The sequence below is a fragment of the Echinicola arenosa genome (assembly GCF_014841125.1).
Classification (GTDB): Bacteria; Bacteroidota; Bacteroidia; order Cytophagales; family Cyclobacteriaceae; genus Echinicola; species Echinicola arenosa.
Map to the genome: position 1 here is coordinate 346,028 of NZ_JACYTQ010000004.1, position 41,930 is coordinate 387,957.

Here is a 41,930-nt window from a genome sequence, read left to right on the forward strand (position 1 = left end):
TAAGAAAGGGGACAAAGTCTATTACTGGCCTAAAGCCGGAGAAAATATGCAGGAAGCAGAGGCCATTGTACCTTTTTTGGAAACCATCGTTCAGGTGGAAGGTAACGCAGATCATTTGGTTGAGCATGTGGAATTTGTGGGAATAGGTTTTGAACATACCACTTGGATGAGGCCATCGCATCGGGGACATGTGCCCTTACAGGCAGGCTGGTACATTTTGGAAGCTTACAAACTCAAGCAACCAGGGACACCTGATAAGGCCAGTTTAGAAAATCAAGCATGGACTGGCCGTCAACCTGCTGGAGTAGCGGTTAATTATGCCAAAAAAATCCGTTTTGAAAGATGTCGCTTTGAACACATGGCCGCAACAGGATTGGATTTCGTGGAAGGAGTCAGTAACAGCGAAATAATCGGAAATGTATTCAAGGATCTCGGAGGTACAGGCATTCAAGCAGGGTATTTCGGTGGGCCTGATTTTGAATCCCATTTGCCTTATAATCCCATAGACCAAAGAGAGCTGGTGCACCACTTGACCATTGCTAACAATTACATTACCAATGTGACGAATGAAGATTGGGGTACGGTAGGGATCAGTGTAGGGTCGGCCCATGATGTCAATATTGAGCACAATGAGGTGAGCGATATCAATTATTCCGGGATTTGCGTGGGATGGTTTTGGACCAAAACCATTACCTCCGCCAAAAATAACCGTATCCATGCCAACCGTATCCATCATTTTGCAAAGCAGATGTACGACGTGGGAGGCATTTATACCCTCTCTGCCCAACCCAATACTGTGATCAGTGAGAATGCCATCTATGATCTTCAAGACGCGCCTTATGCTCATATGCCCCATCATCATCAATATATTTACTTTGATGAGGGCTCTTCTTATATCCGAGCCATCGACAACTGGACCGAAAAAGATAAATTCTTTTCCAACAGTCCTGGGCCAGGAAATCTTTGGGAAAACAATGGCCCCAAAGTGGATTTGTCCATCAGGAAAAAAGCAGGATTGGAAGAAGATTATCAAAATATCAAGGAGTAAGAATTAAGCAGAGAGTAGTTAGTAAAAGGTAGCAAGAAGGGAGACTGGAGGCGGGTAAGCTGTTCGGGATTAGCAACCCCAAAAGTCAATCTATGGGTAGCAGGAACAAAGTTTTAGTAACAAACTAGCGCACCTTCTAACCACTCAATGCTCCCGACTTACTTCTAAAATTCAGTATCTAACATCTAAAAAAATGACAAAAGAAGGAAAGCTTAGGTTAGGGATTTTGGGATTGGGAGAAGGGCGAAGCACAATGTCTGCGGCCCTTAGCAGCCAAAAAATCCAACTGGTCCAAGTATGTGACCGCAACGAAGAACTTTGCCAAAAGCGAGGCAAGGAGTTTGACTTTTTCAACTATACCACACGCTATGAGGACATGCTGGAAAATCCTGAAATCGATGCGATTGCCATTTATACCCCGGACAAGCTCCACGCCATTCATATTAAAATGGCCATGGAGCATGACAAGCATGTGGTCTGCACCAAGCCATTATTGGATGACCTGACAGAAGCCAGGGATCTGATCGACTTGCAAAAGAAAACCGGAAAGCGGCTATTTGTGGGGCAGAGCAGTCGGTTCTTTGAGCCCATGAAGCGACAAAATGCAGACTATAAAAAAGGTCTTATTGGAGACCTAATCACCGTGGAAGCTTATTATCATGCTGATCACCGATGGTTTTTGGAAAAGCCTTGGTCATTGGAGCCTGCTTTCAAGTGGCTATATGGTGGATTGAGCCATCCGGTGGATTTTATTCGGTGGTACCTGCCAGATATCGAAGAAGTAATGGGCTACGGTATGCTCAGCAGCAATGGTCAAAAAGGTGGTCTGAAAAACTCCGACACTATGCACTTCATTTTCAAAGCAAAGGATGGGCGAGTAGCAAGGGTTTCTGGTGCATATACCGGACCCGTCCAGCCTGCCGTCAGGGACAGTGAAATGAGCTGTATACTTCGGGGCACGGAAGGATGTAGCCAAGGGGATTACATGGATTTGCGCTACGCGATTACTGACAATATGGGAGAAGAACAAGTGGTCACATGGGAGCACAAGTCCAAACATTATTTCCGGTTTGAAGGAAAAAGCCATCACGCAGGGGAGTACAACAATTACCTTGAGTACTTTGTGGACAGCATAAACTATGATTTTGTGGCCTATCCAGATTTGGTCGAAGGTATAGGAACCATTGCCCTACTAAAAGCAATGGAAAGGAGTCTTGCCAGCGGAAGGCCTGAAAAGGTTTCTGAAGTGATTGCTGAATTTGGACTGGAAAATTACTTGAAAAATTAAGCTTGCATCGGTGTTAGCCCTCGCCCTCTTCCATACTAAAAAGTAAGATTGCAAAATGGCGACGATACACGTGGAGATCAAACCCAAAATTATCCATGGAAATACATGACATACTTCAGCCACTGGATTTTACAGTAGTTGGCCTTTACCTTGTTACCCTAATTGGCATAGGTTATTGGGTGAGTTTTAAGAAAAAAAGAGATGCCAATGAAAACCTTTTTTTGGCAGGCAATTCCCTGAGATGGCCCAGTATTGGTTTTACCATGTGGGGTACCAATGTCGGCCCATCCATGTTGATTGCCTCCGCGAGCATAGGCTATACGACAGGAGTGGTAGCAGGTAATTTTGCTTGGTATGCTTTCATCTTTATTTTTTTATTGGCAGTAGTTTTTGCGCCAAGGTATTTGGGAGCTCGGGTACAAACTCTTCCGGAATTTATGGGGAAACGCTTTGGACCTTCTACCCAGAACATATTGGCATGGTACACCATCATCACTGTGCTGATCAGTTGGCTTTCCCTGACCTTATTTGCAGGAGGGATTTTGATTCGCCAGATTTTGGATTTGCCGCTTTGGCTTTCGGTGGTGATTTTGATTCTTATCGCTGCTTTTTTTACCATTGCCGGAGGACTTAAGGCCATTGCCTATACCAATGTTTTTCAAATGCTGCTGTTAATTCTGGTCTCGTTGGTGCTTACACTCACTGGTTTGTATAAAGTCGGAGGGATAGGCGAGCTATTAGCGAATACGCCGGGGGAATATTGGAACCTGTTGTTGCCAGCGGATGACCCCAATTATCCTTGGGTTGCTATTGCGTTGGGATATCCAGTGATGGGAGTATGGTTTTGGTGCACTGACCAATCTATGGTACAATCTGTTTTGGGTGCCAAAAATCTCAAAGAAGGTCAGCTGGGAGCTAATTTTACTGGTTGGTTAAAGATCTTGGATGTAGCCTTGTTTATTATTCCTGGCATCATTTGCTATGTGTTGTTTCCCGATCTTGATAACCCGGATGAGGCTTATATGACCATGGTGACCAAGCTGTTTCCAGTAGGGATGACGGGGCTTGTTATGGCGGTATTGATAGCAGCATTAGTGAGTACCATCGATTCAGCTCTGAACGCGCTGAGCACGGTTTTTACCATGGATATTTATGTGAAAAAGTACAAACCGGCTGCCAGTCAAAAGCAAATCGTCACGATTGGAAGGGTGGTGACTGTCTTGGGGGCCGTGATCGCCATTTTTCTGACTTTGGCGATTGACAGCATCAAGGGACTTAACCTCTTTGATGTTTTTCAGTCCATTTTGGGCTTTATCGCGCCACCAATGTCGGTGGTGTTTCTTTTTGGTGTGCTTTGGAGAAAAACAACCACCAAGGCTGCCAATACTGTATTGCTTTTTGGGACTATTCTTAGCCTTGGCATAGGTGTGTTGTATCTTTGGGTATTTCCGAATGCCGAATATGTCTTTTGGCCTCATTTCCTTCTGCTTTCATTTTATATTTTCGTGTTTTTGGCCGTGCTGATCATGGTGGTTTCCTATATCGACCGAAATAGAAAAGATCCTTATTTAAGCACTTTGGATTATGGAGCCATCCCAAAATTGACCAATCAGGTCAAATGGCTGTGGATTGCCTTGATCATTGTGATGATAGGGATGTATTTGTTGTTTAATGGGCATTAGTCAGGAGTATTGAGATAGAATGAAGAACAAAGAGACAAGACAGGCATCACCGCAACCTCCTAATTACAATACCATTCAATGCTTTATGATCTATTCTCACTCCTAGTCGAGAAAGGAGCAGACTTATTAAATCAAAATTAGTCCTCTACCTTAAGAATTTTGTTCAGTTCTTCTTCTAAATATGGAAAGACACCAACTTCAGCATAGTCTATTGCTGTTCCATTTTTTAAGTGAAATGGAATAAAGTTCTTATTTTTCTTATCAACTGTATCGAACTTATTTAAGCTAAAAAATTGTCTGTTTTTATCATAAAAAACAGGCCATGGATATTCGAGCTTGGTTAATTCTTTAATAAGAAATTCTTTGTCATTCCCTTCAAATACCGATACAATACCCACATCAGGATATTTTCTTTTTAGCTCAGCCCATTGAAATTTAGGAGAAAAGATATAGAGGCTACTTTCATCAAAATTGTGATAGATGAGTATCTGGTTGCCACATGTCATACAAATACTATCTGATGTATTTTCAAGACTGAGGAACTCTAGGCCCTCTGGATATATAATGGGAGATTTTCCATTATTGCAACTAAATATCCCAAAGATTAAAAAAACCAGAATTGGCCTAATATAGTTAGAAAACATAAGTCTAAAACTTTTAATTGAAGGAAGTAGGTCTATTAACCTCTTATAAAAACTCAAATCTTATCATTCATTAAATTAGCAGTACATCATTTATACTGCTCATTAAAATGTTAATCTTTAAATCAAGGAAATATATTGTAAACAAAAAATAAGGTGGGGTATTTTTATCTGAAAAGAACAGTAATGATCCATACTGGCATTACAAATTCAACAAAATGAATGATGTATATTCTACACCTAGTGGGGATAGATATTAGACGTAAGATTTGAGACTCTACAACATGTACGGTCAAAACAGGAGGGGAAAGCACAAGGCAAGTCCCCCTTTAGGAGAATGGAGGTATGTTTAAGCATTATTAACTGATTCAGCTAAGCTAGAAGCTCAATTTTCGAAATGCCTAGGTTATATAGCGTACAGCATAATTAAATCTCCATTTTGATGAATTCAGGGGTACGGGAATGTGCAGGATGGAGAATTGGGATTAGGATCCCATTTTTAGAAATAATAACCAATTGATACAATATAAACCTCCAATGAAAACCCGAAAATATACCCTCCTCCTATTACTTTTTATGTTGTGTTTTGATCCATTAAAGACGCAGGCACAGGAATCAGACGTTCAAGCTACGTGGATCTGGTATCCTGGTGATTACGAAATTTGGTTAAGCAATAAAATGCAAGCCAGAAGGACAGAGCGGGGAGCTTTTTTGCCGCCTCTTTGGCGGTATTACAGTCCTTATGCATTGGTGACTTTCAGGAAAGAGTTTACACTTCCTGCCAAAGACGAAATTCAAATTGCTACCGAGGGACAGTTTAAACTTCAGATCGATGGAATGCAGCAACATGGATCATCCCGAAAGATCAGCATTCCCGCCGGAAAACATACAGTCGTCATCAAAGTTTATAACCAAGAACGTGTACCGGCGGTATTTATCCAAGGAGATTACTTGGTAACCGATGAGAGCTGGGAGGTGACCTTTGAGGACAAGGAGTGGATTGACGAAACCGGCAAGGCTTCTGACCAATCTGGCACCAACTGGGAAGCAGTGGGAACTTGGAATTTTAACTCTGCTGAGGATTTGCCTTCGGAATTTCGGCTGGCCAACACACCGCAATACGCCAAAGCTGTAAAGTCAGCGGGGAATGGAGAACTTATTGATTTTGGTAAGGAGACTTTTGGATATATCCAATTCCACGGCTTAAAGGGAGAAGGGAATGTCAATGTCTATTACGGTGAATCTGAGGAAGAGGCAATGGACAGTGCTTACTGTGAGACTTTAGATTATCTTCACTTTGACGGCAGCCAAGAGGAGGAATATACGATCAAAAACTCCAAGGCTTTTCGCTATGTACAGGTACAGCATGATCCTGAAGTCAGCTACGATTCCATTTCGATGCTGTATGAATATTTGCCTGTAGAATACCGCGGTGAATGGAATTCCTCCGATGAGCTGCTGAACGAAATCTGGGATGTCTCCGCCTATACCATGCACCTCAATACCCGAGAGTTTTTCTTGGATGGGATCAAACGAGATCGATGGATTTGGTCAGGGGATGCCTACCAAAGTTACCTGATGAACTATTATCTTTTCTTTGACAATGCCTCTGTTCGCAGGACACTGTTGGCCTTAAGAGGTAAGGAACCAGTGTCCAGTCACATGAATACCATTATGGATTATTCCTTTTATTGGTTTGTGGGGATTTATGATTATTACCTGTACTCGGGTGATGAGGAATTTATCAAGAACTTTTATCCTAGGATGGTAAGCATGATGGATTTTTGTTTGGAAAGGAGGAATGAAAATGGCATGATGGAAGGATTGCCGGGAGACTGGATCTTTATTGATTGGGCAGATGGATTGAGCAAGCAGGGTGAGGTGAGTTTTGAGCAAATGCTATTCGCCAGAAGCTTAGAGGCGATGGCAGTAAGCGCCGAAATAGCAGGAGATCAAGAAGGGCATCAAAAATACGAAAAGTTGTCTGATGAGATGAAGAAAAAGCTGTTTGAGGTATTTTGGTCCAAGGATCACGAAGCTATTATGCATCAGCGTGTCGATGGCAAAGTACTCGACAATGTCACCCGCTATGCCAATATGTTCGGGATATTCTTTGATTACTTTTCCGAAGATCAAAAAGTGGCGGTCAAACAGTCTGTGTTGCTAAACGATAATGTCCAGAAAATCACCACGCCTTATATGCGTTTTTATGAATTGGAAGCCCTCTGCGCAATGGGAGAGCAAGAATTTGTACTTGATGAAATTCGAGATTACTGGGGAGGAATGCTGGATTTGGGAGCCACGTCTTTCTGGGAAAAATATGATCCGAACGAGTCTGGAAGCGAACATTTGTCCATGTATGGACGGCCTTATGGCAAGAGCCTTTGCCATGCTTGGGGAGCTAGTCCGATTTACCTTTTTGGCAAATATTACTTGGGGGTAAAGCCCCTTTCCGCAGGATATGGAACTTACGAAATACGTCCAGAGCTAGGCGGGCTGGAATGGATGGAAGGAAAAGTGCCGACACCAAATGGAGCTATTTCCGTGCATTGCTCCACTAATGAAATCAAGGTTTCCTCACATGAAGGCGAGGGTGTCCTGATATTTAAGAGTAGGTCCAAGCCAAAGACCAATCAAGGAGAAGTCAATGCATTGGGCGATGGTGAGTATAAGCTTTTCCTAGAGGCTGGGAAGGAGTATTTGGTGAAATACAAGGCTGTGAAGTAGGTGTTTTCGAATGATGGAAGTAGTATGATAAATGTCTTACTTAAGGAATCCTCGTTTTGAAGGAAGATTGGGAAAAGCGGATAATTAATATGAAATCTGATTATCCGCTATGATGCCAGTAACCATACCTCCTTTGCTAAAGTGGAGGGAAGCCTGTCTAACTGCCAGGTAGATCTGAAGACCAAAGCAGTTGATACTTTAATCAAAAGGGTAGTTTCTACTCGCTTTTAATCTTCACTGGTAAAGTTGCGGATATACATAATATGAAATATAAGAATCAATGATAATGATCAGACCAATACGAATCCATAAACTGTTTTTGGGAATTGTAGCTGTTTTTGCGGTGTCAGGGTTGAAAGCACAAGAAACGGAAATCCAGTACCTGTCCGGTAAGGGCTATCAAGATACCAAGGAGTGGGAATTCAAAATTTCCGGAGGCCGAAACAGCGAGGAATGGAGCACCATCAGTGTGCCTTCTGTGTGGGAACAAGAAGGATTTGGAAAGTACCAATACGGCATTAAGTTTTACGGAAAGCCCTTTCCTGATGGGATTGCGGATGAAGTGGGTGAGTACAAATACAAGTTTGATGTGCCCAAGGATTGGGAAAACAAGTTGGTAAGAATTGTTTTTGATGGATCCATGACCGATACAGAAGTAAGGGTCAATGGTCGCTCGGCAGGTGATAAGCATCAAGGAGCATTTTACCGTTTTAAATACGATATCACTGATCTGCTAAAATATGGAAAGCAAAATCTACTGGAAGTGACAGTCAGCAAGGAATCTTCCAATGCCAGTGTCAATTTAGCGGAAAGAAGGGCCGATTATTGGAATTTCGGAGGGATCTTCCGACCGGTGTTTTTGGAAGCTTTTCCCGCAAAATTCATTGACCGTACTGCTATTGATGCGCAGGCCAATGGTCAGTTCAGGGCAGAAGTGTTTTTGGGCCATGCGAGTTCTCAAGATATGAAGGTGGAGGCCAAAGTGATCGATATGGCAGGAAAGCTTGTAGGGAAGCCAATAAAGAAATCCATCATCCAGGGAGGAGATAAGGTGATTTTGGAAAGCAGCTTTGAAGGAGTTGACCTTTGGACAGCGGAAACGCCAAACCTTTACCACATACAGTTTTCTCTTTATGATGGAGACGAATTGGTACATCAGATCGATGATCGCTTTGGTTTTCGCTCTATCGAGTTAAAGGCCAGTGATGGTATTTACATCAATGGCCAGCGGGTACTGATGAAGGGGGTAAACAAACACAGCTTTTGGCCTGAATCCGGTAGGACGCTGAACAAAGAATTGAACTATGCAGATGCCAAGCTGATCAAGGAAATGAACATGAATGCGGTGCGACTTTCGCATTACCCTTCTGATCCGGAGTTTTTGGAAGCGTGTGACGAATTGGGTTTGTATGTACTACATGAGTTGGGTGGCTGGCACGGACACTATGATGAAGCCATCGGCATGAAGCTCGTGGAGGAGCTCGTGACGCGTGATGTTAACCACCCCAGTGTGATTTTTTGGGACAATGGCAACGAGGGCGGCTGGAATACGGAGCTGGATGATGAATTTGCGAAATGGGATCCCCAAAACCGACCCGTGCTTCATCCGCAACAGCTGCTCAGCGGAGTAGAGACGATGCACTATCGTTCCTATGGCGAGACAGAAGAATATTTTAGGGGAGACTATATCTTTATGCCCACGGAATTTTTACATGGCCTGTATGACGGTGGCCATGGAGGTGGTTTGTTTGACTACTGGGAAATGATGCGCCAACATCCAAGAAGTGGTGGTGGTTTTCTTTGGGTATTTGCCGATGAGGGTATTGCCCGCACTGACCAGGATGGCCGAATAGATAATCAGGGAAATTATGGTGCGGATGGCATCGTGGGACCTCACCATGAAAAAGAAGGAAGTTTCTTTACGATCAAGGAAGTTTGGTCTCCGGTGATGGTCATGCAAGATGACAAGTTACCAGTTGATTTTGATGGGACTTTTCAGGTGGAAAACAGGTATGATTTCACCAATTTGAATGCTTGTGGTTTTGAGTGGTCTTTGGGAGCATTTTATGAGCCAGAAGAAGAGAAAAGTGGCCATAAGGTCATTCAATCAGGTAAACTGAGTGGTCCCGATGTAGCTCCACATGGCGAGGGCAAAATTATCATTCCCCTACCATCCAATTGGAAGGAAGCAGATGTCTTATACTTGACGGCCAAGAGTCCAGAAGGTGAAGCATTATGGACCTGGCATTTTACTTGGGAGCAATCAAAGCAATATCTTCAGGCAGGTGCTGGAACAGTCGAATTGGAAGAGAATGAAGGAAACTATGTGGTTTCTTCTGGGGATTTGAAAGTGACCTTTAGCAAAGAGAGTGGACAAATCGTGTCTGTTAAAGAAGGAGGAAAGGATATGGCTTTTGCTGGTGGACCGCGTTTTGTGGCGGCTAGAAGAGGCGACCGGACATTGGATGGAACGGTAGACCCTGAATTTGAAAAGGGGATGGATAGGATTTATAAGGAGCTGGATTTGGAACAGGAGTTAAGGATGATCAATGCAGAGAAGGAGGGAGAGAATGTAGTAGTAAAGGTCAGCTATTTTGGTTCTTTGGAAGAGGTAGTTTGGACTATTCAGCTAGGAGGATTGTTACAGCTGGATTATACCTATACATATAATGGGGTGGTTGAACTGATGGGCGTAAGTTTCGACTACCCTGAAGAAAAAGTAAAGGCCATCCGATGGTTGGGAGAAGGTCCCTACCGTGCTTGGCAGAACCGAATTCACGGCACCACCTTGGATATCTGGGGCAACGATTACAATGATCCTATTCCCGGGGAGTCCTTTACTTATCCAGAATTTAAGGGTTATTTCCACGATTGGCACTGGGCAGCATTTGAAACTGAGGAAGGGAAAATTTACATGGCCAATGACCAGCAAAATAATTACCTGGGTGTTTACACACCTAGGGACGGCAGAGATGCCTTGTTATACACCTTGCCCCAAACAGGACTGGCAGTCTTTGACGTGATCCCCGCGGTGAGAAACAAGGTAAATGCTACCGATTTGGTAGGCCCCTCTTCCCAACCCAAGCATGTAAGGGGTTCGAAATCCAGAAGGGTTTATTTCAAATTTAAAGCAAATTAATTCAGTACATGGCAGGAGGAAGAGGTAAGGACTTCTTGTAGGAGATGACTGAGTTTAATGTTATGTTATGAAAACACCCGAAATAATTTAATGCCTTGATACTTTTTGTATTTTTGGCCTAAAATAATGAGTAGGGCAAGTTTGGATCATATGAACTTGCCCCTGTCCCTAAACGGCAAACTCAACAGGTAAATTTTTAAACGGTGTTAGGTAATGAAGATTCAGATCATAGGAGCTGGGGGGATAGTAAGGGATGCCCATTTGCCCGCTTACCAGTTAGCAAATTTTGATGTAGCAGGGATTTTTGATGTCGATGGGACCAAGGCCCATAAGCTTGCAGAGGCGTTTTCGATCCCCGATGTATATCCATCGATCGCTAAAATGACTGCTGCCGCGGACAAGGAAACTATTTTTGACGTAGCAGTACCGGGAAAAGTAGTATTACAGGTTTTGAGCGAATTGCCCGATGAAGCAGTGGTTTTGATCCAAAAGCCCATGGGTGATGACTTGGACTCTGCCCAAGCTATTTTAGAATTATGTCGAAAGAAAAAACTTAAAGCTGGCATTAATTTTCAAATGCGCTATTCGCCTTACATTCAAAAAGCGAGAGAGATCATTTCCTCGGGTCAACTCGGTGAGCTTTGCGATATTGAGATCAAGATTAATGTCTTTACTCCATGGCATTTGTGGGACTTTTTATTTTCGTCAGAGAGGGTGGAGATACTTTACCACAGTATTCATTATGTGGATTTGGTCCGGTCTTTTTTAGGCAATCCAAATAAAATATATGCCAAAACAGTCAAACATCCCAAAATGCAGAAGCTGGCATCTGTAAAAAGCAATATCATTATGGATTATGGTGAAATGCTCCAAGCCAATATATTGACCAATCATGCGCATGAGTTTGGATTGAAACATCAGCAATCATATGTTAAAATCGAAGGGACAAAAGGGGCGGTTATGGTGGAAATGGGGCTTTACAAAGATTACCCCAGGGGCACAGCCGATAAATTTGAATATGTGATACTGGAAGAAGGTAAAAAACCAGTATGGCAAGAGGTGAAGATTAACGGGACATGGTTTCCCCATGCGTTTATTGGCAGTATGGCCGAGATGAAAAAAGCACTGGAAAATCCTTCTTATGTTCCTGATAACAGCGTGGAAGATTGTATTTATACCATGGCCTGTGTGGAGGCAGCATATGCGTCCAATGATACCGGAGGTGTCCAGCTAGAGCGTGATTTTTGAAACTTTTATTTCTCATGAAATCTTTATCCACCAATTCTGAGTCGATACGATTTTTTGCTTCGCTTTAATTTTCATAACAACTTGATTAGCTGTTTCTACAAGCAGGTAAGTTCAGGATGCTAAGGCCGTACAAGCTATTTACATTTGTTCATAGGGTTTTATTAGGTTTTTAGTAGGACGGGAGCCATACTCCTGTCTTACTTTTTTCATGTGTGAGGCCTTTGTCCTGCCCTTAATACCTATGGAAAGAATTACTGCAACATATTATATAGAAACACCCTATGCGGTGGAGAAGGCAGCTCAAGTATTGGCCGGGGAGCAATCATCCGGCACTTTTGTGGCTGTACCGGGAGAAACGGAAGCCTTAAAACAGCGCTTTGCTGCGCGTGTGGAAGAAATAGAAGAACTGGAGACAGTCTGCGAGCCAGCCATTCCTGGAGCCATTTCACCATCTGGCCAATATCACCGGGCCATGGTCAGGGTGTCCTGGTCCATTGAGAATTTTGGCTATAACCTGCCCACCATGGTTTCTACCTTACAAGGAAACCTGTATGAAATCACGCAATTTACCGGGCTGAAGTTAATGGACCTAGAAGTGCCAAGCTCTTTTGCAGCGCATTTCTCCGGTCCCAACTTTGGCATTAAAGGCTGTAGGGAATTGACAGGGGTGACTAAAAACAGACCTTTAATCGGTACGATTATTAAGCCCAGCATTGGCATGAGTCCGGAAGAAACAGCTGCTTTGGTCAAGACTTTAGCAGAAGCAGGAATAGACTTTATCAAGGATGATGAGCTGATGGCTTCCTCTGCTAATTCACCTTTTGACAAAAGGGTGGAGGCGATCATGAAGGTGATCAATGAACATGCCGATAAAACTGGGAAAAAGGTCATGTATGCCTTTAATATATCCGATGAAATTGATGCAATGCACCGCCACTATGACAAGGTTTTGGAAAGTGGGGGGACATGTGCCATGATGAGCATTAATAGTGTTGGGCTGGCGGGGGTAAAAGCCATTTGTGATCGAGGGGAACTAGCCATTCATGCCCATAGAAATGGTTGGGGTATGCTGAACCGGCACCCTTTATTGGGGATAGATTTTAGGGCCTATCAGAAAATTTGGAGGTTGGCAGGTGTCGATCAGCTACATGTGAATGGCATTCAAAATAAATTCTGGGAATCTGATGATTCAGTGGTCAATTCCATAGAGGCCTGTTTGACACCTTTGCTGGGAGGCTATGAGGTGATGCCAGTGGTCTCATCAGGACAATGGGGCGGTCAAGCTCCCGAGACTTATAGAAGGACCAGTACTACAGATCTTTTATATATGGCCGGTGGAGGTATCATGGCTCATCCAGCGGGTCCTGCAGGAGGGGTAAGGGCATTGCAGCAAGCTTGGGAAGCCGCTGTAAATGGACTGTCTGTCGAGGAGGCAGCGAAGGAATACGAGGAATTTGGGTTGTCGGTAAAAAAGTTTGGTAAAAAGTAATGTCTCCGAATAAAACCAATTTGCTGCTTGCTTACTATGGGGATGACTTTACGGGCTCCTCTGATGCGCTGGATTTTCTGAGCAGGGCAGGTGTCAAAACAGTTTTGTTTATTGCTCCTCCTTCAACCGAGCAACTGGAAAAATATAAAGGTATTCAGGCCATTGGAATTGCCGGGATGACCCGGTCCATGGGACCAAGCGATTTGGAGAAAGAGTTGTCCGAAGCCTTTAGTGCTTTAAAAGTTGCTGGGGCTCCACAGGTGCATTATAAGGTGTGTTCTACATTTGACTCTTCCCCTAAGATCGGGAATATAGGAAAGGCAATGGAAGTGGGAGCGGCGGTTTTCGATACGGATTATATTTCTCTTTTGGTAGCTGCTCCTGCTCTAGGCCGTTATTGTACCTTTGGGAATCTTTATGCAAGAATGGGCATAGGAAGCCAAGGAGCTATCCATCGCCTTGATCGGCATCCCTCGATGAGCAAGCACCCTACCACTCCGGCTGATGAAAGTGATTTGCGCCTGCACTTGGCCAAGCAAACCCAACTAAAGGTTGGCTTGGTGGATATCTTGGAGTTGGGAGATAATAAAATCCAAAATGCACTCCAAAGAGAACTGGATAAAGCTTCTCAAGTCGTGCTATTCGATGCTTTGTATCCCGATCAATTGACCAATATAGGCAAGACGATTGATCTTGCCGGTAAAAATAAGACTCACTTTTCAGTAGGTTCTTCTGGGGTGGAAATGGCTCTTGGAGCTTACTGGAAATCAGAAGGGAAATTGTCCAATGAGGTAATCTGGGCTGATCCAGGAAAAGCGAAACCCTTGTTGGTTCTCTCAGGAAGCTGCTCGCCTGTAACCTCGGGTCAAATTCAATACGCCCTTCAACATGGGTTTGAGGAAATAGCACTTGATCCTGCGAAGTTGATTGATCAAGGAGAAGCAATTGGCCATTATCAAAAAAAGGTGGTGGCTAAGTTGAAGGAAGGCAAACATGTAATTATTCATACTGCCTTGGGAACTGATGATCCTCGGTTGGTAGAGACAAAAAACTTACTGAGCAGTCAAGGGATTGCTCAAGAAAACATTTCCTCCAAAACAGCTGACTTCTTTGGGCAGGTTTTGGGCAGTATCGCAAGAAATGTTGCAGATGAAGTGCCGTTCAAGCGCTTGTTAATAGCTGGCGGAGATACTTCCAGTAAGGTGGCGCGGACTTTGGGGATTGAAGCCGTGGAGATGATAGCACCAATGGTGCCAGGAGCTCCCCTCTGTAAAGCACACGCCCCGGACTCGCCCATTGACGGAATGGAAGTCAACTTCAAAGGGGGGCAAGTTGGAGCTGAAGATTACTTTGTTAAAGTGATGGAAGGACAGATAAATGGATAATTGAAATCAGGTGTAAGACGATTGATGCGAGAGGTTGGAAGACCGAAGTCGGAAAAAAATGACATGAGAAACTTACTATCACATATTCAATAATAAAGTAGCAAAATAACCAAGTAACTAAAATGAAAACATTAGGATTGATTCATACCTCGGCCACCTTGGTGCCTATATTTCAGCATTTATGCGATGAGTATCTTACCGATATAAAGGTATTTAATATCGTGGACGACAGCCTGATCAAGGATGTGATCAGCAAAGGGAAACTGACACCTCAAACTGCCCGAAGGGTGGTGAACTATGTAGGTTCAGCAGAAATTGCGGGAGCAGATCATATCATGGTGACCTGTTCTTCAATAGGCGCAGCCGTAGAAACGGCAGCCGAATTGAGTGGAGTTCCTGTGCTACGGGTAGATCAGCCTATGGCAGATTTAGCCATTAAAACCGGAAGAAAGATCGGAGTGGTCGCTACTCTTCCGACCACTTTGGAACCAACAGCTGATCTGGTGAGAAGAAGGGCCAAGGTATTCGGAAAGGACATTTTGTTGACCTCAAAATTGTGTGAAGGCGCTTTTGAAGCGTTGATGGGCGGACAAGCTAAAAAGCATGATGAAATGGTATCCAAGGCGCTAAAGGAACTTTCACAAGAAGTAGATGTGATTTTGCTTGCGCAAGCTTCTATGGCCAGGGTGGTGGATACCTTGGATGAAGCAGATAAGAAAGTACCAATTGTAGCCAGCCCACCGGAAGCGGTGAAGTATTTAGCTGAAATCTTAAAATAGCAAGTAAGACTAAAGCCGCATGACCAAGGAGTAATGACAACTAGAGAAGACCTAAAATAAGTTTCTTGCATCAAATTGCCATAGGTTGTCGGTGTCGGCAGTGGAGAGATCGGCCCACCGCAAATAACCATTTAAAGCCAATGAATCAATAAACAAGCCCATGCACAACCTTCACAAGCTTTTATTAAAATGTGCCTTAGGAACCTTGTTGGTATTTGGCGTGACCCTGATCATGGGATATACCCTAATATGGCAGGGGGCAGCCTTGGTGACCTGTTTGGCCTTTACGATGGGCATGGGAGCCATGGAAAGGTGGAAAGGTTATCAGTATACCGCTTGGATTATCACAGCAGTGGTGGCTGGTATGCTTTATCCTCAGACTTTTTTACACTGGGGGGATTTTGACCTGAGGAATAAATGGTTGATTTTGATTGTCGTTCAAGCAGTCATGTTTGGAATGGGAATTCAGATGAGTTTAAGAGATTTTGCTCATTTGGGGAGCACGGGAAAAGGTGTTTTGGTAGGCTTGCTCAGTCAGTTTTCCATCATGCCTTTGGTGGGGTTTGCCTTGACCAAAATCTTTGACTTTGATCCTGAAATAGCCGCTGGAATAATCCTCATGGGAGCTTGTTCTAGTGGTTTGGCTTCCAATGTTATGGTTTATTTGGCCAGGGCTAATTTGGTACTTTCCGTAACGGTTACGGCCATGGCCACCATGCTGGCTCCGTTGATGACGCCATTTTGGATGAAAACTTTAGCGGGAACATTGATTGATATTGATTTTTTGGATATGATGATGAACATCATCAAAATTGTCTTGGTCCCCATTGGAGCGGCCTTGTTACATGATTACTTGAAGATGGCCAGTAAAGGAATGAAAAACCGTATGTATTTGCTGGCGACACTTTTTCTCATTTATCTGCTGGCATTACCAATTGGGCTATGGGAGGTCTTTGTTGACATGGCATCGGCGGAAGCCTTACAGTCCTTAGAGATTTTGAGTTTTTTTGTGGGAGCTCTGGTGTTTGGTGTAGCCTATCATTTATGCACGCGACAATTTAAAAATCTGGATAAGATGATGCCTTATGTTTCCATGTTTGGTATTGTCTATTTCACCACGGTGACCACTGCGGCGGGTAGGGATAATTTACTGCAGGTAGGTGGACTGTTGTTCTTGGCTTCCATTATACACAACGGTCTTGGGTATTTCTTTGGGTATTGGCTGAGCAGGCTTTTGGGTTTGGATGTGTCTTCAGCTCGGGCGATGGCCCTGGAGGTTGGATTGCAAAATGGAGGTATGGCCTCTGGCTTAGCCGGTTCGATGGGTAAACTGGGGACTGTGGGTTTGGCTCCGGCAGTGTTCAGTCCCTGGATGAATGTCTCTGGCTCGATATTGGCCAATTATTGGCGGAAGAAATCAATCAAAGAAGAGGAAATGGAGGCGAATGAGGTGTCTGAAAGATTGTCGACAAATTAGATGGATTAGGCGATGCCTTAACTGTTTTTCTATTTTTAGAGTAGGTATCTCTACCATGATAGCACAGGAAGGTAAATACGGGGTGTTTAGTAATTTTAACCTTAGAATGAACAGTCCTCAATGGGCTGATCTAACGTTTTTATTTATGACTCGACCAATAACCTATTTCGCAGTACTTGCCTGTGTTAGCATGATGACCTTAGCCTGTTCCTCCAAGAGTGATCAGCAAGGGATTGCCCATACTGAAAATGCACTTCCAGAAGTCACCGATTCGGTGATGCAGCAAGTTTATGAGGAAATTAAAACGCCTTTTAAATACGGTTTGGTGAAAGTTCCTCCTTCCAATGATTTAAAGATGGATTGTCCAAGTATTTTCCGGGAAGGAGACAAATGGTACATGACCTATTTGATTTACGGAGGAAGAGGCTATGAAACTTGGTTGGCAGAGAGTGATGATTTATTACACTGGGAAGATAAAGGTAAGGTGATGTCTTTCTCTGATACAACCGATTGGGACATGAACCAAAAGGCTGCTTATATCGCCTTGCAGGACAAAACATGGGGAGGCAGCTATGCATTGGGAAAATACGATGATAAATATTGGATGAGCTATTTTGGAGGAAATACCCGAGGGTATGAAGCGGGGGTTTTGTCTATCGGAATGGCCTATACTGATCAGGATCCAACGGTGGCCCATGAGTGGAAGCGATTGGAAAAGCCCGTCCTGACCCCAACCGAAGAAGCGGCGCAGTGGTGGGACAACAGCACCATGTACAAAAACTCAGTCATTCTAGACGAAGAAGAATTTACCGGCCATCCTTTTATCATGTATTATAATGCCAGAGGGGACAGCATCAATCCTGCCCGTGGAGCAGAGCGAATAGCCATGGCCGTTTCTGATGATATGAAAAATTGGAAACGCTATGGGAAGGAACCTTTGATCAATCACCATAAAGGAATTTCAGGTGACGCCTATATCCAGCAAATGGGAGATTTGTATGTCATGTTTTACTTTGGTGCTTTTTGGCCGGACAGAGAAGATGTTTTTGCCTTTAACAGATTTGCGGTTTCCAATAACCTGATCGATTGGGTGGACTGGGAAGGAGAGGACCTGATCAGTCCCTCGGAGCCTTATGACGATCTTTTTGCTCACAAGTCATTTGTGGTCAAGCATGATGGGGTCGTGTACCATTATTACTGCGCAGTCAACCAAGATGAGCAAAGAGGCATTGCTGTAGCCACTTCACAGGATTTAGGAACTAGTGAATTAGATTTTCTTCCACTAGATGCAGAATAGTCTTATGTATAAAGTTCTTTTAGCAGGCCTTTTCCTATGGATACGGGTAACTGGATTGGCCATGGCACAGACGGTGACAGGAGAGCCTGCTGCAGTTCCTCGTTTACCGGAGAAATACCATTTCGCTCCCTGGGAAAATCCATTGGTGACGAGCATCAATAGAGAACCAGCGAGAACTACCGTATATTCATTTGAAAATACAGCAGAAGCATTAGCGGGAGATAGAAACAAGAGTCGGATATTATTACTTAATGGAACATGGGATTTTCATTTTGCCAATAACCTAAAAGAAGCGCCAAAAGATTTTTATCAGTCCCGTGTCAATGGATGGGATAAGATAGAAGTGCCTTCCAACTGGGAATTGAAAGGCTATGATATTCCAATTTATAAAAGTGCGGTTTATCCATTTCGCCCTATCAGTCCTCCTTATGTACCGGAAGATTACAACGGAGTAGGCTCTTACCAAAGGACTTTTGAAGTGTCTGATGATTGGGAAGATATGAATATCACCCTCCATTTTGGAGCCGTGAGCTCAGCCTTTCAGGTGTGGTTGAATGGAGAATTTGTGGGCTATGGGGAAGATAGTTTTTTACCTTCAGAATTTAACATTAGTCCCTATTTAAAGCCTGGGCAAAATGTGCTTTCCGTGCAAGTGATCCGCTGGAGTGATGGTTCCTATTTGGAAGACCAGGACCATTGGAGGTTGAGTGGCATACAACGGGAAGTTTTTCTAATGGCTGAACCCAAATTACGGATAGTGGATTTTCATTATCAGACCAAGCTGGATGAAAATTATGAGCATGCTGTTTTTAGCCTGAGACCTAAAATCGAGAATTTGACAGGGGAGCGGGCGCCAGGAAGCCAGCTAAAAGTACAGCTTTATGATCAGGATGACCAACCAGTTTTTACACATCCGCTGGAAAAAGAAGTGGAGGACATCCTCAATGAAAGTTATCCACGCTTGGACAATGTGAAATTTGGGCTATTTGAGGCGGAGGTAAAAAATCCACATTTATGGAGTGATGAGCATCCCTACCTTTACACTTTGGTGTTGATTCTAGAAGATGAAGAGGGGCAGCTTTTGGAAGCAAAGAGTTGCAAGGTAGGTTTTCGGTCGATCGAATTTTCTGAAAATAACAGCAAGCTTTTAATCAATGGTAAAGAAACCTACCTCTATGGTGTCAACCGACACGATCATCATCCTGTAAGAGGAAAGGCCTTGACCCGGGAGGATATAGAGGAAGATGTGAAAACCATCAAGCAATTTAATTTTAACACCATCCGTACCAGTCATTATCCCAATGATCCCTATTTCTACGACTTGTGTGATGAATATGGTATTTTGGTGATTGATGAAGCCAATCATGAAACCCACGGTATTGGCGGGAAGCTGAGCAATGATACACAGTGGACCCATGCCTACATGGAAAGGGTGACCCGCATGGTGCAAAGGGATAAAAACCATCCCAGTATTATATTTTGGAGTTTGGGCAATGAGGCTGGACGAGGCCCCAATCATGCCGCTATGGCCGCTTGGGTGCATGATTTTGATATTACCCGACCCGTGCATTATGAGCCGGCCCAAGGGAATCATCGGGCTGAGGGTTATATCCCCCCAGACCATCCTGATTACCCCAAAGACCATTCGCATCGTATCCAAGTGCCGACAGATCAGCCTTACGTGGATATGGTAAGCCGTTTTTATCCGGGATTGTTTACACCTAGTTTATTGGTCAATCAACATGCGGATCGTCGCCCGATCGTATTTATTGAATATTCACATTCCATGGGCAACAGCACTGGGAATATGAAAGAATTGTGGGACGAGTTCCGTTCACTGCCCCAGGTCATTGGCGGATGCATTTGGGATTTTAAAGATCAAGGTTTGCTTAAAACGACCGAAGATGGCGAAGAATTTTATGCCTATGGCGGAGATTTTGGAGAGGAATTACATGATGGTAATTTCTGCATCAATGGAATTGTCGCTTCTGACGGAAGGCCAAAAGCGGCCATTTATGAATGTAAGTGGGTGTATCAACCCGCTGAAATGGCTTTGATAGATACTGTGGGTTTTAATGTGAAAATCCGCAATCGGCATGCGGATAAATCCTTGGAAGAATATCAAATGAACTTAACCATCTTGGAAGAGGGAAAAGTCGTCCAAAGTCTTGTGATGGATCGCTTACCGCTTGAAGCAGGGCAAGATACCACCTTACAACTTAAACCCTATTTCCATCCTCAGCACGGAAAGGAATACCTGGCCAATATTACTTTTACCCTTCCCGAACAAGCTTCTTGGGCCGAGCAAGGCCATATTATAGCCCAGCAACAGTTTCAATTGCGAAAAGGGAGCTCTCCTACCTTCGAAAAGACAAAGACAGGATTGACAGTGGAAGATCATGGAGAAATATTATCGGTAAGTGGAGAGAGGCTTCAATTACATTTTGATAAAGAGAATGGGGCGCTGAGTAGTTTCAAAGTAAAGGGTAAAGAACAAATTTCCAGTCCTCTGGTTCCTTCATTTACCCGGCCTTTGACTGACAATGACCGCAAAGGCTGGAAGCCCCATGAAAAGCTAAAGTATTGGTATGAAGCTGAGCCAGCATTGAACAATATGACTTTCAGCAAGGAGGGTGAGGGAGTGGTCAAAGTACATACCGACTATGTCCTTACAGGTGAAAAAGCAGAAATGAAGATAGATTATACCATCATGGCATCTGGGGCGGTGAAAGTGGATTATACTTTAATCCCGCTATATGATTTGCCTAATATTCCCAAAATAGGGATGAGCATGGGCATTAGGCGAGCATATGACCAGATCACCTGGTATGGTAAAGGGCCTTTGGAAAACTACATGGATCGGAATCATGGTTTTATGGCAGGGATTTATACTTTGCCCATTGAAGGGTTTATGGAACCCTATGTCATGCCTCAAGAAAATGGTAACCGCACTGAGGTACGATGGATGAAGTTCGCCGATGAACAGAATAAGGAAGGCTTGACCATTACTGCTGACAGTTTGTTGAGTATGAGTGCTTGGCCATACACTGAAGAGCAGATCAATGCGGCCAAACATACCTTTGAGCTAAAAGATGCAGGTTTTATCACCGTGAATATTGACTTGATTCAAATGGGGGTGGGTGGAAATGACAGTTGGTCGGATGTCGCTCAGCCCTTAGAGCAGTATCAGATTCCTGCCAAACCGTATCACTATAGCTTTTATATTAGTAGTAAGTATTGAGTAGCGAGTCTTGAGTATAAAGGGAACGTTCAATGCTTTGCCACGCCAGACTCAAGTCTAGTGTCTTAAATCTAAAATCTAATGTCCAAAAATATCCTTTTAGTCTTTCTTTTATGTTGTTGCTTGATCTCCTGTGAAAAGGAGCAAGAACAGCTTCATGTCGAGGACTTCGAACCGACATACGAGAGTTCACAGCCTTGGGTGTACTGGTATTGGATGTATTCCACCTATTCTAAGGCGGGGATTACGGCAGATCTGGAGGCGATGAAGGAAGCGGGTATTGGAGGAGCATTTTTGATGTCGATCAAAGGACCCGCAGAACCAGCTTTGACCGAAAAGCCTACCTTGCAGGGATCTGAAGCTTGGTGGGAAATGGTGCGACATGCCATGGAAGAAGCCGATAGATTAGGATTGAGGCTGGCCATGCATGCCTGTGATGGCTTTGCGGTGGCCGGTGGGCCGTGGATTACTCCAGAAAGCTCCATGCAAAAGGTGGTTTGGGCGGATACATTGGTGCAAGGAGGCAGGCATCATCAAATGGACCTGCCCCAGCCCGAACAACATGAGAATTATTATCGTGAACTAGCAGTATATGCCTATCCTGTGCAGGAAGGCTTTGAATTGGAGGCCGCTACTCAGCAGCCAACAGTGACCAGTAGTTTGGCCGAAAAGAAATTGGATTTTTTATTAAGTGATCAAACAGATGAGCATCTGGGAACGAATGAGGAAGCTTGGATCCAGTATGCTTTTGAACAGCCTTTTACTTGTCGTAGCATCAGGATAAAGACCAGTGGAAACAGCTATCAGGCCCACCGTTTGAAAATCGCTATCAGTGATGATGGGGAGAACTTTGAAGAGGTGACTCGCTTGAAGCCCCCCCGGCATGGTTGGCAGGATTGGGATTATGATTATACCCACAGTGTATCTGAGATAACGGCAAAATATTTTCGTTTTATTTATGATAAAGAAGGCACGGAACCAGGGGCTGAAGATTTAGATGCAGCGAAATGGAAGCCTTCTTTGAAAGTGAAAACCATTGCACTTTCTTCAAGTCCAAAGATCAACCAATATGAAGGCAAGTCTGCAGCTGCTTGGAGAATGAGTCCGCGCAGTACCAGTGATTCGATTTTACCTGAATCCTGTGTTTCCATGAAGGACTTGGTGAATCTAACGGATAAAATGGATGAAAAAGGACATTTGGTCTGGGAAGCTCCAGAGGGAAAATGGAAAATCATGCGCTTTGGTTACACTTCCACTGGACATACCAACTATACCGGAGGTGGAGCCAAAGGATTGGAAGTGGATAAGTTTAATGCCGAAGCCGTTCGGTTTCAGTTTGATCAGTGGTTTGGTGAAGCCATCAGGACGGCTGGTCCTGAATTGGCAGAGCGGGTGCTCAAAATATTTCACATTGACAGTTGGGAGGCGGGAAGTCAGAATTGGTCTCCGGTATTCAGGGAAGAATTCCAAAAGCGCCGGGGTTATGATATCCTTCCTTATCTGCCCACCTTCGCTGGAGTGCCTCTGGAAAGTGTAGAAGCCTCTGAACGGATCCTTTATGATGTAAGGCAAACCATCTCAGAGTTGATCATGGATCATTTCTTTGGGACCTTAGAAGCAGAGGCAAAGAAAAATGGCATGCAGTTCAGTTCTGAGAATGTAGCCCCCACCATGGTGAGCGATGGGATAGCACATTTCAAATATGTGGATTTACCTTCTGGAGAATTTTGGCTGAACAGCCCCACACACGATAAGCCAAATGATATGCGGGATGCTATCTCAGGTGGGCACATCTATGGCAAACAGATCATTCAGGCAGAAGCATTTACCCAGTTAAGAATGGACTGGGATGAATACCCGGGGATGTTAAAAACCTTGGGGGACCGCAATTATGCCATGGGTATTAATCGGTTTTTCTATCATGTGTTTGTACATAATCCTTGGTTGGATAGAAAACCCGGAATGACCTTGGACGGCATCGGACTGTATTTTCAAAGGGACCAAACTTGGTGGAAGCCCGGCAAAGCTTGGGTGGACTATGCCCAACGGACCCAGTTCCAATTACAAAAAGGAACACCTGTAGTGGACATCGCTGTTTTTTCCGGAGAAGACCTTCCCGGTAGGTCGGTGCTGCCAGAACGATTGGTGGATTTTTTACCCGGCATTTTTGGAGAAGAAAGGGTTCAGTTTGAAGGAGCCCGATGGGCGAATAAGGGGCAGCCTACCCGGGTAATCCCAGCAGGTGTAAAGCATTCGGCCAATATGGTGGATGCGGCAGACTGGACGGATCCATTGCGGGGTTATCATTATGATTCTTTTAATAAGGATGCTTTATTGCATTTGGCAGAGGTGAAGGATGGTAAGGTGGTTTTTCCCGGAGGTGCGGCATATGCCATATTGGTGTTTCCAGGTGTGAGGAAAATGAATCCAAATGCCAACTTGATGTCCGTGGAGGTGGCCCAAAAGATTCTTCAACTGGTAAAGGCTGGAGCAACTGTTTTAGTAGATGAAAAGCCAAGCGGAACCCTAGGAAAAAATGGTGATGACCAGGCCTTATCGGCCGTTGTGGATGAAATATGGAAAGGTCACCATAGTGAGCAAGACGCAAAGCGCGTGCTCTCATGGAGCTTGGGGAAAGGGACTGTGGTGAAGATGCCTTATGTACACAGTACTTTTGAGATTTTGGGCGTATCGCCTGATGTGATCGCTTTGGATAATAGCGGCCGGCGAAATCAAGGTTTTGCCTTTGCCCATCGAAAAAGCCAAAAGGAAGAGATTTATTTTATTTCCAATCAATTGGAAGCGGAACGAGAACTGACACTTTCTTTTAGAGTTTCTGGTAAAAAGCCAGTATTTTATGATCCTGTCAGGGATAAAGAATATTCAGTAAATAGCTGGAAACTAGAGGGGGACAGGACTGAACTTCCTGTTAAATTACCGGCCAATGGTGCTTTATTTGTGATTTTCAGGGAAACAACCGATCAGACAGAAAGTCATTCAGGAAATAACTGGTCAAGTTATCAGGCGCAGCAAACCATCAGTGGAGACTGGAGCGTTCAGTTTGATAGGGAATTTAGAGGACCCGAACATCCCGTTCAATTTACGTCATTGGATAGCTGGTCCCAGCATTCTAATGATAGCATAAAGTATTATTCAGGGACGGCTGTTTACCGAAATACGTTTGAGTGGAATGGTGCGGTAGAGGATGCATTTTGGCTGCATTTGGGAAAGGTGGCCAATATAGCTTCCGTGAAAGTCAATGGCAAAGATTGTGGAGTGGCTTGGACTTTTCCTTATCAGGTCAATATCTCCGAAGCACTCAAGCCGGGTCAAAACCAATTGGAGATCGAAGTATCCAATACATGGGCCAACAGGCTCATGGGTGATTTGAAGCTGCCCAAAGAGAAGAGGTTTACCAATACCATTGCCGATTTGGGCCGAATGGAAGGTAGAGACTTATTGGAGGCTGGCTTATTGGGGCCAGTGAAGATTTTAAAGGAGGTAGAAGAATAAGTAGCAACAAGACACAAGTATCACAAATAACCTATAAATAGATATGAAAAAGCTAGTAGCATTTTTGACCCTATGTATCATCAGCCAGTTAGCTTTCGCCGAGGTGAAATTGCCCGCTATTTTTTCAGATAATATGATCCTACAACAGCAGATGGATGCGCCAATTTGGGGTTGGACGGATGCAGGTGAAACAGTAAGCATTACTACATCTTGGAATAATAAAACATATGAAACCAAGGCGAACCGGGAAGGGGAATGGAATGTGAAGGTGAGCACACCGGAAGCAGGTGGCCCTTATTCCATTACCATCAGTGATGGTCAGGAAATGAGTCTTGAAAATGTCCTGATCGGAGAGGTATGGCTTTGTTCTGGTCAGTCCAATATGGAGATGCCCCTGAAGGGCTTCCCTGCCCAACCCGTGTTTGGTGGTAATGAAGCCATTGTAAATAGTAAAAATTCCGAGATTCGCTTGATTACAGTGCCCCGTAAATCTACTGTAGAAGTAGCCGAGGATTTTGAAGGGCATTGGGAAGAGGCCAAGCCATCCACCACATCTAATTTCAGTGCCACAGCATGGTTCTTTGGTAAACAGATCCAAAAGGCCTTGGATGTACCGGTAGGCTTGATTCATGTTTCTTATGGAGGTTCCAATATAGAGGCTTGGATGAGTGAGGCTATGTTGGAGGACTTTAAGGAGGAGATAACCATTCCTCAGCAGCAGGAAGATATTGATGTGCCCAACCGTACGGCAACCGCTTTGTTTAATGGCATGCTGTCTCCTGTGGTAGGATATGGCATTAAAGGTGCGATTTGGTATCAGGGAGAGTCCAATAATGGCCGACCTGAGCAATATGAAGAGTTGATGGTGACCATGGTGCGTGAATGGAGAAAGCTTTGGGATGAGGGGGAGTTTCCATTTTACTATTGCCAGATTGCACCCTTTAATTATGGCTCGTTTACGCCAAATGAAGTGATTGAAAAGAACAATTCTGCGTATCTCCGGGATGCGCAAAGAAAGGCCACCAAGCGCATACCAAATAGTGGGATGGCTGTGCTGATGGACATTGGGGAAAAGGAAAATATCCATCCTGCCGATAAAAAAGCTGGAGGTCATCGATTGGCCTATTTGGCTTTGGCAAAAACCTATGGTCTGGAAGGATTCGAATATACCAGTCCTGAATTTGAAGCGATGGAAATCAAAGGGAGCACCGTTATCGTAGCATTTGACCATGTGCCCAATGGCATTACAGCTTATGGAAAAGAGGTGATAAACTTTGAAATTGCCGGAGACGACAAGCAGTTTTATCCTGCAACGGCAGTCATGAGGAGGAAGTCGGTGATGTTATCTTCGCCACAAGTAGAAAAGCCGATAGCCGTGAGGTATGCCTTTAAGGATTTTACGGTTGGGGAAATCTTTAGTACCGGAGGATTGCCATTGAGTTCCTTTAGGACAGATGATTGGTAAATAAAATTTCTGATTATCCGCTTTGATGCCAGTAACCATACATCCTTTGCTCAAGTGGTCGGAAGCCTGTCTAACTGCCAGGTAGACCTGAAGCCTGAAGACCGAAGCAGTTGATACTTTAATTAAAAGGGGATTTTCTACTCGCTTTTAATCTTTACTGGTAGAATTGCGGATATACATAATAGAATTTAATCAGAGCCCACTTTTCAACTTGGAGAATGGGCTTTTAGCATGAATAGGTACCGTGTCTCAGGCTCTATGGCTGTGAGCGTACATGAAATTATTTCGATGGCTGACAAATCATTGTATTTCAGGTCTTTTTATTAAATTGTTTACCCTTACTTTAAAAGATACTGTAAATGATTATCACACATGATATTCGATTGAGTAGAATTGTCAGTGGCACATGGAAAAACACACTCTTGGTCGCCTTCACCTGTTCAATGTCCTATTTTGTGTATTGGTACTTTATCCAATACCATTTTGAGATGCCATCCATCATCCCCACTATATTAGGTACTGCCTTGGCATTTTTTATCGGCTTCAATAACAATCAGGCCTATGACCGTTGGTGGGAGGCCCGCAAAATATGGGGAGTATTGGTCAACAGCTCCAGAACCTGGGCCAGAAATGTCATCCACTTACCCTCAGCCACAGACAAAATCTCTGGTAGCAACCTGGAGCTCATGAAGGAATATGCTGTCAAAAGACATATTGCATTTCTATATGCTCTTAAAGAAAACCTCCGTGGTACCAAGGATGAAGAATATAAGAAATACTTGATCCAGAGTGATTTGGACATTATTAAAAATGAAAGCAATAAGCATAATGCCATTCTGAGCTTACAAACTACTGAACTTAAAAGTTGGAAAAGAGATGGGCTGATCGATGGGTTTGAATTTCTGGAGCTCAACGGGGAAATCACCCGGTTTTGTGATGAAATGGGCAAATCTGAAAGGATTAAAAATACCGTCTTCCCCACCACCTATAATTACTACACCAAAGGGTTTATTTGGCTGTTTAACATTGCCTTTACCTTGGCTGTTGCCCCTAATGTAGGTTGGAGGGCCATTATTTTTGCGACCGTTATTGGTTATGTGTTCCATACCATTCACTTTATTGGTCATTCCATAGTAGATCCTTTTGAGCCTATTCCCACTGGAATTCCACTAGACCAAATTACCCGAACCATTGAAATTAACCTTTTGGAGATGATTCGTGAAGAGCATATTCCAGCTCCGGTCAGTCCGGTCAATGATGAGTATGTGATGTAGGAGGAGTATTGAGTCTGGAGACAGTAGACAAGAGATGGTAGACATTAGATTTGAGACATAGGTGCTCAATCAATACTCGAAAGTCTAAAATCTAAAATCTTATATCTAGAGTTTAATTTCAGCCCCTAAAAGGCACTGGTAAATTCAGGTTCTGGCCAGAGAAAAAGTTGGGTGGTGTCACGCTCTATGCTGATAGGGTCAAAATACATTCTGAGTCGGATACTTTCAGGAACTTCTTCTTGATAGTAGTCCATCAGTGTAGAAACAGCTTCAGGTTTCAGGACACTGATATTGACGGGGGCCAGGCCCATTTGGATCATTCCAAGCTTTTTGGCAGCGCCTTTGGCCAGATCAATGGTTCTTCTGGAATTTTGCGGTAGGCGATCATTGATCTTTACCACTATTTCTTTTCCATTCTTAAGGTTAGTAACCTTCACCATGGTGCCAAAAGGCAAGTTTTTGTGCGCAGCAGTCATGCCCTCCATATCAAATATCTCACCATTAGCGGTCTTCCGATTATGGAAAAACCTCCCATAATAACTCGCAATTCCTTTCTCTATCAACAATGTCGAATCTGCCTCTAATAGCGTCGGCTGAGATTGTGCCTTGAAGCTAAGCAAAGCCACCAAACACACGATTATACAACAAGCTTTTTTCATAAGGATCGGCCTATTCAATTTGAATGCCAAATACTGTCATCACCTTGAAATAGGTTTGCTTACCAAGTTTTAAGCGCCTAAATTTAATCTGAAATTACTTTAAAACGAAAATTTCGCATTTTTAAATTATGTTAAAAATCTTACACTCAGCGGATTGGCATCTTGGAAAGCGGCTCCAGGAGTATTCCAGGTTGCCAGAACAGCAGCTGGTTTTGGAGGAGATTACGGAGATTGCCGAGCGCGAAAAGGTGGACTTGGTCTTGCTGGCAGGGGATCTCTTCGACACTTTTAACCCCAGCCATGAGGCGGTGGAGTTGTTCTACAAAACCCTCAGGAGGCTCTCCAATGAAGGAAAACGCCCCATTGTGGCCATTTCGGGCAATCATGATAGTACCCAGTTTGTCAGTGCCCCCAACCCTTTGGCCAAGGAAATGGGGATATTGTTCTACAGTCAGTATGACCAGCAATTTACTCCTGAAAAACTGGATAGTGGACTGGAGATTACAAACTCCGCATCGGGCTTTGTCGAATTGAAATTACCTCAACTGGAATTTCCAGTGAGGATTATTTTGGCACCTTATGCCAATGAAGTGTTACTGAAAACCTATCTGGGTGATGAGGACAAGGAAGCTGAATTGCGGAAAGTCTTGGGACAGCAATGGCAAAAACTTGCTGATGATTTTTGTGATGAAAAGGGTGTCAACCTGTTTATGGGGCATTTCTTTTTTATGAAGGAAGGAGAAAAACCAGAAGCAGAACCAGAAAGTGAACGGCCGATCCTTCATGTGGGAGGGGCACAAGCGATTTATACCCACCTAATTCCCAAAACCATTCAGTATGCCGCCCTGGGACATCTCCACCGTTATCATGCCGTGGACCAAAATCCTTGCCCGGTAGTGTACAGCAGTTCTCCCCTCTCGTACAGTTTTAGTGAGGCGAACCAAGAAAAGAAGGTGGTCTTAATTGAGGCATCACCTGCCCAAACTGTAAAATACCAAGCCATTCCGCTTAAGCAAGGCCGGCCGCTTTACCAAAAAAACTTTAGTAACTTGGCCAGCACGCTAGAATGGCTCCATGAAAATCCCTATTGTTTTGTGGAAGTGATTTTTGAGACGGAAACTTCCATCGATGCCGAAACGCGTAAAGCCATTATGAAAGCCCACGATGGTATTGTCAGCTTGATCCCAAAACTTACAGGGGATCATCAATTCGAAGATGGAAGCCTTCAGGCTGAAGATTTGGGACAAGATATGGGAACCCTGTTTTCCCGCTATTATCAAAGCGCAAAAGGCTTGGAACCCAATGAAGAGATCAAATTACTTTTTAATGAAATTATCGGACAAACCGACAACGAAGAAACAGCATGATCCCAATTAAACTGGAAATTGAAGGACTTTATTCCTACCGAGAAAAACAGCTGATTGACTTTACACAACTTACCGCCGCAGGGCTTTTTGGCATCTTTGGGGCAGTGGGCAGTGGAAAATCTTCCATTTTGGAAGCCGTTTTGCTGGCTCTCTATGGTACTACAGAACGCTTGGCCAGTAAAGGAGAGAAAAACAGCATGGTCAACCTTCAAAGCCCGGGCATCCATATTAACTTTGAGTTTAAGGCGGGAAAGAACAATGCCCAAACTTACAAGGCCAGCTATCTGGCCAGGAGAAATACCAAGAACTTTGATGATGTCAAGCCAGCAACCCACACTTTTTATGAATTGAATGAAGGTAAATGGGTGCCTTTGGAGGCCAGGGGGGAAGATTTGGTAGGGATGAAAATGAGTCACTTCAGACAAACAGTGATTATTCCGCAAGGAAAATTCAGGGAATTTATTGAGCAGAAGCCCAAAGACAGGGCAGACATGATGAAAGAGCTTTTTGGTTTGGAGCGTTTTGACCTTTCCGAAAAGACCAGAAGGCTGCTTTCTGCAGAAAAGGAAAAGAAGATCAAATTGGAAACCCAGTTGGAAGGATTGGAGGCTTTTTCCAAAGAGGCTTTGCAAGAGGCAAAGGAAAAGGAGCATGCCCTGAAGCAGGAAAAAGCAAAACACGAACACATCTTAAAAGAGAAAGAAGCCGCCCTTCAACAGGCAAAAACAGTAAAAGAAAAAGCCGAGAAGCTGACAGCTCAGCGGCAACAGCTGAGGGAGTTGGAAAGTCAGCTTCCTGCATTTGAGCAAAAAAGAAAGCAGCTGGACCAATACCAAAAGGCTTTGACCTTTCTCAAGCCGATCATTGATCAGCTTCAAGAGCAGGAAATTGATTTGGAGAAGTACCAAAAGAGTGTGGGAGAGTGTGAGCGATTTAAAATAAGTTTGGCAGAAGAGGTTCAGCAAAAGGAAGCGAGGTACCAAAAACTTTATCAGGATTTTTCTACAAAAGGAGAAAAGGAAGCCCGCATCAGGGATTTGCTCCAAATAAAAGCACTCAATGAATTGGCCCTCCAAGAAAGGAAACTGCAAGAACAGCTACATGTTTTAAAAGAAAAAACGGCCTCTTTCCAAAACAAAAAGCTCAACCAAGAGACCCAAATCCAGAAAGTCGAGAAGGAAATTGAGCAGTTGGAAGTGCCGGAGGTGGAGCTTATCAGCCAACTGGAATCCACTTCCCTAGCTTTAAAACAAAACACCGAATCCATCAAAAGGCTATCTGGGCAAATAGAGTCCTTGAAAGCAGAAATGGCCAACCATCAAAGAGAGATGCATTTGCTCCTTGATGATGTTGATCTTCAGGGCAATCATTTTAGCGATAAGCTGGAAACTGTCCAAAGTGAATGGAATGAATTGCAGAAAGAAAGGGAAATACTCCTGCAGCAGCAAGGGCTTTATAGCTATACGCAGAATTTGCAAGATGGTCAAGCATGTCCGTTATGTGGATCAATGGAACATCCAGACCCGCTTTCCCACCAATTTGACTCGGAAAAACTTGCCCAAAATGAAGTTCGTGTAAAGGCGTGCAAGTCCTATCAAGAAAAGCTTCAGAAAGCTAAGGCGGACTATGAAAAGAAGCAGCTGCTATGGGAAGGGCAGCAAAAGACCTACCAAGAAAAGCATGAGGAACTTGAAGGTCTTTCCTCTCAAAATGAACGATTGATTGCTTCCATTGAAGGTGTGGATAACCAGTCTGGAATAGAGCGGTTGCTTCAAAGCGCCAAGTCGAATTTTCAACAGGAAAAAGCACTTCAGCAAAGGTTAAAAGAGCAAAACACAGCTTATAAGCAATTTTTGAAAGATTCAGAAAAAGACCTGGAAAAAGTGCAAGAGGCAGAACAGGCCCTTAAGACGCTGGAAACCCAAAAGGAGACTAAATTAAAAGAAATCAATTATCCGGATTTGCTGGAGAAATATCGTGATGTCAATGCAGTTAAAATCGAACAAGATATCGCCAAGGTAAAGGAATACCTGGAAAACTTGGAAATCAACTTGCCCAGGGCACAGGATGCACTCAAAGAAATACAGCAAAAGCAGACCACCAATTTGGCCAATTTGTCCACCTACCAACAGCGCTTGGAAGAGGTAAAGGCAAAGCTTGCCCAACTAAAAGACAGGCTTTCCCTAGCCATGGCTGAGCATGACTTTTCTGACAGTGTGGCAGTTCGTGAATTATTGGGCAGCAAGGTAGACCCAACCCTACTTGAAGAACAAATTAAGGCTTTCGACAGGCAATTGGATCTTACCAAAGCGAAAATTCTGGAACTCTCCAGTGATGAGGCGGTGGCCAGTTTTGATGCAGGTCAGTTTCAGAGCATCATCTCAGCTTTTGAGGAGGCCAAGCAAGCGCTGGAAGGCTCGCAAAAGACCCTCTCACTCCTTGTAAACCAAATCGAAGAAATCAAGTCCAGACTTGAGGAAAAGGCAAAACTGACCCAGCAGTTTAAGCAAGTAGAAAACCGGGAAGCTAATTTAAAGGAACTGGCGGGCTTGTTTCAGGGTAGTGGCTTTGTAAAATACATCAGCAACATTTACCTTAAGGAGCTGGTGCAGACTGCCAACCTTCGTTTTATGAAGTTGGCCAAAAACAGCTTGAGCCTGGAAGTAGATGAGAACAATACCTTCTGGGTACAAGATCACCTCAATGGAGGCAAGAAACGTTTGCTCAAAACCCTTTCAGGCGGACAGACCTTTCAGGCATCCCTCTGTTTGGCCTTGGCCTTGGCCGAAAAGGTAAAATCACTGAACAGGGCGGAGCAAAGCTTTTTCTTTTTGGATGAAGGCTTTGGTGCCTTGGACAAGAATGCACTTAGGACTGTGTTTGATACCTTGAAATCATTAAGGCATGAAAACCGGATAGTGGGCATCATTTCCCATGTGGAAGAGCTCCAGCAGGAAATCGGTGTGTTTGCCCAAATTGAGCTCGATCCAGAAACAGGTAGCCAGGTAAGCTATTCCTATTGATTACTAAGGATATACCATGACCTTGCAAAGGTTCCACCAACAGGTGGAGCCTTTTTTTGTATGCCCTCCCGATGCTTGTATTTTACCTGATCATTTTTGATTGAAATCTCTAGAATCAGTTTTAGAGTTCTCCAAGAAAGCCTTTTGATATGTCCAATAAAATGTATTCAATACAAAATTATATGCCTGAAAAAAGCAAAAATACAGATGGTTTACAATTCAGTGCATGGGCTGTTAAAATAAAATTTTTCCTGATTAATATAGTCGCTACATACAACAAACACAGTCAATCGAGAACCAAAAAATTACAATTATGAGCCGAACAAGAATTTTTAGAAATCTCCTCTTGGCATTTTCTACTACCGCTCTGGTGGTATCATGTAGCCAAAATGATGAAATGCAAGAAGTTCAAGAAAGTGAAGTAGTGCTTTCTGCTAAGGTAAGCACCAACATCCCTTCTGATGCAGATGATGGAAGTTTGGTGTTTAAAAATGTGACCGTTACTGATGTAAGCATTTCCGTGAAAGATGTAAAAATGCTTCTTCGAATAGCGGAAAATAAGTCAAAGCCAATTAGTATCATTACACCAAATAAAGGTCCGAAGTTTGTAGTACCTTTGGTGACGGATGAGCATATCTTGCTTTCCAGAATGGGAAGCTTTCTTGCACCCAATGGCTTCTACACCAATTTGACTTTTGACCTTACCAAGGCGACAGACCTTCCAAAGTCTTCTCCAATGTACGGTAAGTCCGTTATGATCAAAGCAGACTGGAAAGGTATTCCCTCTATGATGTACATGGATTTGGAAGATAAAATTGACATCAAATTTAATGCAGCTACTGAAATTACTGCTACGCAAGAAATTGTACTAGAGCTTTATATGGATCAATTGCTCATGGGAATTGACCCGGCATTGGTACAGGACGGTGATGGCGATGGTATGATCATCGTAGGTCCTAATGGGGAAGATGGAAATGAAGTGGTGTATGACATGATTGAAGCCAATCTTGAGGATGCGCTTAAGTTGAAAAATGGAGAATTCAAGTAAAGTTTAAACCCACCTATAAATCCATAAAAGGCCTTCAGGTAAATGAGGAGGCCTTTTATGGTTTGTTTTTATTATTCTTCGTGGAATTTACCTTCTTTCAAAAGGTAACCATACCAACATCTCTCCTTTTCCACGATTTGCCCAACTGTAATAAGGAACCAAACGAATGGTACCTTGATCATATTCCTGAGGATTCACCGTCCGATAAAGTGTTTGCTCCCAATTGTCCTCCTGTTGAAAATATACATCTCCTTTTAGACTGATCAGTGTACTTTGACCAATTTCGAAAGGCTCGGGAGTCCAATCTTCCTTCAAAGAAATAACGACATCGTCCACGGTTTTGCCTGCGGGTAAGTCCATGGACTCAACACAATAGACCAGTGGTCCTCTTTTTACTGCTACTTGGCCTCTGGTGGCTTCCACCAAAGGATTGGCTTCCAGAAACTTTGTAGGCATTTTTAAGGTCAATTCCACTTGGTCACCTTTTTTCCATTTTCTGGCAACTTGTGCATATTCTCCAGACTTCAACTGCATGGACGCTACTTTTCCATTGATTTTTAGAGCAGCTTGATCGCACCAGCCAGGTATCCTTAAAAATAAGTTGAAATTATCCGAAGGTATTTTAACCAAATCCAAAGTAATCTTTTCATCCCATGGGTAGGATGTCTTTTGCTGGATCTCTATTTTTTCACCTTTGGCATTTGCTGTTTTCAGTTGGTTGCTACCATATAAATTAATGTATAAGCCTTTCTCGGAAAGGCTGTAGGCATAATTGCCTACTTCTGCCAATGTCCTGGTGACATTGGGGGCACAGCAATTGGAGATGGAGATGTAACCCTCACGGACATTGGGCCACCTCAAGGTATAAGGTAGGTCATCTTTGGCGCTTAAGGGGTTGGTGTAAAAAAATTCAGTTCCATTCATGCTGATGCCTGAAAGGATGCTGTTATAGAGGTTGAGTTCCATCACATCCGCATATTTGGCCTCTCCGGTTACTTGGAGCATTCTCCAGTTCCACAGCACATTGCCAATATTGGCGCAGGTCTCATTGTGCGCTGAGGCATTGGGAAGTTGGTAGGGCTTACCATAGGCTTGATGGATTTTCTGTACCACAGTGGGATTATAGGAAGTCCCATTAGGAGATACCCCATCATAAAGAGCACCACATCCTCCAGTAATATACATTTTGCGATAGACCACATCTTCCCAGATGGATTCTAGGTTTTCCAATAACTTTGCTTCACCGGTTTCTGCATAGAGATCGGCCACTCCGGCATATAAATAGTTGGCCCGAACAGCATGTCCCATAGCCTCCGTTTGCGCTCTAAACGGAACACGGTCTTGATTGTCGTCAGTACCATCATCCGTCTTACCACGGATGTCTATAAGGTTCTTGGCCAGTTCGAGATACCTTGGATCTCTGGTGGTACGGTACATTTCCACCATGCCCATATAGTGACTTGGGCAAATGGCATTTCTAGCCAATTGAGGAGAGGCTTTTTGGTAAAAATCATAGAGGAAATTGGCCACTCCTTTGGCTACTTGAAGGAAATTATCTTTGCCTGTGGCCCGGTAATGGACGCAAGCAGCGGTCATGAGGTGTCCCATGTTGTATTTCTCAAAACCCAGTTGCTTTTGCAGCTCTTCCTCACCCAGGGTACCCCAGCGCTCTTCGATCAAAACGGGAGTATGCAAATAGCCGTCTTCACGCTGGGCTTGGGCAATAAGGGCAATGGCTTCGTCCATCTGTCGATCCAGGGCTGGATCTTGGGTTTCTGCATATAGGGCCGCCATACCTTCAAAGATTTTATAAAAGTCCCCATCATGAAATGAGGGGCCTTCAAACTCTCCCTTCATCAATCCGGCGGCAATTTCAAAGTTTCGCACGGCATGGGTGGTCTCCGCATCATGGTATAAGTCCCACATAAAAGGCACCGTTTTTTCTTGGCTCATCTTGAATTTTTCACCCCAAAAACCTCCTGTCCAGGTAACCTCCTGCAACCCCACGCTTCTTAACTTTACATAGGGACTTTGGGAATTGTCCATCAGGCCTTGTTGCTGCGCTAAGGACTCCTGGAAGGAGCATAAGCTTATCCCTATCCCTGCAATCACATACTTTAGGTTCATTGTTTTATTTTTTTGTAATGACAATTCATTATAGTGTTCCACGTCTCCATACCAACTATTCGCTAAATTTTAGCTTTTGCTCCAAAGTCCAGCCCAACATATTTACCACATCCTTTTCTCTTTCTTTTGGAAGGACGATCAACTTTTTGACCACCCCATCTTCCAACACTGCTTCAATGGTAGTTTGGTAAGGAGCATAAAGTTTGAAATGTACATCCCACTCCATCGGCCAGGCTGGAAAAAGGTAGATTTTCTCTTGATTGGTTTGCAAAAGCATCTCCTGCATACCGATCATGCCTGACCCTCCCCAATTATGGTCGGGAACCCAGTCAAAGCCCGGTCCCCAAAATGCAGGAAAGCGCCTTTCGGAATTTCCCATCTTTCTTAAGCTGAGCTGGGCAGCTTCTGCGGTCAAGCCTAACCTGGCCGCAAAAATATTATCCTGCTTCCAGCCAACATGACTGCGGAATTTCAAGGCGTCAGGATCATAGTGGTAAGTATTGATTGCTGTCTGCAAATCGGATCTGCCTATTCCATAAATGCCCCAAGGATAAACGGGGTAGAGCTGTGGTACTTCTGTGTTATTGACCCTTTCCCATAGCTTTGCAGGAGCAAGGAGTTGGTGCCCCTCTATTTCCCTAAAGCTCAGTGGAGGAATTCTCTCTAACATCTCACTCCAATGTGCCTGCTGGTCTGCTGATAGATAAGGCAATTCTAAAAATCGCTCAAGCACTGTTTTTAAAGCTGAAATGGTTGAATTGGCATTATAGGCCATTTTGTAGGTTTCATTGGCAGAGCCTGGGAAAAGTATCAGGTCACCCTGTTCGTCAAAGGTCTTGGCTCCTCTTTGCTTGGCCAGGTATTGGTAATGCTCATCAAAAAAGCGAAGACAACTCTCTATAAAGGGAATGTATTTTTCCACATTTTCGCCTGTATACCTTTCCTGCTCCAGCATCATCAGACAAAACTCCAGGACGGTGTCCCATTGGTATTCCAGCCAGGCATTGTACTGCATGCCCGGGTCGTAACCCTCAGGCCGATTCCAACCATACTCAGCAGGATTGGGCAAACCGAAGTTTTCTATCTGTTCGGTAAAGCTGCCTCCCCCGTGCCCCCAATACACCTGACTTCTCAATTCAGCGTTTTTGAGCATCCTCAGGTAGAAATCAAATTGTGGTTTCATCATCTCAAAATCGCCTGTTTTGAGCATGGGGAAATAGACCAAACGCTGGTTTTGGGCCGTCATGGTCCCTCCTCCCCAATTACGGTGGTCTGGGGTTAAAGGCATGTCTGTCTTGGTGTAAATGGGATCGACTGTGAACAAGCCACCGTTGAATTTGGTAGGGTAGCTTCCATAGGCGTTACAGCCCAGCATATAGCGAAAAAGTTGGTAGTTTTGGCCAATCTGCCAAATGGTGTCATTTGTAGCCTCTTTGTTTGGGTCGGTGATGATGAAGCTTCGGTCCCAGAACTCCCGCCACCAGGCTACAGAGCTAGCTTTGACCTGCTTGGTGTTTTTGTTCTGTACGTAGATCAAGCTGTCCAGTCCTTTTTGCCACTTTGCCTGATCCGAGGTTTGCTGGGTATGCAGGTAAATCTGAAAGCTTTGTTTTTTGGCAGGTTTCTCACTGCTTAGCGTCCAGGCTTTGAAATCTGTGTCTTGGTAGTGTCCATGGCTGGTTTTGGCAGGTTGTAGATGTTCTCCCACCAGTTTTCCTCCAAAGGTCAAGTTAGAGAGTGGGTTCATCATTTGGTCTTTGACTGATTGCATTTGCTGTTGGGCTACTGCCACATCAAAAACAGTGTTTTTCCTGTTTTGATGGTAAAAAAGCACTGTGTTTGTCTCAAATTTCACGGAGTCTTTATAGGTAATGATTTCTCCCTGTGGAGCCCATTTGTAGGAATTGGCATTATTGGCCGCCCCTTTGACAGTCCTGTTTTTATAGCGCCAATTTTCATAGTTGACCTGCATGGTAAGGGGGCTTCGACTTTCCATCTCCACATGAATAATGGGCTGATGCACATCCACCCATAATTTAAAGGTGGTGGGCTGTTCATTGGATCCCCCTTGAACCAATATATAACCTTCCTTCAGGTGGAGTTCTTGCTGAAAGTTGTTTTCGGTATCAAAAGGGTTAGGGGTTAATTTCACCCTAACCCTACCCAGTTTTAATAGGGTATTATGCTCATCAAAGGTGCCACTTCGGGAAAAATAGAAGAGCAGTTCCCCTTTTTCCATCCACACATTCATGCCGATATCCCCACCGCCTAGTGGCATGGATTCACTGGCATTCTTGCTAAAAGAATTCCAAACGGGGTTATAATGGGACAGGTCCTGTGCCCTGCTTGATTCCAAGCCCAGACACAACAAACCACATAAGGTCAAAAATACAAACTTCATCGCTCCTTCAATCTGGTCTCAAAATAGAAAAATCAAACCGCGGGACCTTCCTGTGCTATGCTGTTAAATGGTGTCTAGACCTGAATGAATGGAGAGCCTAAAACTTGCTAATCCTTAAAAGCCATTATCCTGAGCCGTTTGTAATCTGCATACCATTTGCCCTCAGTGAAAAGTGTCGGCCTTAGGATCTCTTGCACTTCCTCCATGATTATTTCCTGATCCGCTAAAGAGACCCCGTCAAAGAATTTTCCCCCAAACATGGCCAACCAGTCTTTGATGCCTGTAGCTTCATCAGCCAATGCTGTGGGCCGGTCAAAGTGCTGTGCAAAAGTCACCCTGAAACCCACTTTTTCCAGAGCGCTACTGTATTCTCCAATGGAGGGGAAATACCAAAGCTGAATTTGGCTTTGCTGTAGGTAGCCATGCTTGGCCAAAGTTTCTTTCAACGTGGTTTCGATGAGTTGAACATTTCCTTTTCCACCAAATTCAACAACCAGTCTTCCTCCAGATTTAAGATTTGCATACATGGCCTGAATGGCTTTTTGATAGGACAAGACCCAGTGTAAAGTAGCATTGGAAAAGATGGCGTCGAACTTTTCCTCAAAGCTGAAATCGACCGCATCGCCTACAAGGAAATTGATGCTTGGATATAGGCTTTGGGCCTTGGCAATCATGTCAGAAGATTGATCCATGCCCACTACCTCAGCGCCCAATTGGTTGATCTGATAAGTGAGCTGTCCGGCGCCACACCCCAAATCCAGGATGTGTTCTCCTTTTTGTGGGTTTAGCCATTGAAGCAGCTGCTCTCCATATGCAAAGACAAAGGCATGTTTGTCATTGTAGAGGTTTGGGTTCCAGGTGGGGGTTGATGGTGACATGATTGAAAAACTGTTGATGGTTCAATTTAAGGAATCTTTTATTCTTGACATAAATTGAAATAGCTTATCCATATGAATTGGTTAGTCAAAATAAGTGGATAAGGATAGAAGGGTGTATTTCGATAATCGGAAGCAAATTACAGCCAGTTGAGGTAGATAAAAACCACAAAATTTGAATCTATTAAAAATTTAGTTAGTTTAAGGTTTGATTGATTTATAACTGTTCCAGAATATATTTTTTATGATCAAACAGCTTGACTTATGTGGTATAAGCATGGTGCTGGTAATCCTTTTGATATCTTGTGAAAGCGAAAAGAGCGTAGATAAATACCATAAGCACTTTACCGAGGAGGATATTACGGAAAAGGTTTTTTTGGAAAGCAAGAAGTATTATTTCGAGGAATTAAAGCGACCTATGCGGATACATTTAATCGGTGACCATCTAATCGTTGGTGAGCATACCAGAATAGACATCGGTTATCCTCCATTGCATATTATTAATACACGGAACTGGCAGTATGAAATGTCAAAGGGAGTTAGAGGTCTTGGTCCAGGAGAGATTTCTAGCGCGTTTATTTTGGACGATGGCTTTGAGGAGAACTCATTTTGGGTCTACAGCGGGAGAAGTAAAAGGTTTTCGGAATTTTATACAAATGATTCGATAAAGCTTTCCCATCATCAAATCAAGCAGGATGGGAATTTTTATATGGCTATATCCATGATTTGGGCATCCGATTCTACATTAATGTGTCGGATGGCAAATGATAAAAATCGGTTTGTTGAATTCAATATCAATGGAGAAAGAGTTAACGAGTTTGGGGAGTGGCGTACAATGCCATTAGCAAAAAGACTAAATAACTATATGATGGCTGATTTTTACAAGGGATGGCTAAAAGGAAACAAACAAAAGGGAGTTTATGTACTGGCTTGTTTTCGAAAGGATCAATTGGAAATATTAAATAGAAATTCAGGTGAGACCATTTTCGTGGAGGGGCCAGAGCAGAATATTCCGAAATTCAAGATTATTAACAATGGTAAGGGGGGACAAAAAATTATTATTAATTCAGATGAGCCTCACCGCTATAGAGATGTATTTGTAGGAGATAAATACATTTATGGCTTGTATTGCGGAAGGACAAATAAAGAGATCAATTCGACAGGTTTAAATGCCACAGAGGTCTTTGTGTTTGATTTTGAAGGCAATATCCTACGTTCGTTGAGTTTAGATCGGTCTATCCAGAATTTAGTGGTAGATGAAAAAGAGCACAAGCTTTATGGAACAACCACCGATGAAGATCCAGGTATAGCTGTTTTTGAATTGCCTTAAGAAATACACACTATATGATTAACAATAATTTCAGATTGGTTTCCGTCATTATTATACTTTTATTAACAGCTTTTTCCTGTTCAGAGAATAGGGGCTCATCCAAGTTTAATAAGACATTTTCCTTTGAATCCATATCAAATGTAAAATCCGTGAAAGGAGAAAAGTTTGAATTTGATGAACTCCTTAATCCCAAGAAAATAGTAATTAAAAATGAATTTTTAATTATAGGGGAAAGCAGGAGGATTGATGAAGATGATTTTCCTATACATATAATCGATAGGGAAAAGATGGAGTATTTCTCCGGTAAGGGAAAAATAGGATTTGGCCCGGGGGAAATCTCTGATGCATACGGAATTGATGCAAGTGGTGAAGATAGTGTATTATGGGTTTATTCAGCACTTGAAAAGCGGTTTTCCAAATTCAATATTTATGATCAGGAAAACCTTTCTGAGTATCAAATAAAACAAACCGAAAGTTTTTTTATGGCCACAGCAATGGCATGGTCTTCAGATAGTTCAATGGTATGTCGAATGGCGAATGACTCATGTAAATTTGTGGAGTTTAAAATAGACGGAACACGGTTAGCTGGCTATGGCCTCTGGCAGGATTTGGATGTGGGTGAGGAACTAAATGACTTTAATATGGGACAATTGAATCATGGCTGGTTCAAAGGAAATAGAGTAAATAATATATATGTCAATGTAGGATATAATCGTGACCATATAGAAATTCTTCATAAAAGAAAAGGCGTGGTTTATACCATCGACGGACCTAGGAATGAGCTTCCTAAATACCATTTTGTATCAGGAGGAAAAGGCAATTCAAATGTTTTGATATTTGAAGAAGACAATCCCAAAGCTTATCGGGATGTCTATATTGGAGATCAATTTATTTATGGGTTATATTCTGGACACACTAGAAAAGAGATTTTAAAAGAAGGAAAAATTGCTAAAGACATTTTTGTTTTCAGTTTTGAAGGAGATGTCATAGATCATTATAAGATAGATAGGTCTTTAAGTGCTTTTGCAGTTGATGAAAGCGGTGGCAAAATATATGGCATTACCACTGATGAAAATCCAGGTATAGCTGTTTTTGAATTGTGGGAATGATGGTTATTGGTGAGTTGGCTTTATTATCAAATTATCAATTGGTAAGGATAGAAGGGTGTATTCCGATAAATATCGGAAGCAAATTATACTCAGATGAGTTTTTATGATAAGATCACTAGGTGTAGATTGCATCTACACCTCTTCTATAAATTGAATTTGTAATTCTAGTGTTGATCAAAATTTTTGTAATAATGGGTGAAGCTTATCAGATCAGAGACCAAGAAATGCCTTATTTTTTAACTTTTCAAGTTGTAGGCTGGGCAGATGTTTTTTCAAGAAAAATATATCGGGATCTTAT

At 43.4% G+C, this 41,930-nt stretch carries 25 protein-coding genes (1 of these 25 cut by a window edge); 20 read left to right on the top strand and 5 right to left on the bottom strand.

Features of this window, described 5'->3' with window-relative positions; all coding sequences use genetic code 11:
* The 3 genes from IFO69_RS13640 to IFO69_RS13650 form a co-directional block, all read left to right on the top strand.
* Positions 1-1,048 carry the 3' portion of a right-handed parallel beta-helix repeat-containing protein gene (locus IFO69_RS13640; RefSeq protein WP_192010676.1) on the top strand. Its footprint begins 836 nt before the window's first position, so the window shows 1,048 of its 1,884 coding nt (coding positions 837-1,884); its start codon lies off the left edge, out of view; its stop codon occupies positions 1,046-1,048.
* Between the two features lie 193 nt (positions 1,049-1,241).
* A complete protein-coding gene (locus IFO69_RS13645; RefSeq protein WP_192010677.1) occupies positions 1,242-2,336 on the top strand; it encodes a Gfo/Idh/MocA family protein in 1,095 nt (364 codons plus the stop codon).
* A gap of 95 nt (positions 2,337-2,431) precedes the next feature.
* The gene (locus tag IFO69_RS13650; RefSeq protein ID WP_192010678.1) at positions 2,432-4,018 is read left to right on the top strand and encodes a sodium:solute symporter; all 1,587 of its coding nucleotides are present in this window, start codon (positions 2,432-2,434) and stop codon (positions 4,016-4,018) included.
* 137 nt (positions 4,019-4,155) lie between these two features.
* Here IFO69_RS13650 and IFO69_RS13655 read toward each other — a convergent pair whose 3' ends face one another.
* Positions 4,156-4,662: a hypothetical protein gene (locus IFO69_RS13655; protein ID WP_192010679.1), complete on the bottom strand. Its 507-nt coding sequence runs from the start codon at positions 4,660-4,662 to the stop codon at positions 4,156-4,158.
* A gap of 534 nt (positions 4,663-5,196) precedes the next feature.
* Here IFO69_RS13655 and IFO69_RS13660 point away from each other — a divergent pair.
* The 12 genes from IFO69_RS13660 (at position 5,197) to IFO69_RS13715 (ending at position 27,693) form a co-directional block, all read left to right on the top strand.
* The gene (locus IFO69_RS13660; protein WP_192010680.1) at positions 5,197-7,386 is read left to right on the top strand and encodes an alpha-L-rhamnosidase-related protein; all 2,190 of its coding nucleotides are present in this window, start codon (positions 5,197-5,199) and stop codon (positions 7,384-7,386) included.
* A 286-nt stretch (positions 7,387-7,672) separates the two neighbouring features.
* Entirely contained in the window at positions 7,673-10,525 is a 2,853-nt protein-coding gene (locus tag IFO69_RS13665; RefSeq protein ID WP_192010681.1) for a glycoside hydrolase family 2 TIM barrel-domain containing protein, read from the top strand.
* Positions 10,526-10,738: 213 nt separating this feature from the next.
* Complete coding sequence (locus tag IFO69_RS13670; RefSeq protein ID WP_192010682.1) at positions 10,739-11,773, top strand: Gfo/Idh/MocA family protein; 1,035 nt, start codon at positions 10,739-10,741, stop codon at positions 11,771-11,773.
* Between the two features lie 241 nt (positions 11,774-12,014).
* Positions 12,015-13,262 (top strand): ribulose-bisphosphate carboxylase large subunit family protein, encoded by a 1,248-nt coding sequence (locus tag IFO69_RS13675; protein WP_192010683.1) that lies wholly within the window; start codon positions 12,015-12,017, stop codon positions 13,260-13,262.
* Entirely contained in the window at positions 13,262-14,647 is a 1,386-nt protein-coding gene (locus IFO69_RS13680) for a four-carbon acid sugar kinase family protein (RefSeq protein WP_192010684.1), read from the top strand. Before IFO69_RS13675 ends, IFO69_RS13680 begins: the two co-directional genes overlap by 1 nt.
* 122 nt (positions 14,648-14,769) lie before the next feature.
* Entirely contained in the window at positions 14,770-15,426 is a 657-nt protein-coding gene (locus IFO69_RS13685; protein WP_192010685.1) for an aspartate/glutamate racemase family protein, read from the top strand.
* Positions 15,427-15,586: 160 nt separating this feature from the next.
* A complete protein-coding gene (locus tag IFO69_RS13690; protein ID WP_192010686.1) occupies positions 15,587-16,903 on the top strand; it encodes a bile acid:sodium symporter family protein in 1,317 nt (438 codons plus the stop codon).
* Between the two features lie 145 nt (positions 16,904-17,048).
* Positions 17,049-18,200 carry a glycoside hydrolase family protein gene (locus IFO69_RS13695; protein ID WP_192010687.1) on the top strand — a complete coding sequence of 384 codons (1,152 nt, stop codon included), beginning with the start codon at positions 17,049-17,051 and terminating at the stop codon, positions 18,198-18,200.
* A 4-nt stretch (positions 18,201-18,204) separates the two neighbouring features.
* Positions 18,205-21,441, top strand: a complete 3,237-nt coding sequence (locus IFO69_RS13700) for a glycoside hydrolase family 2 TIM barrel-domain containing protein (protein ID WP_225444136.1) — start codon at positions 18,205-18,207, stop codon at positions 21,439-21,441.
* An 81-nt stretch (positions 21,442-21,522) separates the two neighbouring features.
* Entirely contained in the window at positions 21,523-24,954 is a 3,432-nt protein-coding gene (locus IFO69_RS13705) for a glycosyl hydrolase (protein WP_192010689.1), read from the top strand.
* 43 nt (positions 24,955-24,997) lie between these two features.
* Entirely contained in the window at positions 24,998-26,419 is a 1,422-nt protein-coding gene (locus IFO69_RS13710) for a sialate O-acetylesterase (RefSeq protein WP_192010690.1), read from the top strand.
* 359 nt (positions 26,420-26,778) lie between these two features.
* Positions 26,779-27,693 (top strand): bestrophin family protein, encoded by a 915-nt coding sequence (locus IFO69_RS13715; RefSeq protein ID WP_192010691.1) that lies wholly within the window; start codon positions 26,779-26,781, stop codon positions 27,691-27,693.
* A 125-nt stretch (positions 27,694-27,818) separates the two neighbouring features.
* On the opposite strand, the gene IFO69_RS13720 is transcribed toward IFO69_RS13715, so the two are convergent.
* On the bottom strand, positions 27,819-28,352 hold the full coding sequence (locus tag IFO69_RS13720; RefSeq protein ID WP_192010692.1) for a septal ring lytic transglycosylase RlpA family protein: 534 nt from the start codon (positions 28,350-28,352) through the stop codon (positions 27,819-27,821).
* A gap of 128 nt (positions 28,353-28,480) precedes the next feature.
* Between IFO69_RS13720 and IFO69_RS13725 the strand changes: the two genes are divergently transcribed.
* The 3 genes from IFO69_RS13725 (at position 28,481) to IFO69_RS13735 (ending at position 33,790) form a co-directional block, all read left to right on the top strand.
* Positions 28,481-29,719 (top strand): metallophosphoesterase family protein, encoded by a 1,239-nt coding sequence (locus tag IFO69_RS13725; protein WP_192010693.1) that lies wholly within the window; start codon positions 28,481-28,483, stop codon positions 29,717-29,719.
* Entirely contained in the window at positions 29,716-32,742 is a 3,027-nt protein-coding gene (locus IFO69_RS13730) for an SbcC/MukB-like Walker B domain-containing protein (protein WP_192010694.1), read from the top strand. The genes IFO69_RS13725 and IFO69_RS13730 overlap by 4 nt, the downstream gene beginning before the upstream one ends.
* A gap of 313 nt (positions 32,743-33,055) precedes the next feature.
* Positions 33,056-33,790 carry a hypothetical protein gene (locus tag IFO69_RS13735; RefSeq protein ID WP_192010695.1) on the top strand — a complete coding sequence of 245 codons (735 nt, stop codon included), beginning with the start codon at positions 33,056-33,058 and terminating at the stop codon, positions 33,788-33,790.
* Between the two features lie 87 nt (positions 33,791-33,877).
* On the opposite strand, the gene IFO69_RS13740 is transcribed toward IFO69_RS13735, so the two are convergent.
* From IFO69_RS13740 to IFO69_RS13750, 3 genes are all read right to left on the bottom strand, one after another.
* Positions 33,878-35,917, bottom strand: a complete 2,040-nt coding sequence (locus tag IFO69_RS13740; RefSeq protein ID WP_192010696.1) for an aceric acid hydrolase — start codon at positions 35,915-35,917, stop codon at positions 33,878-33,880.
* A gap of 55 nt (positions 35,918-35,972) precedes the next feature.
* On the bottom strand, positions 35,973-38,318 hold the full coding sequence (locus tag IFO69_RS13745; protein ID WP_192010697.1) for a DUF5703 domain-containing protein: 2,346 nt from the start codon (positions 38,316-38,318) through the stop codon (positions 35,973-35,975).
* A gap of 107 nt (positions 38,319-38,425) precedes the next feature.
* Positions 38,426-39,196: a class I SAM-dependent methyltransferase gene (locus IFO69_RS13750; protein WP_192010698.1), complete on the bottom strand. Its 771-nt coding sequence runs from the start codon at positions 39,194-39,196 to the stop codon at positions 38,426-38,428.
* Positions 39,197-39,437: 241 nt separating this feature from the next.
* Here IFO69_RS13750 and IFO69_RS13755 point away from each other — a divergent pair, with 241 nt between their 5' ends.
* Positions 39,438-40,523 (top strand): BF3164 family lipoprotein, encoded by a 1,086-nt coding sequence (locus IFO69_RS13755; RefSeq protein ID WP_192010699.1) that lies wholly within the window; start codon positions 39,438-39,440, stop codon positions 40,521-40,523.
* Between the two features lie 149 nt (positions 40,524-40,672).
* Positions 40,673-41,632, top strand: coding sequence for a BF3164 family lipoprotein (locus IFO69_RS13760; protein WP_192010700.1), 960 nt, complete (start codon positions 40,673-40,675; stop codon positions 41,630-41,632).
* The last annotated feature ends 298 nt before the right edge of the window (positions 41,633-41,930 follow it).

What these genes read in the sequence shown, in the direction of transcription:
- IFO69_RS13645 (WP_192010677.1), top strand. Translation starts at nt 1,242, where the DNA reads ATGACAAAAGAAGGAAAGCTTAGGTTAGGGATTTTGGGATTGGGAGAA.
- IFO69_RS13650 (WP_192010678.1), top strand. Translation starts at nt 2,432, where the DNA reads ATGGAAATACATGACATACTTCAGCCACTGGATTTTACAGTAGTTGGC.
- IFO69_RS13655 (WP_192010679.1), bottom strand. Translation starts at nt 4,662, where the DNA reads ATGTTTTCTAACTATATTAGGCCAATTCTGGTTTTTTTAATCTTTGGG.
- IFO69_RS13660 (WP_192010680.1), top strand. Translation starts at nt 5,197, where the DNA reads ATGAAAACCCGAAAATATACCCTCCTCCTATTACTTTTTATGTTGTGT.
- IFO69_RS13665 (WP_192010681.1), top strand. Translation starts at nt 7,673, where the DNA reads ATGATCAGACCAATACGAATCCATAAACTGTTTTTGGGAATTGTAGCT.
- IFO69_RS13670 (WP_192010682.1), top strand. Translation starts at nt 10,739, where the DNA reads ATGAAGATTCAGATCATAGGAGCTGGGGGGATAGTAAGGGATGCCCAT.
- IFO69_RS13675 (WP_192010683.1), top strand. Translation starts at nt 12,015, where the DNA reads ATGGAAAGAATTACTGCAACATATTATATAGAAACACCCTATGCGGTG.
- IFO69_RS13680 (WP_192010684.1), top strand. Translation starts at nt 13,262, where the DNA reads ATGTCTCCGAATAAAACCAATTTGCTGCTTGCTTACTATGGGGATGAC.
- IFO69_RS13685 (WP_192010685.1), top strand. Translation starts at nt 14,770, where the DNA reads ATGAAAACATTAGGATTGATTCATACCTCGGCCACCTTGGTGCCTATA.
- IFO69_RS13690 (WP_192010686.1), top strand. Translation starts at nt 15,587, where the DNA reads ATGCACAACCTTCACAAGCTTTTATTAAAATGTGCCTTAGGAACCTTG.
- IFO69_RS13695 (WP_192010687.1), top strand. Translation starts at nt 17,049, where the DNA reads ATGACTCGACCAATAACCTATTTCGCAGTACTTGCCTGTGTTAGCATG.
- IFO69_RS13700 (WP_225444136.1), top strand. Translation starts at nt 18,205, where the DNA reads ATGTATAAAGTTCTTTTAGCAGGCCTTTTCCTATGGATACGGGTAACT.
- IFO69_RS13705 (WP_192010689.1), top strand. Translation starts at nt 21,523, where the DNA reads ATGTCCAAAAATATCCTTTTAGTCTTTCTTTTATGTTGTTGCTTGATC.
- IFO69_RS13710 (WP_192010690.1), top strand. Translation starts at nt 24,998, where the DNA reads ATGAAAAAGCTAGTAGCATTTTTGACCCTATGTATCATCAGCCAGTTA.
- IFO69_RS13715 (WP_192010691.1), top strand. Translation starts at nt 26,779, where the DNA reads ATGATTATCACACATGATATTCGATTGAGTAGAATTGTCAGTGGCACA.
- IFO69_RS13720 (WP_192010692.1), bottom strand. Translation starts at nt 28,352, where the DNA reads ATGAAAAAAGCTTGTTGTATAATCGTGTGTTTGGTGGCTTTGCTTAGC.
- IFO69_RS13725 (WP_192010693.1), top strand. Translation starts at nt 28,481, where the DNA reads ATGTTAAAAATCTTACACTCAGCGGATTGGCATCTTGGAAAGCGGCTC.
- IFO69_RS13730 (WP_192010694.1), top strand. Translation starts at nt 29,716, where the DNA reads ATGATCCCAATTAAACTGGAAATTGAAGGACTTTATTCCTACCGAGAA.
- IFO69_RS13735 (WP_192010695.1), top strand. Translation starts at nt 33,056, where the DNA reads ATGAGCCGAACAAGAATTTTTAGAAATCTCCTCTTGGCATTTTCTACT.
- IFO69_RS13740 (WP_192010696.1), bottom strand. Translation starts at nt 35,917, where the DNA reads ATGAACCTAAAGTATGTGATTGCAGGGATAGGGATAAGCTTATGCTCC.
- IFO69_RS13745 (WP_192010697.1), bottom strand. Translation starts at nt 38,318, where the DNA reads ATGAAGTTTGTATTTTTGACCTTATGTGGTTTGTTGTGTCTGGGCTTG.
- IFO69_RS13750 (WP_192010698.1), bottom strand. Translation starts at nt 39,196, where the DNA reads ATGTCACCATCAACCCCCACCTGGAACCCAAACCTCTACAATGACAAA.
- IFO69_RS13755 (WP_192010699.1), top strand. Translation starts at nt 39,438, where the DNA reads ATGATCAAACAGCTTGACTTATGTGGTATAAGCATGGTGCTGGTAATC.